Annotated in this window: 52 protein-coding genes, 1 tRNA gene and 1 riboswitch (1 of these 54 cut by a window edge); of the genes, 25 read left to right on the top strand and 28 right to left on the bottom strand. The window is 69.0% G+C overall.

Annotated elements, in window-relative coordinates; translation table 11 throughout:
* Both WC555_RS00815 and WC555_RS00810 read left to right on the top strand, forming a co-directional pair.
* A protein-coding gene (locus WC555_RS00815) for an alpha/beta fold hydrolase (protein ID WP_373250326.1) crosses the window boundary here: on the top strand, positions 1-21 show its 3' portion. It extends 723 nt beyond the left edge of the window; only the last 21 of its 744 coding nucleotides appear in the window; its start codon lies beyond the left edge, outside the window; it ends in the stop codon at positions 19-21.
* Between the two features lie 36 nt (positions 22-57).
* On the top strand, positions 58-282 hold the full coding sequence (locus WC555_RS00810) for a hypothetical protein (protein ID WP_373250325.1): 225 nt from the start codon (positions 58-60) through the stop codon (positions 280-282).
* 7 nt (positions 283-289) lie between these two features.
* Here WC555_RS00810 and galU read toward each other — a convergent pair whose 3' ends face one another.
* Both galU and glmS read right to left on the bottom strand, forming a co-directional pair.
* Positions 290-1,168 (bottom strand): UTP--glucose-1-phosphate uridylyltransferase GalU, encoded by an 879-nt coding sequence (galU, locus tag WC555_RS00805; RefSeq protein WP_373250324.1) that lies wholly within the window; start codon positions 1,166-1,168, stop codon positions 290-292.
* Positions 1,169-1,223: 55 nt separating this feature from the next.
* Positions 1,224-3,038, bottom strand: a complete 1,815-nt coding sequence (glmS, locus tag WC555_RS00800; RefSeq protein WP_373250323.1) for a glutamine--fructose-6-phosphate transaminase (isomerizing) — start codon at positions 3,036-3,038, stop codon at positions 1,224-1,226.
* 166 nt (positions 3,039-3,204) lie between these two features.
* Between glmS and glmM the strand changes: the two genes are divergently transcribed.
* Entirely contained in the window at positions 3,205-4,569 is a 1,365-nt protein-coding gene (gene glmM, locus WC555_RS00795; RefSeq protein ID WP_373250322.1) for a phosphoglucosamine mutase, read from the top strand.
* A gap of 39 nt (positions 4,570-4,608) precedes the next feature.
* Positions 4,609-5,700, top strand: a complete 1,092-nt coding sequence (locus tag WC555_RS00790; RefSeq protein ID WP_373250321.1) for a YeiH family protein — start codon at positions 4,609-4,611, stop codon at positions 5,698-5,700.
* Here WC555_RS00790 and WC555_RS00785 read toward each other — a convergent pair.
* Together WC555_RS00785 and WC555_RS00780 are read right to left on the bottom strand one after the other, a co-directional pair.
* A complete protein-coding gene (locus WC555_RS00785) occupies positions 5,608-7,038 on the bottom strand; it encodes an FAD/NAD(P)-binding protein (protein ID WP_373250320.1) in 1,431 nt (476 codons plus the stop codon). The two genes, WC555_RS00790 and WC555_RS00785, sit on opposite strands and share 93 nt — an antisense overlap.
* Positions 7,039-7,045: 7 nt before the next feature.
* Positions 7,046-8,224, bottom strand: a complete 1,179-nt coding sequence (locus tag WC555_RS00780; protein WP_373250319.1) for an acetyl-CoA C-acetyltransferase — start codon at positions 8,222-8,224, stop codon at positions 7,046-7,048.
* Between the two features lie 217 nt (positions 8,225-8,441).
* Here WC555_RS00780 and WC555_RS00775 point away from each other — a divergent pair, with 217 nt between their 5' ends.
* The 3 genes from WC555_RS00775 to WC555_RS00765 are packed head-to-tail and all read left to right on the top strand — an operon-like array spanning position 8,442 to position 10,188.
* A complete protein-coding gene (locus tag WC555_RS00775; protein WP_373250318.1) occupies positions 8,442-9,164 on the top strand; it encodes a hemolysin III family protein in 723 nt (240 codons plus the stop codon).
* Positions 9,165-9,221: 57 nt separating this feature from the next.
* Positions 9,222-9,836 carry a polyhydroxyalkanoate synthesis repressor PhaR gene (gene phaR / locus WC555_RS00770; protein WP_373250317.1) on the top strand — a complete coding sequence of 205 codons (615 nt, stop codon included), beginning with the start codon at positions 9,222-9,224 and terminating at the stop codon, positions 9,834-9,836.
* Position 9,837: 1 nt separating this feature from the next.
* Positions 9,838-10,188: a hypothetical protein gene (locus WC555_RS00765; protein ID WP_373250316.1), complete on the top strand. Its 351-nt coding sequence runs from the start codon at positions 9,838-9,840 to the stop codon at positions 10,186-10,188.
* A 199-nt stretch (positions 10,189-10,387) separates the two neighbouring features.
* Here WC555_RS00765 and WC555_RS00760 read toward each other — a convergent pair whose 3' ends face one another.
* Both WC555_RS00760 and WC555_RS00755 read right to left on the bottom strand, forming a co-directional pair.
* Positions 10,388-10,816, bottom strand: a complete 429-nt coding sequence (locus WC555_RS00760; protein ID WP_373250315.1) for a hypothetical protein — start codon at positions 10,814-10,816, stop codon at positions 10,388-10,390.
* 119 nt (positions 10,817-10,935) lie between these two features.
* Positions 10,936-11,664, bottom strand: coding sequence for a glycosyltransferase family 2 protein (locus WC555_RS00755; protein ID WP_373250314.1), 729 nt, complete (start codon positions 11,662-11,664; stop codon positions 10,936-10,938).
* Positions 11,665-11,811: 147 nt separating this feature from the next.
* Here WC555_RS00755 and WC555_RS00750 point away from each other — a divergent pair, with 147 nt between their 5' ends.
* The 3 genes from WC555_RS00750 to WC555_RS00740 all read left to right on the top strand — a co-directional run bounded on the left by WC555_RS00750 (position 11,812) and on the right by WC555_RS00740 (position 15,910).
* Positions 11,812-13,497, top strand: a complete 1,686-nt coding sequence (locus WC555_RS00750) for an ArnT family glycosyltransferase (RefSeq protein WP_373250313.1) — start codon at positions 11,812-11,814, stop codon at positions 13,495-13,497.
* Positions 13,494-14,408, top strand: a complete 915-nt coding sequence (locus WC555_RS00745) for a hydroxymethylglutaryl-CoA lyase (protein ID WP_373250312.1) — start codon at positions 13,494-13,496, stop codon at positions 14,406-14,408. Before WC555_RS00750 ends, WC555_RS00745 begins: the two co-directional genes overlap by 4 nt.
* A 188-nt stretch (positions 14,409-14,596) precedes the next feature.
* Complete coding sequence (locus tag WC555_RS00740) at positions 14,597-15,910, top strand: acetyl-CoA hydrolase/transferase family protein (protein WP_373250311.1); 1,314 nt, start codon at positions 14,597-14,599, stop codon at positions 15,908-15,910.
* A 15-nt stretch (positions 15,911-15,925) separates the two neighbouring features.
* Here WC555_RS00740 and WC555_RS00735 read toward each other — a convergent pair whose 3' ends face one another.
* Positions 15,926-16,867 carry an alpha/beta hydrolase family protein gene (locus WC555_RS00735; RefSeq protein WP_373250310.1) on the bottom strand — a complete coding sequence of 314 codons (942 nt, stop codon included), beginning with the start codon at positions 16,865-16,867 and terminating at the stop codon, positions 15,926-15,928.
* 132 nt (positions 16,868-16,999) lie between these two features.
* Here WC555_RS00735 and WC555_RS00730 point away from each other — a divergent pair, with 132 nt between their 5' ends.
* On the top strand, positions 17,000-17,782 hold the full coding sequence (locus WC555_RS00730) for a LytTR family DNA-binding domain-containing protein (protein WP_373250309.1): 783 nt from the start codon (positions 17,000-17,002) through the stop codon (positions 17,780-17,782).
* Between the two features lie 23 nt (positions 17,783-17,805).
* On the opposite strand, the gene putA is transcribed toward WC555_RS00730, so the two are convergent.
* Together putA and WC555_RS00720 are read right to left on the bottom strand one after the other, a co-directional pair.
* Complete coding sequence (putA, locus tag WC555_RS00725; RefSeq protein ID WP_373250308.1) at positions 17,806-20,934, bottom strand: bifunctional proline dehydrogenase/L-glutamate gamma-semialdehyde dehydrogenase PutA; 3,129 nt, start codon at positions 20,932-20,934, stop codon at positions 17,806-17,808.
* Positions 20,935-20,992: 58 nt separating this feature from the next.
* Positions 20,993-21,637, bottom strand: coding sequence for a hypothetical protein (locus WC555_RS00720; protein WP_373250307.1), 645 nt, complete (start codon positions 21,635-21,637; stop codon positions 20,993-20,995).
* Between the two features lie 124 nt (positions 21,638-21,761).
* On the opposite strand from WC555_RS00720, the gene WC555_RS00715 reads away from it, so the two are divergent.
* Entirely contained in the window at positions 21,762-22,847 is a 1,086-nt protein-coding gene (locus tag WC555_RS00715) for a glycosyltransferase family 4 protein (protein ID WP_373250306.1), read from the top strand.
* Between the two features lie 108 nt (positions 22,848-22,955).
* Here WC555_RS00715 and WC555_RS00710 read toward each other — a convergent pair whose 3' ends face one another.
* The 6 genes from WC555_RS00710 to WC555_RS00685 form a co-directional block, all read right to left on the bottom strand.
* Complete coding sequence (locus tag WC555_RS00710; RefSeq protein WP_373250305.1) at positions 22,956-24,023, bottom strand: substrate-binding domain-containing protein; 1,068 nt, start codon at positions 24,021-24,023, stop codon at positions 22,956-22,958.
* Positions 24,024-24,228: 205 nt separating this feature from the next.
* Positions 24,229-25,626: a dihydrolipoyl dehydrogenase gene (gene lpdA / locus WC555_RS00705; RefSeq protein WP_373250304.1), complete on the bottom strand. Its 1,398-nt coding sequence runs from the start codon at positions 25,624-25,626 to the stop codon at positions 24,229-24,231.
* Complete coding sequence (locus WC555_RS00700; protein WP_373250303.1) at positions 25,623-26,093, bottom strand: hypothetical protein; 471 nt, start codon at positions 26,091-26,093, stop codon at positions 25,623-25,625. The genes lpdA and WC555_RS00700 overlap by 4 nt, the downstream gene beginning before the upstream one ends.
* A 5-nt stretch (positions 26,094-26,098) precedes the next feature.
* Complete coding sequence (locus tag WC555_RS00695; protein ID WP_373250302.1) at positions 26,099-27,793, bottom strand: 2-oxo acid dehydrogenase subunit E2; 1,695 nt, start codon at positions 27,791-27,793, stop codon at positions 26,099-26,101.
* A gap of 1 nt (position 27,794) precedes the next feature.
* Positions 27,795-28,865 (bottom strand): alpha-ketoacid dehydrogenase subunit beta, encoded by a 1,071-nt coding sequence (locus WC555_RS00690; protein ID WP_373250466.1) that lies wholly within the window; start codon positions 28,863-28,865, stop codon positions 27,795-27,797.
* Positions 28,866-28,924: 59 nt separating this feature from the next.
* Positions 28,925-30,160: a thiamine pyrophosphate-dependent enzyme gene (locus tag WC555_RS00685; protein ID WP_373250301.1), complete on the bottom strand. Its 1,236-nt coding sequence runs from the start codon at positions 30,158-30,160 to the stop codon at positions 28,925-28,927.
* 143 nt (positions 30,161-30,303) lie between these two features.
* Here WC555_RS00685 and WC555_RS00680 point away from each other — a divergent pair, with 143 nt between their 5' ends.
* Positions 30,304-30,792: an Lrp/AsnC family transcriptional regulator gene (locus tag WC555_RS00680; protein ID WP_373250300.1), complete on the top strand. Its 489-nt coding sequence runs from the start codon at positions 30,304-30,306 to the stop codon at positions 30,790-30,792.
* A gap of 37 nt (positions 30,793-30,829) precedes the next feature.
* Positions 30,830-31,768 (top strand): pirin family protein, encoded by a 939-nt coding sequence (locus tag WC555_RS00675; RefSeq protein WP_373250299.1) that lies wholly within the window; start codon positions 30,830-30,832, stop codon positions 31,766-31,768.
* Between the two features lie 8 nt (positions 31,769-31,776).
* Here WC555_RS00675 and WC555_RS00670 read toward each other — a convergent pair whose 3' ends face one another.
* Positions 31,777-33,135: an alpha/beta hydrolase family protein gene (locus tag WC555_RS00670; RefSeq protein WP_373250298.1), complete on the bottom strand. Its 1,359-nt coding sequence runs from the start codon at positions 33,133-33,135 to the stop codon at positions 31,777-31,779.
* Positions 33,136-33,229: 94 nt separating this feature from the next.
* Between WC555_RS00670 and WC555_RS00665 the strand changes: the two genes are divergently transcribed.
* A complete protein-coding gene (locus WC555_RS00665) occupies positions 33,230-34,216 on the top strand; it encodes an LLM class flavin-dependent oxidoreductase (protein ID WP_373250297.1) in 987 nt (328 codons plus the stop codon).
* A gap of 144 nt (positions 34,217-34,360) precedes the next feature.
* On the opposite strand, the gene WC555_RS00660 is transcribed toward WC555_RS00665, so the two are convergent.
* The 5 genes from WC555_RS00660 to rpmH all read right to left on the bottom strand — a co-directional run bounded on the left by WC555_RS00660 (position 34,361) and on the right by rpmH (position 38,413).
* Positions 34,361-35,320, bottom strand: coding sequence for an alpha/beta fold hydrolase (locus WC555_RS00660; RefSeq protein ID WP_373250296.1), 960 nt, complete (start codon positions 35,318-35,320; stop codon positions 34,361-34,363).
* Between the two features lie 85 nt (positions 35,321-35,405).
* Positions 35,406-36,047, bottom strand: a complete 642-nt coding sequence (gene yihA / locus WC555_RS00655) for a ribosome biogenesis GTP-binding protein YihA/YsxC (RefSeq protein ID WP_373250295.1) — start codon at positions 36,045-36,047, stop codon at positions 35,406-35,408.
* A 1-nt stretch (position 36,048) separates the two neighbouring features.
* Positions 36,049-37,845: a membrane protein insertase YidC gene (gene yidC, locus WC555_RS00650; protein WP_373250294.1), complete on the bottom strand. Its 1,797-nt coding sequence runs from the start codon at positions 37,843-37,845 to the stop codon at positions 36,049-36,051.
* 5 nt (positions 37,846-37,850) lie between these two features.
* The gene (rnpA, locus tag WC555_RS00645; RefSeq protein WP_373250293.1) at positions 37,851-38,252 is read right to left on the bottom strand and encodes a ribonuclease P protein component; all 402 of its coding nucleotides are present in this window, start codon (positions 38,250-38,252) and stop codon (positions 37,851-37,853) included.
* A 26-nt stretch (positions 38,253-38,278) separates the two neighbouring features.
* On the bottom strand, positions 38,279-38,413 hold the full coding sequence (gene rpmH, locus WC555_RS00640) for a 50S ribosomal protein L34 (RefSeq protein ID WP_003164000.1): 135 nt from the start codon (positions 38,411-38,413) through the stop codon (positions 38,279-38,281).
* A 120-nt stretch (positions 38,414-38,533) separates the two neighbouring features.
* Here rpmH and WC555_RS00635 point away from each other — a divergent pair, with 120 nt between their 5' ends.
* The 6 genes from WC555_RS00635 to WC555_RS00610 all read left to right on the top strand — a co-directional run bounded on the left by WC555_RS00635 (position 38,534) and on the right by WC555_RS00610 (position 43,841).
* On the top strand, positions 38,534-39,256 hold the full coding sequence (locus tag WC555_RS00635; RefSeq protein WP_373250292.1) for a TVP38/TMEM64 family protein: 723 nt from the start codon (positions 38,534-38,536) through the stop codon (positions 39,254-39,256).
* A gap of 40 nt (positions 39,257-39,296) precedes the next feature.
* Positions 39,297-40,760 carry a sensor histidine kinase gene (locus WC555_RS00630; RefSeq protein ID WP_373250291.1) on the top strand — a complete coding sequence of 488 codons (1,464 nt, stop codon included), beginning with the start codon at positions 39,297-39,299 and terminating at the stop codon, positions 40,758-40,760.
* Positions 40,761-40,846: 86 nt separating this feature from the next.
* Complete coding sequence (locus WC555_RS00625; RefSeq protein ID WP_373250290.1) at positions 40,847-41,326, top strand: cell wall hydrolase; 480 nt, start codon at positions 40,847-40,849, stop codon at positions 41,324-41,326.
* 103 nt (positions 41,327-41,429) lie between these two features.
* Complete coding sequence (locus WC555_RS00620) at positions 41,430-42,254, top strand: cytochrome b/b6 domain-containing protein (protein WP_373250289.1); 825 nt, start codon at positions 41,430-41,432, stop codon at positions 42,252-42,254.
* On the top strand, positions 42,251-43,009 hold the full coding sequence (locus WC555_RS00615) for a molybdopterin-dependent oxidoreductase (RefSeq protein WP_373250288.1): 759 nt from the start codon (positions 42,251-42,253) through the stop codon (positions 43,007-43,009). Before WC555_RS00620 ends, WC555_RS00615 begins: the two co-directional genes overlap by 4 nt.
* Positions 43,010-43,142: 133 nt before the next feature.
* Positions 43,143-43,841 (top strand): TonB family protein, encoded by a 699-nt coding sequence (locus WC555_RS00610; protein WP_373250287.1) that lies wholly within the window; start codon positions 43,143-43,145, stop codon positions 43,839-43,841.
* 45 nt (positions 43,842-43,886) lie between these two features.
* Here WC555_RS00610 and WC555_RS00605 read toward each other — a convergent pair whose 3' ends face one another.
* On the bottom strand, positions 43,887-44,942 hold the full coding sequence (locus WC555_RS00605; protein ID WP_373250286.1) for a ribonucleotide-diphosphate reductase subunit beta: 1,056 nt from the start codon (positions 44,940-44,942) through the stop codon (positions 43,887-43,889).
* A 248-nt stretch (positions 44,943-45,190) separates the two neighbouring features.
* On the opposite strand from WC555_RS00605, the gene WC555_RS00600 reads away from it, so the two are divergent.
* Positions 45,191-45,841, top strand: coding sequence for a glutathione S-transferase family protein (locus WC555_RS00600; RefSeq protein ID WP_373250285.1), 651 nt, complete (start codon positions 45,191-45,193; stop codon positions 45,839-45,841).
* Positions 45,842-45,894: 53 nt separating this feature from the next.
* On the opposite strand, the gene WC555_RS00595 is transcribed toward WC555_RS00600, so the two are convergent.
* The 4 genes from WC555_RS00595 to WC555_RS00580 all read right to left on the bottom strand — a co-directional run bounded on the left by WC555_RS00595 (position 45,895) and on the right by WC555_RS00580 (position 50,179).
* Positions 45,895-48,015 (bottom strand): ATP-binding protein, encoded by a 2,121-nt coding sequence (locus WC555_RS00595; protein WP_373250284.1) that lies wholly within the window; start codon positions 48,013-48,015, stop codon positions 45,895-45,897.
* Between the two features lie 149 nt (positions 48,016-48,164).
* Positions 48,165-48,518, bottom strand: coding sequence for a hypothetical protein (locus tag WC555_RS00590; protein ID WP_373250283.1), 354 nt, complete (start codon positions 48,516-48,518; stop codon positions 48,165-48,167).
* 49 nt (positions 48,519-48,567) lie between these two features.
* Positions 48,568-49,131 (bottom strand): TMEM165/GDT1 family protein, encoded by a 564-nt coding sequence (locus WC555_RS00585; protein WP_373250282.1) that lies wholly within the window; start codon positions 49,129-49,131, stop codon positions 48,568-48,570.
* 156 nt (positions 49,132-49,287) lie between these two features.
* Positions 49,288-49,420, bottom strand: a riboswitch (yybP-ykoY riboswitch).
* Complete coding sequence (locus tag WC555_RS00580) at positions 49,400-50,179, bottom strand: phosphatase PAP2 family protein (protein ID WP_373250281.1); 780 nt, start codon at positions 50,177-50,179, stop codon at positions 49,400-49,402. It overlaps the preceding riboswitch by 21 nt.
* 269 nt (positions 50,180-50,448) lie before the next feature.
* On the opposite strand from WC555_RS00580, the gene WC555_RS00575 reads away from it, so the two are divergent.
* The gene (locus tag WC555_RS00575; RefSeq protein WP_373250280.1) at positions 50,449-52,332 is read left to right on the top strand and encodes a ribonucleoside-diphosphate reductase subunit alpha; all 1,884 of its coding nucleotides are present in this window, start codon (positions 50,449-50,451) and stop codon (positions 52,330-52,332) included.
* A 137-nt stretch (positions 52,333-52,469) separates the two neighbouring features.
* Positions 52,470-53,345, top strand: coding sequence for a lipid A-modifier LpxR family protein (locus tag WC555_RS00570; RefSeq protein WP_373250279.1), 876 nt, complete (start codon positions 52,470-52,472; stop codon positions 53,343-53,345).
* 10 nt (positions 53,346-53,355) lie between these two features.
* Here WC555_RS00570 and WC555_RS00565 read toward each other — a convergent pair whose 3' ends face one another.
* The gene (locus WC555_RS00565) at positions 53,356-55,116 is read right to left on the bottom strand and encodes a gamma-glutamyltransferase family protein (protein ID WP_373250278.1); all 1,761 of its coding nucleotides are present in this window, start codon (positions 55,114-55,116) and stop codon (positions 53,356-53,358) included.
* A gap of 187 nt (positions 55,117-55,303) precedes the next feature.
* On the opposite strand from WC555_RS00565, the gene WC555_RS00560 reads away from it, so the two are divergent.
* A tRNA-Arg gene (locus tag WC555_RS00560) sits at positions 55,304-55,380 on the top strand.
* Between the two features lie 181 nt (positions 55,381-55,561).
* Here the strand turns inward: WC555_RS00560 and WC555_RS00555 are convergent.
* Positions 55,562-56,020, bottom strand: a complete 459-nt coding sequence (locus tag WC555_RS00555) for a hypothetical protein (RefSeq protein ID WP_373250277.1) — start codon at positions 56,018-56,020, stop codon at positions 55,562-55,564.
* Positions 56,021-56,079 lie beyond the last annotated feature (59 nt).

The following is a 56,079-nucleotide window of genomic DNA, read 5'->3' as shown; positions in this document are numbered from 1 at the left end:
ATTGAACGGAGACGGCGTTGAGCGCTTAACTGCGGTACGCATTGCAAGGAGAGTCCCATGCGCGTCCTGACCTTCATCGCCCCTGTCGTCCTGCTGGCCGCGACGGCTTGCGCCCCGACAACCGGCGGGGACCGCTACACCAGTGAACTGGAGCGCCTGACCGCGGACTGCACCGCCCGCGGCGGCATCCTGTCCCCAACCGGCCAGCAGACGGGCCGGCCCCAGACCGACAATGTCTGCAGGATCACAGGCGGCGCCTCGCGGCTGACCAGCGGCGGCTGAAGCGAGCTTACAGCAGGGCGGTGATCGCCGCCCTCGCCGCCTCGCCCAGGTCCGGGCGCTTCAGAGCCAGGGCCACGTTGGCGCGCAGCAGGCCGATCTTGTCGCCGCAGTCGTGGGTGACGCCCTCGTATTCGACCGCCGTGAAGGCCTGGTCCTTCATCAGCCGCGCCATGCCGTCGGTGAGCTGAATCTCGCCGCCCGCGCCCCGGGGCTGGTTTTCCAGAATGCCGAAAATCTCCGGCTGCAGGATGTAGCGCCCGGAGATCGACAGGTTCGAGGGCGCCTCGCCGCGCGGCGGCTTTTCGACCATTCCCTTCATACGGATGTGGCGGCCGTCCCGGTTCTCGGGGTCGACGATGCCGTATTTGTGGGTTTCGGTCTCCGGCACGGCTTCGACGCCGATGACGTTGCCGCCGACCTCGGCATAGACATCGGCCAGCTGTTTCAGGGCGCCCGGCTGGGAGTCCACGATCACATCCGGCAGCAGGACCGCGAAGGGTTCGTCGCCGATGATGTCGCGGGCGCACCAGACCGCATGGCCCAGACCCAGCGGCTGCATCTGCCGCGTGAAGCTCATTTCGCCGGCCGTCGCCAGCTCGGCGATCATGGCGTCGAGGATCTCGGTCTTGCCCTTGGCCAGAAGCTGGGCCTCGAGCTCGATCTGATGATCGAAATAGTCCTCGATGGCCCCCTTGGACCGGCCGGTGACGAAGACGATGTGCTCGATCCCGGCCTCGCGCGCCTCTTCCACGATGTAGCTCAGGATCGGCCGGTCGACGACGTTCAGCAGTTCCTTGGGCGTGGTCTTGGTGCCGGGCAGGACGCGCGTCCCGAGGCCGGCGACGGGGAGGACGGCCTTGCGGAGGCGGCGGGTGTGAGCGGTCATGCGGGGTCCTGAACGGCGAGGTCGGACAGCCTAACGCATTCGCGGCCCGATGCGATCACTCGACAGTCACGGACTTGGCCAGATTGCGCGGCTGGTCCACGTCGGTGCCCTTCTGCACAGCCGTGTAGTAGGCCAGCAGCTGCACCGGTATGGCGTAGACCAGCGGCGCGATCAGCGAATGGCATTCCGGCGCGTCCACCCGGCGGATGCCTTCGCCGTGCAGGTCTGGCGCGGACTTCGGCGTGATCATGATCACCGGCCCGCCGCGGGCCGCGACCTCCTGCAGGTTCGAGGCGGTCTTTTCGAACACCTCGTCCAGCGGGGCGAGCGCCACGATCGGCGTATATTCGTCCACGAGGGCGATCGGCCCGTGCTTCAGTTCGCCGGCGGCGTAGCCCTCGGCGTGAATGTAGCTGATCTCCTTCAGCTTCAGCGCCCCCTCCATGGCCAGCGGGAACATGGCGCCGCGGCCGAGGAAGAGGACGTCGGTCGCCTTGGCGATATCGTGGGCGACGACCTTCAGGTCGTCCTCCATCCGCATGGCCTCGGCGATCAGGCGCGGGGCTTCGAACAGCGCCTTGACCAGTTCGGCCTCGCGCGCCGCGTCGATATGGCCGCGCTGAACGCCGGCCGCGACGGCGAGGGCCAGCAAGGCGGCGACCTGGGCGGTGAAGGCCTTGGTCGAGGCCACGCCGATCTCGGGGCCCGCGTGGGTCGGCCACAGAGTCTCGGCCTCGCGCGCCATCGAGGACGAGTGGACATTGACCAGGGCGGCCGTTTTCAGCCCATTGGCCTTGCACCACGACAGGCTGGCCAGGGTGTCGGCGGTCTCGCCCGACTGGCTGACGGCGACGGCCAGCGTGCCTGGCGTCAAGGCCGGATTGCGGTATCGGAATTCGGACGCGATCTCGACGTCGCATGGCAGGCCGGCCAGTTTCTCGAACGCATATCGGCCGATCTGGCCGGCGTAGAAGGCCGTTCCACACGCCACGATCTGAAGCCGGTCGACGTTGGCGAAGTCGGCGGAATCCGTCTTGGCCTTGCCGTTCACGAAGTCGAGGTAGTGCGACAGGGTATGCTGGACGCTGTCGGGCTGCTCATGGATTTCCTTCTCCATGAAGTGCCGGTACTCGCCCTTCTCGACCAGCGCCGATGAAGCCGAGACCTGCACGATCGGCCGTGTGACGGCCAGGCCGTTCACGTCGAACATCCGGGCGCCGTTCCGGTCGACGCCAACATAGTCGCCCTCTTCCAGATAGCTGATCTTCTGGGTGAACGGCCCGACCGCCAGGGCGTCTGAGCCCAGATACATCTCGCCCTCGCCCCAACCGACGACCAGCGGACTGCCCCGGCGGGCGCCCAGGATCAGCCCGTCCTCGCCCTCGATCAGCACCGCCAGTGCGTAGGCGCCGGTCAGACGGTCCAGAACGGTCTTGAAGGCGACCAGCGGGTCATTGCCGCGGCCCAGTTCGCGATCCAGCAGGTGGGCGACCACCTCGGTGTCGGTCTGGCTCTCGAACACGTGGCCGTCCCTGGCCAGTTCAGCCTTCAGTTCGGCGAAATTCTCGATGATGCCGTTGTGGACCAGCACGACGCGGCCGGCCTTGTGCGGATGGGCGTTGGCGGTCGTGGGCGCGCCGTGCGTAGCCCAGCGCGTATGCCCGATGCCGATCGTGGCGTTCAGCGGCTCGGCGGCGAGCACGGCTTCCAGTTCGCGAATCTTGCCCTTGGCGCGACGGCGTTCGATGCGCCCGTCCACAAGCGCGGCGACCCCCGCCGAGTCATACCCCCGGTATTCCAGCCGCTTCAGGCTGTCGATCAAACGGGGAACCGCCGGGCCGACGCCCGTCACACCGATGATGCCGCACATGGATAAGTCCCTCGGAAATCTGCCTTTCCGCGCTTTGCGCGCGGACGGGTAACGGTCTAAGCCGAGCCCGGCTGTCTGGCGCCGATGTAGGCGACAGGCGCCCCGGTTTGCACCTAAAAAGCGGTTTCGCAAGGTTTCTGCGACCGCGACGAGAGGAAGACGACGCTTGGGCGAGAGACGCTATTTCGGCACCGACGGCATCCGTGGACGCGCCAATTCCCATCCCATGACGCCTGAAGTGGCGCTGCGGGTCGGGCTGGCGGCCGGGCGGCTGTTCATGTCCTCGGACGACCGCCGGCACCTGGTGGTGATCGGCAAGGACACCCGTCTGTCGGGCTATATGATCGAACCGGCGCTGGTCGCCGGCTTCGCCTCGGCGGGCATGGACGTGCTGACCTTCGGGCCGCTGCCGACGCCCGGCGTGGCGATGATGACCCGGTCGATGCGGGCCGACATCGGGGTGATGATCTCCGCTTCGCACAACGCCTATCTCGACAACGGCATCAAGCTGTTCGGCCCCGACGGTTACAAACTGTCGGACGCGGTCGAACTGAAGATCGAATCCATGATGGATCAGGCCCTGGACGAGGGTCTGGCGCCGCCGGACAAGCTGGGCCGGGTCAAACGCATCGACGACGCCCAGGCCCGCTATATCGAGATCGCCAAGGCCAGCTTCCCCAAGGGGCTGAGCCTTCAGGGCCTGCGCATCGCCATCGATTGCGCCAACGGCGCCGGCTACAAGGTCGCGCCGACGACGCTGTATGAGCTGGGCGCCGAGGTCTTCGCCGTGGGCGTCGAGCCCAACGGTCTGAACATCAACGCCGACTGCGGCTCGACTCATCCGCACACGCTCGCCGAGGCCGTCAGGCGCCACAAGGCCCACATCGGCATCGCCCTGGATGGCGACGCGGACCGCGTCATCATCTGCGACGAAAAGGGCCAGATCATCGACGGCGACCAGATCATGGCCATGGTCGCTCTGGACTGGGCGAAGCGCGGACTGCTGGTCGGCGGGGGCGTGGTGGCCACCGTCATGTCCAATCTGGGGATGGAGCGCGCTCTGAACGCAGCCGGTCTGACGCTGGAGCGGACCCAGGTCGGCGATCGCTACGTCATGGAGCGGATGCGCCAGGGCGGGTTCAACATCGGCGGCGAACAGTCCGGCCACATCATCCTGCACGACTACGCCACGACCGGAGACGGCCTGATGTCGGCGCTTCAGGTGCTGGCGGTGCTGGTGGAAAGCGGCCGCGCCATGAGCGACCTGGCCCGCCAGTTCGAGCCGGTGCCACAGCTTCTGGAGAATGTCCGGTTCACCGCGGGCAAGCCGTTGCAGGACGCCGGGGTCAAGGCCGCCATCGCCGCCGCCGAGGCGCGTCTGGTCGGAGCCGGACGCCTGCTGGTGCGGCCCTCGGGAACCGAGAAGCTGATCCGCGTGATGGCCGAGGGCGACGACGCGGCGCTGGTGAAATCGGTGGTGGCCGATGTGGTCGCGGCGGTGAAGGCGGCGGGTAGCCCGGCCCCGAACTGAGCGATGGATCAGGACGCGTCCCCGGCGCAGTCTCATCCCATGATTCCCGCCCGCCCCCCGGCGCCCGGTCCGTCGCGTGCGGTCGGGGTCGTCCTGTCCCTGTTTCCCGGCCTGATCGCCTGCGCGGCGATCACCCTGGCGGCCGTCGGCGCCCAGGCGCTGGAGCTGCGGCTGTTCGGCCGGGGATGGATCGACGCCATCGTGCTGGCCATCCTGATCGGAGCGGCGATCCGAAGCGTGTGGACGCCGCCGGCGTCGTTCCGCCCTGGCGTGGAATTCAGCGCCCGCACCTTGCTCGAGATCGCCGTGGTGCTGCTGGGCGCCTCGGTCAGCGCCGCCACGGTGATGGCCATCGGCCCCGGCCTGCTGGCGGGTACGGCCGTGGTGGTGGTGCTGGCGCTGGCCGTCAGCTACGGCGTCGGACGACTGCTGCGCCTGCCGCGCCGGATGGCGGTGCTGATCGCCTGCGGCAACGCCATCTGCGGCAACTCCGCCATCGCGGCGGTCGCGCCGGTGATCGACGCCGACGCCGAGGACGTGTCCGCCGCCATCGCCTTCACCGCCGTGCTGGGCGTGGCGGTCGTGCTGCTTCTGCCGCTGCTGGGCGAGGCGCTGCGGATGGGCGACCTGAACTACGGCGTCCTCGCCGGCCTGACCGTCTACGCCGTGCCCCAGGTGCTGGCCGCGACCATGCCGGTGGGCGCGGTGGCGACCCAGGCCGGGACGCTGATCAAGCTGGTCCGCGTGCTGATGCTGGGTCCGGTCTGCCTGTTTCTGGCGATCGTCGTCGCGCTGGGCCGCAAGCCGGACACGGGCGTTCCCGCGCCGGAAACGGATGGCGCCCCCCGGTCACGCCCAATCCCGCTCGGCCAGCTTGTTCCGTGGTTCATCGTCGGCTTCCTGCTGATGATGGTCGCGCGATCGCTGGGCCTGATCCCCGCTCCCGCCCTGCCCGCGATGGCGCAGGCCGCGACCGCCCTGACGCTGATTTCGATGGCCGCCCTGGGCCTGAGCACGGACGCCCGCGCCATCGCCCGCTCAGGCCTTCGCATCGCCGCGGTCGTCACCCTGTCCCTGCTGTCGCTGGTCGGCCTGGCCCTCGGCCTGATCGGATTGCTCACCCTCGTCTGAGGCCGGCCCCGCCAGCGTGCCGACCAGGCCGGCGATCCGCTTGCGGATGTCAGGCACGGCGACCGTCTCCCAGAAGGCCGCGCGAGCCGGCGGACCCAGGACGAACAGCGAACGATCGGGCGCGCCGTCCGCATCGAGGACCCGGCCCTCCGCATCGAGGGCCAGCCCCAGCTTCAGGGGGTCCAGCCGGGCCCGGCCTGATGCGATCAGCGGGCCCGTCAAGGGATCGGTCGCGGGATGGTGTCCCGGCCCCGTGCAGTCGATCAGCCAGCGACCGGTCAGAGAAGCGGGCGACCTGCCCCGGCGTGGCGTCCAGTCCACCACGATCCCGTCGGCGGTCTGTTCAACCCGGCGGACGCGGCCGGCGTAGACCATCAGCCGGCCTTCGGTTTCCAGCCTCCGCATGCTGACGGCGACGCTGTCGGCGATGCGATGCCTGTGGACGTCCCACCATGGGCGCAGGTGACGGAGGAAACGGGCGCGGGTTGCGGCGTCGGCGGCGACCCACAGGGCGGCGGTGACCGGGCGCAGTCCCTCCATGACGCCGCGCCAGTCGTTCTCCGCCGACAGCCGTCGGGCCTCGGCCAGCCGCCGCGAGACCGGGCCCGTTGTCAGCGCCTCGCCGGGCGTGACCGGGGGGCCGTGGCGGGCTCCGTGGGCGTGGGGTCTCAACCCCCGCCGTGACAGCGCCGTCGCCCTTCCGCGCCAGCCGCGAGCCAGCAGCCACAGGATCGAGTCGACCATGGTCAGGCCCGTGCCGAGAATGACCACATCGTCGTTCGGGCCGATACGATCCAGGGCGTCCGACCGCCAGGGGTCCCCGATCAGCCGGTCCTGCCCGTCCGCGCGGAGTGAATCCGCGGTGTCCGGGGCCGGGTTGCCGGTGGCCAGGACCACGGCGTCGGCCTCGATCCGTCGTCCGTCCGACAGGCATACGACCGGTCCGGCCAGGGCGACGGCCTCGCCCACGACCCGCGTGATCAGGCCCGGATGGGCGGCCTCCGCCCCCGCCAGCCGGTCCGCGACATAGAGGCCGTACAGCCGGCGCGGCGCGAAGCCTTCCGGATCGGCGCCGTCGGGGTGGTGCGCCTCCAGCCAGCGCACGAAGTCGTCGGGCCGCCCCTCGACCGCGCTCATCCGGCCGGAGCGGACGTTCAGTACGTGGCCGTCAAACCCGGTCGAATAGGCCACGCCCGGACCGAAGACCCCGGTCCGGTCAATCAGGGTCGAGGCGACGCCGTTCTCGGCCAGCCCGGCGGCCAGCATGGCGCCCGAGAAGCCGCCGCCGACGATCGCGACGCGCCGGACGGTTCCGGCCTCGTCCGCCGGGGCGGTCATCGCCGGCTCAGTCTCGCTCGACGCACATGGCCACGCCCATGCCGCCGCCGATGCACAGGGTGGCCAGACCCTTCTTCGCGCCGCGCCGCTTCATCTCGTGCAGCAGGGTGGTCAGGATGCGGGCGCCGGAGGCGCCGATGGGGTGGCCGATGGCGATGGCTCCGCCGTTGACGTTGACCTTGTCAGGGTCGAGCCCGAGTTCCCGCAGCACGCACAGGCTCTGGGCCGCGAAGGCCTCGTTGGATTCGACGAGGTCGAGATCGGCGACCGTCCAGCCGGCCTTTTCCAGCGCCTTCCTCGACGCCGGGATGGGACCCGTGCCCATGACCGCCGGGTCGACGCCCGCCGTGGCCGAGGACACGATCCGGGCCAGCACCTCCAGACCCCGCGCCTTCGCCTCGTCGGCGCTCATCAGCACCAGGGCCGCGGCGCCGTCGTTCAGGCCCGAGGCGTTGGCGGCGGTGACGGAGCCCTCCTTGCTGAAGGCCGGCCGCAGCTTTTCCATCGCTTCGAGGGTCGCGCCGTGGCGGACGTATTCGTCGGCGTCGACGACCACGTCGCCCTTCCGGGAGGCGATGGTGACGGGGACGATCTCGTCGTCGAAGCGGCCGGCCTTCTGGGCCGCCTCGGCCTTGTGCTGGCTGGCCACGGCGAAGGCGTCCTGGTCGGCGCGGGTGATCTGGAACTGCTCGGCCACGTTCTCGGCCGTCTGGCCCATGTGATAGCCGTTGAAGGCGTCCCACAGCCCGTCCCTGATCATGGTGTCGATCAGCGACAGGTCGCCCATCTTCTGGCCCGTGCGCAGATGCTGGGCGTGCGGCGCCTGGCTCATGCTCTCCTGACCGCCGGCGACGACGATCCTCGCGTCGCCGAGGGCGATCTGCTGGGCGCCGATGGCCACGGCGCGCAGGCCCGAGCCGCAGATCTGGTTCAGGCTCCAGGCGGCCGTCTCCTTCGGAATGCCCGCGCCCATGGCCGCCTGCCGGGCCGGGCCCTGACCCGCCGCCGCCTGCAGCACATGGCCGAGGATGACCTCGTCCACATCGCCGGCGTCGACCCCGGCCCGCTCGAGCGCGGCGCGGATGGCGATCTCGCCCAGTTTCGACGCCGGCAGGCTGGACAGGCCGCCGAGGAAGGCCCCGACCGGCGTGCGGGCGGCGGAGACGATGACGACGTCAATGGACATGGACGAACCTCCGGGTCGGCCACGCGCGGGGGAGCGCCGGGCCATGGAAAACGAAACCTCTACGCCCGTCGGGGGCGTTAGGGCGCGGGAAACGAGTCGTGGCGTTTCTGCCGCATCCCGACGCCTTCGTCACGTGCAACGGCGCCGTTCACCGCATGGTCATCGGCCCGCCCCATATTGACGGGAACAAAGAGAGCGAGAAAGGCTTGATGGGGCCATGCTCATGCGACTGAAAAACGTGTTCGTCAGGGTCTGCGAGCCGGACGAACTGGATATGGCCGAGCACTATCGCTCGCCCGCCGAACAGACCGCCGACCTGGTCGTGCATGTCGTCGGCCTGACCCTGGCCGCGGTCGGCGGGATCGTGCTGGCGGTGCTCGCCGCGCTCTACGCCGGCGTCGGCGCCGTGGCCGCCACGGCCATCTATGCGCTGTGCCTGGTCGCCATGCTGGCGGTCTCGACCATCTACAACCAGACCCGCCCCTGCGCCGCGCGGCCGATCCTGCGCCGGCTGGACGAGGCGGCGATCTTCCTCATGATCGCCGGCAGCTACACGCCGTTCACGACGCAGCGTTTCGAAGGCGCCTGGTCGATCGGCTTCACCGTTCTGGTCTGGGCTATCGCCCTGGCCGGGGTCGGGGCCAAACTCGTCGCGCCGCGAATTTCCGACGCCTTCTGGAGCGGCGTCTATGCCCTGTTCGGCTGGCTGGCCGTGATCGCCCTGAAGCCGATGATGGACACGGTGCACCCGATCGCCCTCGGCCTGCTGGTGCTGGGCGGGCTGATCTACACCGCCGGGGTGTTCATCTTCATCAGCCCCCGGGTGAAATTCCGTCGCGCCATCTGGCATGGCTTCGTCGTCACCGGCGCGACCGTCCACTGGGCCGCGGTGCTGGTCGGCGTCGTCCTGGCCCCCGCCGCCGCCGTGGGCGTCGGCTAGACATTCCCGTCCGCAGCGCAGCATAGTGCGACGTTGCAACAGGAACGAGGATCGCGCGTGGCTGACAGGAAGTCCGGAGCCGGCGAAACCGTCGTCATCAAGAAATACGCCAACCGCCGCCTCTACAATACGGCGACCTCGGCCTATGTGACGCTGGAAGACCTGGCGAAAATGGTGCGCGAGGGGACGGAATTCGTCGTCTATGACGCCAAGACCAACGACGACCTCACCCGACAGATCCTGACCCAGATCATCTTCGAGGAAGAAAGCCGGGGCGAGGCCCTGCTGCCGGTGCAGTTCCTGCGTCAGCTGATCGGCTTCTACGGCGGCCAGATGCAGGGGGTTCTGCCCAGCTATCTGGAGATGTCGCTGGACAATTTCAGCCGTCAGCAGGAGCAGATCCGCGGCCAGTTCTCCAAGGCCTTCGGGGCCGCGCCGGGCGCCGGACTGATCGACGAGGCGGTCAAGCGCAACATGTCCATGTTCAGCGACGCCATGAAGATGTGGCCGGGCTTCGGCGCCCTGACGCCGGGCGCCATGGCGGCGGCCTCGGCCGCGACCGAGCCCCGGCCGGCCCCCGCCGCCGATCCGCTGGAGGAGATGCGCCGCCAGATGGACGAGATGCGCAGCCAGATCGACAAGCTGGCCAAGCCTCCCGCCAAGGGCGACTGAGATGGGCGACGAGATCCGCGCCGTGGGTCCCGTCGAACGCCGCGATGACCGGCGCTCGGCCGAGCGCCGCGCCGCCGAACGCCGGGCGGCCGCAGAGTCGCGCGCCCTGACCGTCCCCGAATTCACGCCCGAGCCGGCCGAGCCCCCGGCAAGATCTGCCCCGGCGCCCGCGTCGGATGCGTCGGCGGCCGCCTTCGCCGCCCAGATGATCGGCCAGACCGGACAGAGGCGCGGCCTGAAGGGCGGCCCGCCGGTGCTGGATGCGGCCCGCTCGGCCTACCTCGGAACCAAATACTCCGGCGCCGCAGAGCGCCGTCCGCCCCCCGGCAAGGCCGAGGACACCGACGTCTGATCCGGCGGCACGGTCCTTGCTGAACGACAGGTCTTCAAGCCTCGTTCGGGACCGCCGCCATGCTGACCTTCATCACCCGCACCGTCGATGTCGCCGTCGTCGCGCTGATCTTCGTGGCGTTTTCCTGATCCGAAGACCGGTAGCGGTTAGGCGTCTCCCTCCCGCTTGAGGGAGGGAGAACACGGCGCCCGGATGTCGCTCAGCCGCCGCTGGCGAAGTCGAGGTCCTTGCGGGCCGAGATGATGGTGACGATGAAGCCGGCCAGGACGTCCAGCATGACCATCGTCACGATCAGGAAGAAGGTCGAGGTGGCGAAGCCCTTGATCAGCAGGAATTCGACCAGGCAGATCACGAACAGGATCATCGACAGGGCGTGATTGACGATCGCGACCTTCTGGCTCGAGGTCGACTTCAGCAGTTCGAAGAACAGCAGGATCAGCGACAGGAACAGGATGAGGTCGCCGACGCCGATGCTCCATCCCGCGCCCGAGGCCATGGGAATGGTGAACAGCACGTCCCTGAGGCTTCCGTCCGCGGCCACGGCTCCGGCGCCGCCGACCATGCCGGTCAGGACCACGATATTGTACAGGATCACCGGGATCATCAGCAGGGGGATGGCGATCAGCATCGCGGGCTCCATCGTCGGACGGCGGGCGTAACAGCCGCGCTTGTTAACCCTGCATACCCCGGTTCGAACCGTTCAGCCATGCCGGTTCGCCCGGGGGGCGACCGGGCGCGGCGAGCGGCTCAGAACTCGCTGACGGCGCCCGGCCGCCGCGACCGCGTCTTGAGCCACATCACGCCCAGCAGGTCCGACAGCGACGCCAGCAGCCGCCCCCAGTTGGTGTATTTCGACTGGCCCGTCTCGCGATGCCGGTGATCGACGTCGAGATAGAGGTTCTGGTAGCCCTCGCGGATCATCAGGGCCGGCAGGTAGCGGTGGATGTGATCGAAATAGGGCAGGCGCAGGAAGGCGTCACGGCGGAAGGCCTTGAGCCCGCAGCCGGTGTCGTCGGCGTCGTCCCCGAGCAGCTTCCTGCGGATGCGGTTGGCCCACAGCGAGGCCTGGCGCTTGGCCGCGGAGTCCTGGCGTTTGGCCCGGCGGCCGCCGACCAGGGCCACCGACGGCGGCGACGAGGCCAGCAGATCGGCCAGTCCGGGGGCGTCGGCCGGCGGGTTCTGGCCGTCGCCGTCCAGGGTCACCACGATCGGCGCCCGCGCCGCCAGCACGCCGGTGCGCACCGCCCGGCTCTGTCCCGCGTTCGACGCGTGGCCGAGCACGCGCAGCGCCGGCAGTTCGGCCATCAGCCCGCGCAGCTCCGCCAGGGTGTTGTCGCGCGAGGCGTCGTCGACGAACACCATCTCATAGGACCGCCCGGCGAAGGCGGCGGCGATCTCGCGCGCCAGCGGACCGGCGGCGCCTTCCTCGTTGTGGACCGGGACGACCACGGAGATGTCGGGGATGGTTTCGTTCATCCCGGCTCTCTAGCCCGTTTCGGCGTCGGACGGGAGAGAGGCCCGGGCGGTCTCCTCGTCCGCGCATCCCCGCGAAGGCGGGGATGCGCGGAACAGAGGGCGCTCAAACAATGTGACGCGCGGAAACGCCGTGATAGGTAGATGAACATGACGGGCTCCGACTTCGACCGATACATCGCCGGCTGGCGCGGCCCCCTGCTCGCGGCCCTGATCGCCCTGTTCGCGGGCCTGCCGGTGCTGATGCTGCTGCCGCCGCTGGACCGCGACGAGAGCCGCTACGCCCAGGCCACGTCGCAGATGCTGGAGAGCGGCGACTATGTCGACATCCGCTACCAGGACGAGCCGCGCTGGAAGAAGCCGGTCGGCATCTACTGGATGCAGGCCGTGGCGGTGGCGGCGACGTCCAAAGTCGAGAACAGGGACATCGCCCCCTATCGCATTCCGTCGCTGCTGGGGGCCATGCTGGCCGCCGCCGCCTGCGCCTGGGCCGGGGCGGCGATGTTCGGCCAGAGGGCCGGGTTCCTGGCGGGGGCCATCCTGGGAGCCAGCTTCCTGCTGTCGACGGAGGCGGGGATCGCCAAGACCGACGCCATGCTGTGCGGGGCGGTGACCCTGGCCATGGCCGGGCTGGCGCGGATCTATCTGGCGGCGCGCGCCGGGGAGGCGCCGCGAAGACCGTGGAAACTGGCCTTCTGGCTGGGGCTGGGCCTGTCCATCCTCGTCAAGGGACCGATCGGCCTGCTGGTCGTCGTCCCGGCCATACTGGCCCTGTCGATCTGGGATCGCGACGTTTCGTGGCTGAAGCGGCTGGGCTGGGGCTGGGGCCTGCCGCTGGTGGCCCTGATCGTCGGACCGTGGGCCATCGCCATCACCATCGCCACCGACGGCGGCTTCTGGCGCGAGGCCATCGGGGGCGATCTGGCCCCCAAGGTGGCGGGCGGCGACGAGGGCCATGGAGTCCTGCCCGGCTTCTATCTGCTGATCGCGCCCCTGCTGTTCTTCCCGGCGACCCTGCTGCTGCCCGCCGCGGTCTCGGCCGGCTGGAGCCGGCGGGCCGAGCCGGCGATCCGCTTCCTGGTCTGCTGGGTGGTTCCGGCCTGGCTGATCTTCGAGCTGACGCCGACCAAACTGGCCCACTACACCCTGCCGACCTTCGGCGGACTGGCCCTGCTGGCCGCCGCCGCGATGATGCGGCCGGTCGGGCGGATATCGCGCTACGCCGGCGTGGGGCTGACCCTGTTCGTGGGCGGGCTGCTGGTGGTCGGCTCGGTCTGGCTGCTGACCGAATACGGCAAGTCCCCGGCCCAGACCTGGGCGACCCTGACCATCGTCTTCGCCATTCTGGCCAGTCTGGTCGGGGCCTTTCTGATGCTGCACCGGGCGGCGGTGACGGCCCTGCTGGTGTCGCTGATCCTGGGGATCGTCGCCCACGCCGCCCTGGCCGGGACCTTGCGGCAGCTGCGTCCGCTGGCGGTGGCGCCGCAGCTGGAGAAGGTGCTCGAGCGCGCCGACCTGCATCCGCGTCAGGGGCGGGCCGGGCCGGTCGCCATCACCGGCTTCCATGAGCCCAGCTTCGTCTTCCTGACCGGCAAGGACACCGAATTGACGGACGCGGAGGGGGCGGCCCGCGCCCTGGCCGAGGGGCGTCCGGCCATCGTCGAGGAGGGCGACGCCGACGCCTTCCAGGCCGCCGCCGCGCGGCTGGGGGTCACCGGCCGCGCCGTGGGGGTGGTCGACGGCCACAACTATTCCAAGGGCGACGACGTCACCCTGACCGTCTACGCCCCGCCCGGCCTCGCGCCGGCCGCCGCCGCTCCGTCGTCCGCCCGATGAGCCGCCCGATCACCATCGTCGAGGTCGGTCCGCGGGACGGGCTGCAGAACGAGAAGGCGATCCTCGATCCGGCCGTCCGCGTCGATCTGGTGCGGCGGCTGGAGGCGGCGGGAGCGCGGCGGATCGAGGCGGTCAGCTTCATCCATCCGAAATATGTGCCGCAGATGGCCGGCGCCGAAGAGGTCATGGCCGCCCTGCCGCGCCAGCCGGGGCGCAGCCGCATCGGCCTGGTGCTGAACGGCAAGGGCTATGATCGGGCCCTGGGCACGGCGGTCGACGAGGTCAATGTGGCCCTGTCCGTCACCGACGGCTTCGGTCTGAAGAACCAGGGGCTGACGGTCGACCAGCAGGTGCAGATGCTGGCGGACATCATGGCCGGCCGACAGAACGCCGAGGGAGAGCCGGGGGCGACGCCGTCGCTGTCGGCCACCCTGTCGTGCGTCTGGGGCTGTCCGTTCGACGGCGAGGTGTCGACGGACCGGGTGGCCGATCTGGTCGGACGGATCGCGGCCCTGGGCGTCGGCGAGATCGCCCTTGCCGACACCATCGGCGTCGGCGATCCGTGGAGCGTGACGCGCAAGGTCGAGGCGGCCCGCAAGGCGGCGCCCGACGCCGTTCTGAGGTTGCATTTTCACGACACGCGAAACACCGGCCTGGCCAATGCCCATGCGGGCGTCGAGGCCGGGATCGACGTGCTGGACGCCTCGGTCGGCGGCATCGGCGGCTGTCCGTTCGCGCCGGGGGCCACCGGCAATATCGCCACCGAGGATCTCGTGTTCATGCTCGAGCGGGCCGGCTTCAGCACCGGCTATGACCTCGACGCCCTGATCGGGACCGCCCGCTGGATCGGCGAAAAGATCGGCCGCCCGGCCCCGAGCGCCCTGAGCCGGGCGGGGGGCTGGCCGCGCTAGCCAGGCTTCGAAAAACGGTCCCGGGCGACCGATACAATTCGACCGACACAGGCGACACATCGGGGCGGCGATACTCTCGACTTCGTCGATAACCGCGACAGGCCGTCGAGCCGCGCGGCCGGTTTGATCTAAATCCGGTGACGGGGCGCGCCGATCGGCTAGGGTCAGGCTCGCCGATGGAACCCGCCATGCCGAACGCCCTCTACGCCCGACGCCTGATGTCCGCCGCCGAGGCCGCGGCCCTGATCCCTTCGGGGGCCCGCGTGGCCATGGGGCTGGGCTTCTCGCAGCCGCCCGCCCTCCTCGCCGCCCTGGCGGACCGGGCCCGCGCCGGCCAGGTCGACGACGTCAGCCTGTACTATCTGCTGTCCACCGGCATCGCCGGCCAGACGGTGCTGATCGACGAGCTGATGGGCCGCATCCGTCCGGTCAGCCTGTTCCACAGCGCCATCGAGCGCGGGCTGGAGGCGCGGGCGCGGGCGGCGGGACGGCCCAATCCCGTCACCTTCATCCCCACCGGCTTTCAGGCCACGCCGCGCGTGCTGCGCGAGGCGGGGGTCGACACCCTGATCTGCACCGTCTCGCCGATGGACGCGGACGGCTTCTTCAGCTTCGGCACCAATACCGACTACAGCAAGCCGGTCAGCGCGCATGTCGGGCGGATTCTGCTGGAGGTGAACCCGGCCATGCCCCGGGTGTTCGGCGACTGCACGGTGCATGTCTCGCGGATCACGGCCGTGGTCGAGAACCATACGCCCCTGCTGGAGCTGCCGGTCGCCGAGCCGACGCCCAACGACCTGGCCATAGGCGGGCTGATCGCCGACATGATCGAGGACGGCTCGACCCTGCAGATGGGCATCGGGGCCCTGCCCAACGCGGTCTGCGCGGCCCTGGGCGACCGGCGCGACCTGGGCCTGCACACCGAGATGCTGACGCCCGGCCTGGCGCGGCTGATGCAGGACGGGGTGATCACCAACGCCCGCAAGACCCTGCATCCGGGCAAGGGGGTGTTCTCCTTCTGCATGGGGACGCGCGCCACCTATGACTATCTGGACGGCAACCGCGACCTGGAGGCCTATCCGGTCGACTATGTGAACGACCCGGCGGTCATCGCCCGCAACGACCGGATGGTCTCGGTCAACGCCACCCTGCAGGTCGACCTGACCGGGGCCTGCTGTTCGGAGCATCTGAACGGGCGTCAGTTCACGGCCTCGGGCGGCCAGCTGGACTTCGTGCGCGGGGCCTGGGCCTCGGCCGGAGGGCGGTCGATCATCGCCTGCCACTCGACGGCGGCGAAGGGGACGGTGTCGCGCATCGTGGCCCGGCTGGACGGACCGGTGACCACGCCGCGCAACGACGTCCACATCATCGTCACCGAACACGGCCGGGCCGAGCTCAAGGGCAAGAGCGACGCCCAGCGCGCCCGCGCCCTGATCGCCATCGCCGATCCGCGGTTCCGGGACGAGCTGGAGCGGGCGGCGCGGGAGGCGGGGCTGGTGTGAAGCCGCACCGAAGGTTCAAGGCGCCGACAGGGCGGCGCGGAAGAAGGCCACGACCTGGCTGTTGAACTCCGCCTTGAAAGCGGCCCTGTCGAAGCCGGGGGCCGAGGCGCAGAGCTCCGGCAGGTCCGTCTTCATCTGCGGACCACAGGCAGGCAGGAAGTCGAAGTGACCGGCGTGCGCGACGCGGTGGTATTCGGGCGCGCGGCCCAGTCGGTCCCGGATCGGCTCGACGTTATACGGCGCGGGCAGGATCTGGTCGTCGGCGGCCTGCCAGAGCTGGATCGGCAGGGTGATCGAGGCGAGGCTGGCGGTGGTGAAGGACTCGCCGAAAGCCGGGGCGGCGATGACGGCGGCCTTCACGCGGACGTCACGCGTTTCCGGGCCCCAGCCCGCCGCGTCGATCGGATCCATCGCCAGCAGCCTGCAGGCGAAGAGGTCCGGGTGGGCCGCGCAGTGATCGCGGATCGCGCGCAGGTCGGACACCCCGCCCACGATGGAGGTCACAGTGAAGCCGCCGGCGGAAAAGCCGAAGGCGCCGATCCGGTCCGGGTCGACGGCGATCGGGCCGCGCCAGTCTGCGACCATGTAGTCGATCAGGGCGCTGAGCTGGGGCGCGCGACCGGTCAGTTGCAGGGCGCGGCTGTGGTCGCGGAAATTGTCGCCCGGATGGGTGAGGGCGGCGACGATGAAGCCGGCGTCCGCCAGGGCCCGGGCGGTGTCGTCATGCCCGGCGTACCAGCCGCCGTTGCCGTGTGAGATGACCACCAGGGCGCGGGGGGCGACGTCCGCGTCGAGGGGCGGCAGCCAGACCCCGCCTTCGATCGTCTCGCCGCGTCGGTCGATGAAATGGATCGTCTGATCCGGCGCGCGGGCCATGGCCGGAAAGGCGGACAGGACGATGAGAAGAGCGAGCAGCGCGCGCAGGGCTTGCAGGGCTTGCAGGGGGCGAACGGGCATGGGGACCTCCGGTTGGATCCGTCATCTGCGCGTCGTCGGACCGCCCTCGCCAGCCGGATTTCGCGAACGGGCGACCGGGTTCGCGGCGCGGCGAACGGTTCCGCTTCGGCCCGGCGTCGCTATAGTCGAGCCATGCAGGATCCGTTGAATGACCGGCTGAACACGCCGCGCGTCTGGGCGGCCGATCTCGCGGCCTGCGCGGTCGCGGGCGCGGTCCTCGGCGTGGTCGGGCCGTTCGGCAGCTTCTTCAACGACGCCCTGCCCGTGCGGCTGGCCTACTGGATGGCGGTCAGCCTGCTCAGCGGTCTGGGCGTCGGCGTGGCCGTGCGTCTGGTCTGGCCGCGCGCCCGGCGTCGGGGCGTGGCGGCGTGGACATGGATTCCGGCCGTCGCCCTGCTGGTCAGCGGGCCCCTGGCGCTCGCGGCGCGGCTGATCGCCGTCGCCCTCTGGCCCGGCATCCGGGAGGCGGTGGATTGGGTCGAATGGTACGGCCAGACCCTGCTCGTCGCCGTCGTCTACACATCGCTGTATGTCGCCGCCCATGCGCGGACGAGCCGAGGGCCGGGCACGGCGCAAGCTGTCGAAGGCGGGGCGCGCATGCTCGACCGCCTGCCCCCGCGCCTCGGCCGGGACCTGCTGTGCCTGCAGATGGAGGATCACTATGTCCGCCTGCACACAAGCGCGGGATCCGTCCTGGTCCTGTCGCCGCTGGCCCGCGCGATCGGGCAGGTCGGAGACCTCGAGGGCCTGCGCGTGCACCGCTCGTGGTGGGTGGCGCGCCATGCCGTGCGCGGAGTCGTGCACGACGGCCGCAACCTGCGTCTCGTGCTGACGTCGGGACTGGAGGCTCCGGTCGCGCGCGCCAAGGTGGCGGCGCTCAAGGCGGCGGGCTGGCTGGACCAGGAGGGGCCCTGACCGCCAGTCCGTCGCGACGGCGACTACAGGTTCAGCAACGCCGGGTCGCCGCCCTGGGCGGAGATGTTGTTGCTGATGGCCTTCTCCGACGCATAGCGGATCAGGCTGTAGGGGCCGCCGGCCTTGGGGCCGGTGCCGGAGAGGCCCTCGCCGCCGAAGGGCTGGACGCCGACCACCGCGCCGATGATCGAGCGGTTGATGTAGACGTTGCCGGCCGGGACCAGCCGGGTGACCTCCTCGGCGAAGGCCTCGATGCGGCTGTGGACGCCGAGGGTCAGGCCGTAGCCGCGTTGGGCCAGTTTCGACGCCGTTTCCTTGAGCTTCGACGGCTCGTAGCGGCAGACGTGCAGGATGGGGCCGAAGACCTCGCGCTCCAGATAGTCGGGGGTGGGGATCTCGGCGATGGTCGGGGCGAACAGCCAGCCCTTGTCGGCGCCGGCCGGGAGGTCGGCGCGGGCGATGATCTTCGCATCGCCGCCGAGGCGGTCGAGGTGGGCGTCGAGCGCGGCCTTCGCGTCGGCGTCGATGACCGGGCCGATGTCGGTGGCGGGGTCGGACGGGTCGCCCACGACCTGGGCGGCGAGGGCGCCCTTGAGGCCCTCGATCAGGGCGTCGGCGGCGTCGTGCGGGACATAGAGCAGGCGCAGGGCCGAGCAGCGCTGGCCCGACGAGCCGAAGGCCGACAGGATGACGTCGTCGATGACCTGTTCCTTCAGCGCCGTGGTGTCGACGAACATGCCGTTGAGGCCGCCGGTCTCGGCGATGAAGGGGATGATGGCGCCCGGGCGGGCGGCCAATGAACGGTTGATCAGGGTGGCCGTGTCGGTGCCGCCGGTGAAGGCGACGCCGTCGATTCCGGGATGGCTGACGAGGGCCGCGCCGACCGTCTCGCCGCGTCCGGGGACGAGGGCCAGCAGGTCGGGGTTCAGACCGGCCTTGTAATACAGGCGCACGGCCTCGGCGGCGATCAGGGGGGTCTGTTCGGCGGGCTTGGCCAGCACCGCATTGCCGGCGGCCAGGGCGGCGGCGATCTGGCCGGTGAAGATGGCCAGTGGGAAGTTCCACGGGCTGATGCAGGCGAAGACGCCGCGGCCGTGCAGGACCAGCTGGTTGATCTCGCCGACCGGGCCCTTGAGCTCGGTCGGGCCGCCGAAGTCGCGTTCGGCCAGCATGGCGTAGTAACGGCAGAAGTCGGCGGCCTCGCGGATTTCGGCGACGCCGTCGTTCAGGGTCTTGCCGGCCTCGCGCGACAGCAGGGCGACCAGACGGTCCATGTCGGCTTCGAGCGCGTCGGCCATGGCGCGCAGGACGGGGGCGCGGCCGGCGCCGCCCTTGCGGTCCCAGGCGATCTGGGCCTTCGCGGCGGCGCCGACGGCGGCGTCGATGTCGGCGGTGGTCGCTTCCGAGGCATGGCCGAGAACCCGGGTCGTGTCGAAGGGGTTGGTCACAGGCTGGGGATTGGTCCCGGCCTTCAGCTTGCCGCCGATGATGGGGCCCGAGGTCAGCTTCTCGGCGTCGACCTTTTCGAGGGCGGCGAGGTGCCGGTCGCGGTCGGCGGCCTGGGAGTAGTCGCGGCCCAACGAGTTCTGGCGGTCCATGTACATGTCCTTGGGGGTCGGGATCTTGGCGTGGCGGTCGGGGTGAGCCTCGACGGCGGAGATCGGGTCGGCGGCGACGGCCGAGGCCGGCACCCGCTCGTCCAGCAGGGCGTGGACGAACGACGAGTTGGCCCCGTTCTCGAGCAGGCGACGCACCAGATAGGGCAGCAGGTCCTCATGCCCGCCGACGGGGGCGTAGGCGCGAACCGTGACGGGGCCGAAGGCGTCCCTGGCGGCGTCGTAGAGCGCCTCGCCCATGCCGTGCAGGCGCTGGAATTCGATCTTCACCCCACGCTCCGAGGCCATCCGGTGGACGGCGGCGAGGGAGTGGGCGTTGTGGGTGGCGAACTGGCTGTAGATATGGGGCGCCGCCTCGATCATCAGCCGGGCGCAGACGAGGTAGTTGAGGTCGGTGGCGGCCTTGGTGGTGAAGACCGGATAGTCGGTGCGGCCGAAGACCTGGGCGCGCTTGATCTCGGTGTCCCAGTAGGCGCCCTTGACCAGACGCACCATCAACCGGCGGCCGCTGGTCTGCGCCAGTTCGGCGACGCGGCGGATCACCTCGGGGCCGCGCTTCTGATAGGCCTGCACGGCGAGGCCGAGGCCGGTCCAGCCGCCGAGGTCGGGCTCGCGGGCCAGCCGGTCCAGCAGCTTCAGCGACAGGGCCAGACGGTCGGCCTCCTCCGCGTCCATGGTGAAGTTGATGTCGTGCCTGGCCGCGATCCGGGCGAGGCGGAGGATGCGGGGATAGAGCTCCGTCCAGACGCGGGCCTCGTGCGTGGCCTCATAGCGCGGCGACAGGGCCGAGAGCTTGACCGAGACGCCATGGCCGGCCTCGGGCCCCTGCCCTTGCGCGGTCCTGCCGACGGCCTCGATGGCGTCGGCGTAGATCTTCTCATAGCGTTCGGCGTCGGCGGCGGTGCGGGCGCCCTCGCCCAGCATGTCGAAGGAGCAGAGCCAGCCTTCCTTGCCGGCGCGCTTCAGGGCGCCTTCGATGGTGCGGCCGACCACGAACTGCTCGCCCATAATGCGGACGGCGGCGGCGACGGCCTCGCGGATGACGGGCTCGCCCAGACGGCCGACGATGCGTTTGAGGAAGCCGGGCAGGTCGGTGCGGGCCTCTTCGTCGACGTCGACCAGCTTGCCCGTCAGCATCAGCCCCCAGGTCGAGGCGTTGACGAACAGGCTGTCGGATTGACCCAGATGCGAACTCCAGTCCGCCGAGCCGATCTTCTCGGCGATCAGCCGGTCGCGGGTGTCTTCGTCCGGGGTGCGCAGCAGGGCCTCGGCCAGACACATCAGGGCCAGGCCCTCGCGGGTGCCGAGCGAGAATTCCTGCAGGAAGCTCTCGACCACGCCCTGTTTCTTGACGCTGCGGCGGGCGTGTTCGACCAGGCCGACGGCGCCGGCCAGGACGGCGGCGCGTTCGGCGGCGTCCAGCGGGAGGCGCGCCAGCAGGCCCCGCACGGCGGCGGTCTCGTCGGCGAACTTGCCCTGATCCAGCGAGTCCCAGTCCTGGGAGAGGGCGACCGGCGGCGAGACGTGTGCGTTCATGGCGCGCGTCTTAGACGCTTCCGTCGCGGAACGGGAGGGGCCGTCGCTCTTCGAACCTTCAGTGAAGGCTGGTCGCGCCAGCCAGACGTACTAACCGTGCATGGAAAACGGTGTCGGTGTTTTCGACCAGACCCACTTTGGGATGATTGCGAAGTCCGGAGTGTTGAAGGTCAGCATTTCTTATCGCCGCCTTCGCCGCCTCGATGGCCTCTGACCGGGAGCCTTTGGCTTCCAGGATCAAGGCCCTCGACCCGTTCCAGGAATAGCGATGCGCGGGGAACAGTAGGTCGGCTTCACGCTGAGCCATCGCATCAAGTATCTGAAGCGCCTGGCCGAAAAGAGGATCCAGTCCTTGGGTCGCGACCAGACGCGCGAAAACCAGATCCGCGCCCGCACGAAGGTTGGGAAAATCCTGCTCTCGCTTCAGCGCGTTCTGAAGAGCGGCTAGCGCAAGTTTATGATCCCCGAGCGCCGTGTAGGCGTCGAACTGACAAAGGTACGCCAGCGCGGCGTCCCAAGGATCATCAAGGGCAAAGTACCGGTCGATCAGTGCGAGGGCGACCATGGGTTGGGTCCGCGCCAGCATGGAGGCCTGGATTCGCAGATACTGCGATTTCTCCCGCGCTCGCGCGAGCTTTGCGTTAAACGCTTCTTCGATTGCCGGATTCCAGTCCGTGTTCCGGTACCAATCATCACGCGCCACAAAAGGCCTCCCAAGGTGCGACGCGGACGTGCAAGGCCGCTTCGTTCAACGGGTAGCATCTCGCCTTCATGCACTGAACCCGCTAGACCGTTTCCCCGATCAACGGCGGAGCCACCCGGCCCATATGCGCATCGTTCTGGCCACCGACGCCTGGGAGCCCCAGGTCAACGGCGTCGTCCGCACCCTGACCCGCACCGTGGCGGAATGCCGGGGCATGGGTCACGAGGTCGACGTCATCGAGCCCAGCCAGTTCAAGACCATCCCCTGCCCCACCTATCCGGAGATCCGGCTGGCCCTGGGGGCCGAGGAAGAGATTCGCGAACGCCTGCGCGCCTTCGAGCCCGAGGCTGTGCACATCGCCACCGAGGGCCCCATCGGCATCGCCACGCGGCGCATCTGCGTGGAGTGGAAGCTGCCGTTCACGACCAGCTATCACACCAAATTCCCGGAATATGTCTCGGCCCGGTTCCCGATCCCGGTCCAGGTCGGCTACGCCTATATGAAGTGGTTCCACAAGCCGTCGGGGCGGCTGATGGTGGCGACGCCGACGCTGCGCGACGAGCTGGTGGCGCACGGGTTCAAGAACGTCTCGCCGTGGACGCGGGGGGTCGACACCGAACAGTTCAACCCCGACCTGCCGCGCATCTATGACGAGCTGGGGGGCGAGAGCTGGCCCCGGCCCTTCTTCCTCAATGTCGGCCGGGTGGCGGTCGAGAAGAACATCGAGGCCTTCCTCGAGACCGACCTGCCCGGGACGAAGATCGTCGTCGGCGACGGGCCGGCGCGGGCCGAACTGGAAGAGAAATACCCCGAGGCCAAATTCCTCGGCGCGCGCTTCGGCGAGGAGCTGGCGCGGTGTTTCCGCGACGCCGACGTCTTCGTCTTCCCCAGCTGGACCGACACCTTCGGCCTGGTGATCCTGGAGGCCATGGCCACGGGCACGCCGGTCGCGGCCTATCCGGCGCATGGTCCGATCGACATCATTCCGGGCTCGAACGCCGGAGCCATAGACGCGGACCTGCGGACGGCCTGTCTGAAGGCGCTGGAGTGCGACCGGGCCGCCGTGCGGGCCTATGCCGAGAAGTTCAGCTGGCGCGCCTCGGCGGAGGAGTTCGTCGAGAATCTGCAGCCCTATCCGGAGCCGGAACGCGGCCGCTTCTGGCGGCGGCTGAGGCGGATCGCGCGGTTGCGGCGCAGGGCGGCGGCTTAAGCCGAGGGACTAGGGACTAGGGACTAGGGATGGGGGGAGCGTTTCGCTGCGCTCTCGTCCGGTCGCTGATCCCTAATCCCTAATCCCTCATCCCTAATCCCCTCCGTCCTACTTCGCCGGAGCCGTCATCGGCGTCATGGCCGTGGCGAGGGCGCGCTGGGCCGCCAGCTGGTCGGCCGGCAGCGGCACCAGGCCGCGGTCCTGCAGATAGCCGCCGCGGCCGGCCGAGGCCTCGGACAGGAATTCGGCGACGAACTGCTCCAGCCCCGGGGTCACGCCGACGTGCTGCTTCTTGACGTAGATGAACATCGAGCGGGAGATCGGATATTCGCCCGAGGCGATGGTCTCCAGCGTCGGCATGACGCCGTTGACGCTGTGCGCCTTCACCGTGTCGTTGTTCTGCTCGAGGAAGGAGTAGCCGAAGGCGCCGGTCGAGCCGGGGGTGCGGGTCAGGGTCTGGACGATGGCGTTGTCATTCTCGCCGGAATCGACCCAGGCGCCGTCCTCGCGCAGGGTGTGGGCCAGGGTCTCGAACCGGTCTTCGTCGCTCTCGGCCAGGGCCGCCAGCGCCGGGATGGCCTTGGCCGACGGGGCCATGGCCAGCTCCAGCCAGGAATCGCGCGTGCCCGAGGTCGGCGGCGGGCCGTAGACCAGGATGCGGGTCGCGGGCAGGCCCGGATTGACCTGGTTCCAGGTGGTGTTGGGGTTGGGGATGAAGGTCCCGTTCGGGCCGGGCACTTCCTTGGCGAGGGCCAGGTAGAGGTCATCGCCGGAGAAGCCGTAGTCAGGCGCGTTGCGGGCGGTGGCGATGACGAGGCCGTCGAAGCCGATCTTGAGCTCGACGATGTCGGTGACGCCATTGGTCCGGCACAGTTCGAACTCCGAGGCCTTCATCCGGCGCGAGGCGTTGGCGATGTCCGGGGTGTTGGGGCCGACGCCCTTGCAGAAGGCCTGGATGCCGCCGCCGGTGCCGAGGGACTCGATGCGCGGCGCGGCGCCGCCCGAGGTGCGGGCGAAATTCTCGGCCACGCGGGTGGCGAAGGGGAAGACGGTCGAGGAGCCCGCGGCCCAGATGCCGGCGCGGGCGGTCTGGTTGCCGGCGGACTGGTCGTTTCCGCAGGCGCCGAGGGCGAGCAGGGCGATCGCCGAGGCGGCGGCGAGGAGTGTGCGGGTCATCGTCAGTCTCCGGATGGATGGGCGCTGGGGCCGCTTAGACCAGAGGATTGTGACGGTTGGGCGAAGGGGAGGGATGAGGGATTAGGGATTAGGGATCAGGGTGAGGAAGATCGGGCACGGCGCTCTGGATCAAGCTCCCCGACCCTGGCTCAGCCCCTAATCCCTAATCCCTAATCCCTAATCCCTGATCCCTAATCCCTCATCCCTAGATATGGATGGCGTGCCCCAGCGCCCGCAGCGACGCCTCGTGGAAGGCCTCGCCCATGGTCGGATGGACGTGGATGGTCCCGGCCACGTCCTCCAGCACCGCGCCCATCTCCAGCATCTGGGCGAAGCTGTTGGACAGTTCGGAGACATGCTGGCCGACGGCCTGGAGGCCCAGCAGGCGGTGGTCGGTCTTCGACGCCAGAACGCGGACGAAGCCGCCGTCGTCGCCGGCTTCGAGCGCCAGGGCCCGGCCGATGGCCGCCAACGGGAAGACGGCGGTGATGACGTCGTCGCGGCCCTCGACGTCCTGCGGGCCGAGGCCGGCGGAGACGATCTCGGGCTCGGTGAAGCAGACCGCGGCGATGGTCACGGGGTCGAAGCGCTTGTCATGGCCGGCGATGATCTCGGCGACGATCTCGCCCTGGGCCGAGCCCTTGTGGGCCAGCATGGGCTCGCCGGTCAGGTCGCCGACGGCCCAGACGTTGCGCATGCTGGTCGCGCAGCGGTCGTCGATCTTCACGAACGGCCCGGCCATGGCCACGCCCATGTTCTCCAGACCCCAGCCCTTCGTCCGCGGGCGGCGACCGACGGTGACGAGGACCTTGTCGGCCTTGAGCTTGAGGGCCTGACCGTCCTTCGTGGTGATGTTGAGCTGGCCGTTTTCGAACGACCCGGCTTTCGCGCCGAGGTGCAGTTCGACGCCGTGCTTCTCCAGCCATTTGGCGACCGGATCGGTCAGGGCCTTGTCGTAGAGCGGCAGCAGGCGGTCGGCCATTTCGACGATGGCGACCTCGGCTCCCAGTTTGCGGAAGGCGATGCCGAGCTCGAGCCCGATATAGCCGCCGCCGACCACGACCAGCTTGCCGGGCACCGTGTCCAGCGACAGGGCCTCGGTCGAGGAGATGACGTCGCCGCCGAAGGGCAGGAAGGGCAGTTCGACCGGCTCGGAGCCGGTGGCGAGGATGACGTGTTCAGCGCTGATGACGATGTCGCCGTCGGCGGTCTTCACCGTGCAGGTCTTGGCGTCCGAGAAGGTCGCCCAGCCATTGATGACCTTGACCTTGGCCCGCTTCAGCAGGCCCGCGACGCCGGCGTTCAGCTTGCGGACGATGCCGTCCTTCCACGCCACCGTCTGCGACAGGTCGATGGCCGGTTGGGCGGCGGTGATGCCGAGCGTGCCGCCGGCGGCGGCCCTGGCCACCGTCTCGAATTTCGAGGCGGCGTGGATGATGGCCTTGGAGGGAATGCAGCCGACGTTGAGGCAGGTGCCGCCGAGGCCGTCGCCGCCGTCGACCAGCACGGTGTCGAGGCCCAGCTGACCGCAACGGATGCCCGCGACATAGCCGCCGGTGCCGGCGCCGATGATGAGGACTTTGGTGGTGAGGGTCTGGGTCATTCGGTCTCGTTTATGCGGAGATCTCGCCATCGGCCGATCATCGCTTCCGCGTCTGGGCCGGACGGCTGGATATAGAGCAGTTCAGGATTTGCCTTGGCCGCGGGCGTCACGAAGATCGTAACCGGCATTCCGTTTCGCGGCCCCTGACCCTGTTCCCAGTCGATCAGGAACGGGAAATATTTGGCGCAGCTGCCGGTTTCAAAACGCAACGGCCAATGCCGCGGGCCCGGTGCGCCCCAGACCTCCGCGGTTTTTCTCACCGTGAAGGTGGTGAGCGGCTCGTCCTGGCGACCGACGACATCGGTCATGACTCCCTGATAAATCGAAGTCACTTCCTCCAGATAGGCGCGCTCCTCCCGCTCAAAAAACGCTTTGGCGTCTCCGGGCGGAGGCGAACACGCGAAGGCGCCGCCGACCCACATCGCCGCGGCGAAAACTCCGAGTCCGAGCGTGCGCCGGGCCGTCATTCGCCTCACCCCATCCACAGCGTCGCGGGATGCTCCAGCAGGCCCTTGATGCGCTGCACGAAGACCGCCGCGTCGTGGCCGTCGACGATGCGGTGATCGAAGCTGGAGGACAGGTTCATCATCTTGCGCACGACCATCTGGCCGTCCTTGACCACCACCCGTTCGGCGATCTTGTTGGGGCCGACGATGGCGACCTCGGGGTGGTTGATGATCGGCGTGTGGATGACCCCGCCCAGCGTCCCCAGCGAGGTGATGGTGATGGTCGAGCCGGTCAGCTCGTCGCGTTTGGCCGAGCCGTCCTTGGCCGCGCCCGAGACGCGGGCGATCTCCAGCGCCGTGTCCCAGGGATCGCGCGCCTCGGCGTGGCGGACCACGGGGACCATCAGGCCGTTCGGCGTCTGGGCGGCGATGCCGATGTGGACGGCGGCGTGGGTGGTCAGGACCCCGGCCTCGTCGTCGTAGTGCGAATTGATGGTCGGCTGGTCGCGCAGGGCCACGACCATGGCGCGGGCGATGAAGGGCAGGACGTTGAGCTTGGGCTGGTCCTTCGATTTCCGCGCGTTGAGATGGGCGCGGAGTTCCTCGAGGGCGGTGACGTCGATCTCCTCCACATAGGTGATGTGGGGAATGCGGCGGACGCTCTCGGCCATCTTCTCAGCGATCTTGCGGCGGACGCCGATGATGCGGGTGACGGTGGTTCCTTCGTGCCGCTCGTAGGCGGAGGAGGACGATGCTCCGGGTGCGGACGCTCCGCGGCCGCCGGACGCGACATACGCATCGAGATCGCCGTGCTCGATGCGGCCAGCCGGGCCGGAGCCGGGGACGTACTGGAGCTCGACGCCGAGATCGCGGGCGCGGTTGCGGACGGCGGGCGAGGCCAGCGGGCGCTGGCCCGCGGTACGGGTGGTGAAGGCTTCCGCGACAGGTTTGGCGGGCGCAGTCGTCGAAGTCTTCGAAGCCGTCTTCGGCGTCTCCGAATTCACAGGCGCGGGCGTAGCCGAATTCTCCGGCGCCTTTGCGGGGGTCGCCGATGCCGCGACATTGCCTTTTCCTTCGACGCTGAACGACACCAGCGGCCCGCCGACGGCGAGTTGCTGGCCCGGCTCGCCGTGCAGGGCGACGACGGTTCCGGCGACGGGCGAGGTCAATTCGACGGTGGCCTTGTCGGTCATGATGTCGGCGACGATCTGGTCCTCGGCGACGACGTCGCCGACCTTGACGTGCCAGCCGACCAGTTCGGCCTCGGCGGTGCCTTCGCCGACGTCGGGGAGCTTGAAGACGTAGTTGCCAGAAGAGGACGGAGTCGCCCCCTCCGTCGCCTTCGGCGCCACCTCCCCACTGACGTGGGGAGGAGAAACCGTCTCCTCCCCATCGCCCTGCGATGGGGAGGTGGCGCGGCGCGCTTGCGCCGTGACGGAGGGGGCGACGCGGGCGTCGGAAGCCGACGCGTTCCCCGCGCCCTCGACCTCGAACTCCACCAGCGGCGAGCCGACGGCCAGTTGCTGGCCGGGTTCGCCATGGGCGGCGGTGACGCGACCGGCGACGGGCGAGGTCAGTTCGACCGTGGCCTTGTCGGTCATGATGTCGGCGATGATCTGGTCCTCGGCGACATGATCGCCGACCTTGACGTGCCAGGCGACCAGCTCGGCCTCGGCCGTGCCTTCGCCGACGTCGGGCAGTTTGAAGACGTAGCGGCCCATCTCAACGCCCTCCGGTCATGACGGCCTTGAGGGCCGTGGCGACCCGCTCGGGTCCCGGGAAATATTCCCACTCGAAGGCGTGGGGATAGGGGGTGTCCCAGCCGGTCACCCGCGCGATCGGCGCCTCGAGCTGGTAGAAGCAGCGCTCCTGGACCAGGGCGCTCAGCTCCGCTCCGAACCCGGACGTTTTCGGCGCCTCGTGGACGATGACGCAGCGGCCGGTCTTCTTCACCGAGGCCTCGATGGTCTCGATGTCGAGCGGCACGAGGGTGCGCAGATCGATGACCTCGGCGTCGACGCCGGCGTGTTCGGCCCCGGCCAGGGAGACCCAGACCATGGTGCCGTAGCAGAGGATGGTGACGTCGGAGCCTTCGCGCATGACGCGGGCCTTGCCGATCGGCTCGACGTATTTGCCGGTCGGGACCTGGGCCAGGTCCTGGGCCTTCCACGGCGAGACGGGCTTCTGGTGCCAGCCGTCGAAGGGACCGTTGTAGAGGCGTTTGGGCTCGAAGAAGATGACCGGATCGTCGTCCTCGATGGCCGCGGTCAGCAGGCCCTTGGCGTCATACGGATTGGAGGGGATGACGACCTTGAGGCCCGCGATGTGGGTGAACAGGCTCTCGGGGCTCTGCGAGTGCGTCTGGCCGCCAAAGATCCCGCCGCCGTAGGGGCTGCGCACCACGATGGGCGAGGTGAACTGGCCGGCCGAGCGATAGCGCAGCTTGGCCGCCTCGGAGACGATCTGGTCGTAGGCCGGATAGATGTAGTCGGCGAACTGGATCTCGACGACCGGGCGCAGGCCGTAGGCGCCCATGCCGATGGCGGCGGCGACGATGCCGCATTCGCTGATCGGGGCGTCGAAGCTGCGGGTCAGGCCGTGCTTCTGCTGCAGCTGGTCGGTGACGCGGAAGACGCCGCCGAAATAGCCCGCGTCCTCGCCGAAGCTGAGGACGTTGGGGTCCTCGGCCATCTTGACGTGCAGGGCCGAGTTCAGCGCCTGGATCATGTTCATCGGCATGACGGCGGCGGCGGTCGGGGCCTCGGACTTCGGGGCGTGGTTCTGGTCGACCATGTCGGGCTCGACACCGTCGACGCGGTCGGATTGGGTGAAGGTGGTTTGCTCGCTCATGATCAGACCCCCACCTCGCGGCGCTGTTCGGTGATGCGCCAGTCCTCGGTGGCATAGACCTCCTCGAACATGGTCTTCACCGAGGGGCGCGACTGGCCGAGGGTGCCGATGGCCTCGGACTCCTTGCCGGCGGCGCGGACCTGGTCGACGGCCTCGGCCTCGGCGGCGGCCTGCTGTTCGTCGGACCATTCGCCGAGGGCGATCAGGTGCTGTTTCAGGCGGGCGACGGGGTCCCCGAGCGGCCATTTGTCGTGCTCGTCGGCGGGGCGGTAGCGGCTGGGGTCGTCCGAGGTCGAGTGCGGGGCGCCGCGGTAGGTGAACAGTTCGATGACGGTCGCGCCCTGGTTCGAGCGGGCCCGCTCCTCGGCCCACTGGGTCGCCGCCCAGACGGCGAGGAAGTCGTTGCCGTCGACGCGCAGGGCCGGGAGGCCGTAGCCGATGGCCTTGGAGGCGAAGGTGGTCTCGAGCCCGCCGGCGATGCCCATGAAGGACGAGATGGCCCACTGGTTGTTGACGATGTTGAGGATCACCGGGGCGCGATAGACCGAGGCGAAGGTCAGGGCGTTGTGGAAATCGCCCTCGGCCGTGGCGCCGTCGCCGATCCAGGTGATGGCGATCTTGTCGTCGCCCTTGTAGGCGCTGGCCATGGCCCAGCCGACGGCCTGGGGCACCTGGGTGCCGAGGTTCCCCGAGATGGTGAAGAAGCCGTAGTCCCGGGCCGAATACATGATCGGCAGCTGGCGGCCCTTGATGGGGTCGGAGGCGTTGGAATAGATCTGGTTCATCATGGTCGCGAGCGGATAGCCGCGCGCGATCAGCAGGCCCTGCTGGCGGTAGGTCGGGAAGCCCATGTCCTCGCGGGACAGGATCATGCCCTGGGCCACCGCAATGGCCTCTTCGCCGGTGCATTTCATATAGAAGCTGGTCTTGCCCTGGCGGTGGGCGCGATGCATCCGGTCGTCGAAGGCCCGGGTCAGGATCATGGCCTTGAGGCCCCGACGGAGGGTGTCTGCGTCCAGCTTCGGATTCCACGGACCCAGGGCCTGGCCGTCGTCGTCCAGCACCCGGATCAGGCGGAAGGCGTGGTCGCGCATGTCGAAGGGCGCGGTCGAGACCTCGGGACGCGGGACGACGCCCGCGGGGTCCAGCTTCAGATGACTGAAGTCGGTGGGGTCTCCGGGCCGGCCCGAAGGCTCGGGCACCCGCAAAGACAAGGCCTGGCTATTGAGCTTCTTCATTCGTCCTGCCGTCCGGTTGATCCGACCGCGTTTCCTGATCGGGATTTAGCACGACGCCACAGGCAAGGCTCGCCTGAATTTGACCTTGCACTGTGCCGATCAGAGGTATTTTATTGCGCCATAACAAGATCAGGAGAAACGCCTTGGCTGACGATCTGGATCCCGTCGACGCCCGAATTCTGGACATCCTGCAGCAGGACGCCGGTTTATCCGTGGCCGAGGTGGCGGACCGGGTCGGCCTGTCCGCCTCGCCCTGCTGGCGGCGCATCAAGAGACTGGAGGATACGGGCTTCATTCGCAAGCGGGTGACCCTGCTCGACGCGACCAAGCTGGGCCTGGATTTCGAGGTCTACGCCATCGTCAAGCTGAGCCTGCCCTCGACCGACAACCTCGACATCTTCGAGGCCGCCGTGGCCGGCTGGCCCGAGGTGGTGCAGTGCGCCACCATCACCGGGCGCGAGGACTATGTGCTGCGGATCATCACCTCGGACATGCACGCCTTCGACCAGTTCCTGCGTCTGAAGCTGCTCAGCCTGGGCATCGTCTCCGACTGCGAGAGCCACATCGTCACGCGCGGGGTGAAGAATGTGACCGCCCTGCCCCTTGGCATCGTCACCCCTCACGTCGGATAGTCCCCTTCGGCGCGCGCCGCGCCGAAGGGGATTCGACATGATCGAGATGGTGATCGACGCCCGCCGCAAGGATCTGGGCGGGTTCGAGGTGGGACGCGTCCTGCCGTTCCACGCCCGGCGCATGGTCGGGCCCTTCATCTTCCTGGACCAGATGGGGCCCGCCGAGTTCGCGCCGGGGTCGGAGGCGATCAATGTCCGGCCGCATCCGCATATCGGCCTGTCGACCCTGACCTATCTGTTCGAGGGCGAGATCATGCACCGGGACAACACCGGGGCGAGCCAGGCCATCCGCCCCGGCGAGGTCAACTGGATGACCGCCGGCAAGGGCATCGTCCATTCCGAGCGCACCGATCCGCTGAAGAGGGCCACGGGCGGCCCGATGCACGGCATGCAGGCGTGGATCACCCTGCCGGACGAGGCCGAGGAGACCGATCCGCGGTTCCACCATCACGCCGAGGAAGACCAGCCCGCCTATGAGAACGGCGGCCTGTTCGCGCGGCTGGTGGCGGGCGAGGCCTATGGCGCCAAGGCCGCCGTACCGGTGTCGTCGCCGCTGTTCTATGTGCACTGGGAGCTGGCCGAAGGGGTGCGCACCGCGCCCCCGCCGGGCCGGGGCGCTGGAGGGTATTCGGAACGGGCGCTGTATGTGGCGAAGGGCGAGATCGAGGTCGGGGACCGGATCTTCCACGCGGGCCAGATGATCGTGCTGGAGCCGACGGCCGAGCCGACCATCCGGGCGATCAAACCCTCCAGCGTCATGGTGCTGGGCGGCGAGCCGGTGGGTCCGCGCATCATCTGGTGGAATTTCGTCCATTCGAAGCAGGAACGGATCGATCAGGCCAAGGCCGACTGGAAGGCCGGGCGCATGACCCTGCCGAGCGAGGACGACGTGGAGTTCATCCCCCTGCCTGACACGCCCTCGACGCCCGAGCCGGCGCCGGCCGAAGTCAAGCCGGAGCCGACGCACCCGGTCTGAGGGCCGCTCTACTGTGGTGGCAGGCCGGAACGCCGGGCCACCCAGTCGACGACCGTCTTGAGGGCCTCGGGAGCGATGGTTTCCTCGATGGTTCCATACTCGGACGGGGCGCCGGTTCCGGCGGTCTGCATGAGGTGGTTCAGGTTCGGCAGGACGACGACCTCCGCGGCCGGCTGGACCCGGGCGAGAACCGGCGCATTCTGGTCGGCGGGCACTTGCAGGTCCTTGCCGCCGTAGATCGCCAGCATCGGAACATGCACGGCGGCGAGGGCCGGCGCGGGATCGTAGGCGACGAACCAGCGGTACCAGGCCGACACGATCGGCCGCACCGCCTCCTTCGCCTGGGCCTCCGTCATGCCCTCCGCCGTCAGAAGCGCGACCGTCTCCCGTTCCACGGCCGCGCCGTCGTCCTTGTTGCGGGCGACGGCGTCCATCAGGGCGCGCTGCCGGACGTTGCCGCTCTCGACCTGGGCCGGAGAGACGCCGGCCGCCGTCGCCAGACGCCGCTGCTGTTCCACCAGGATGTCGCCGCCCGTCACCGAGGTTCCGGCCAGCATGACGATCCAGGCGGGCTCGCCGCCGTCCTGCGCCACCATGGGGGCGATGAGGCCGCCCTCGCTGTGGCCGATCAGGCCGATACGGCGGGGGTCGATCTCGGGGCGGGTCCTGAGCCAGGCCAGGGCCGCCGCCGCGTCGGTGGCGAAGTCGGCGGTGGTTTCCGCGGGCGTCCCGCCGCCCGAACCGCCGACGCCCCGGTCGTCGTAACGCAGGACGGCGACGCCGCGCCGGGTCAGGGCGTCGGCCCAGACCAGGAAGGGCTTGTGATTGAAGAGGGTCTCGTCGCGGTCCTGGGCGCCCGAGCCGGTGATCAGGATCGCCGCGGGGAAGGGTCCGTCGCCCGGCGGCAGCGTCAGGGTCCCCGCCAGGGTGATGCCGGCCGCCGCGTTCGGGAAGGTCACGTCCTCGCTGCGATAGGGGAAGGGCGCCACCGGCGTCTGCGGCCGCGAGGGACCGGCGATCGAGGCGGTGTCGGCAGTGCGGGTCAGGACCACAGGCATGGCGGTCGCGCCCTGGGTCAGGGCGCCGGTGATGTTTCGTCCGTCCCCGGACAGGGAGCCTTCGAAGGTTGCGTGCACGGTCGGAACGGAGAAGCGGACTACGCCGCCCTCGAGGGCCGGCCCGATGGCGGGAATGCCGCTGGCGCCCTGATCCGGACTGTCGACGACGGCCGCGCCCGCGGCGTCGACGCGCAGGACGAGACGCAGGCTCTGCCCGCCGACGGAGAGGACGCCCTCCCATTGTCCGGCCAGTTGCGGTGCGGCCGCCGCCTGCAGCGCCGCCATGGCGATGATGGATGTCAGGATCATGGGTCAGCCCTCCGCCGACAGACTACGCCCCGCGCCGCGGCCGGCCAACCGGGCGGGTCTTGAATCGCAACCCGCAAACCCGATCTAGCGGGACATGACCGCATTCTCCGTTCTCGACCTGTCGCCCATCGTCGAGGGCGGCGACGCCCGACGCGCCCTGCTGGAGACCACCGCCTTCGCCCGGGCCGCCGACCGGCTGGGGTTCAAGCGCTTCTGGGTGGCCGAGCATCACAACATGCCGGGCATCGCCAGCGCCGCGACCGCCGTGGTGATCGGCCAGATCGCCGGGGCGACCGAGCGCATCCGCGTCGGCTCGGGCGGGGTCATGCTGCCCAACCATCCGCCGCTGGTGATCGCCGAACAGTTCGGGACGCTGGAGGCCCTGTATCCGGGCCGGATCGACCTCGGCCTCGGCCGGGCTCCGGGCACGGACGGCGAGACGGCCAAGGCGCTGCGCCGCTATTTCTCGGCCGCCGACCAGTTCCCGCGCGACGTGATGGAGCTGCAGGCCTTCCTCGACGATCCGGTCGAGGGCCAGCGGGTCACGGCCTGGCCGGGGGCCGGCGCGAAGGTTCCGATCTGGCTGCTGGGCTCCAGCCTGTTCAGCGCCGAGCTGGCGGCGCATCTGGGCCTGCCCTTCGCCTTCGCCAGCCATTTCGCGCCGGAGCTGCTGATGCAGGCGCTGCAGACCTATCGCGCCGGCTTCCGGCCCTCGAAGGCGCTGTCCCAGCCCTATGCGATGGCGGCGATCAATGTCTTCGCCGCCGAGGACGACGCGGCGGCGTTGCGCCTGTCGACCTCGATGCAGCAGGCTTTCGCGGCGGTCGTCACGGGCAAGCCGGGCAAGGTGAAGCCGCCGGTGGACGACATCACCCGGGTGCTGGACGCGCGTCAGATCGCAGCGGTGCATAGCCGGCTGACCTACGCCGCCATCGGCGGGCGCGAGACGGTGCGCGACAAGCTGGCCGCCTTCGTGAGCCAGACCGGCGTCGACGAGGTCATGGTCACCGGCATGGTGTTCGACATCGACGACCGCATCCGCAGCCTCGAGATCACGGCCGAGGCGGTCAGGGACCTCTGACCCTTCTCCCCTTGGGGGAGAAGGTGGCCCGTAGGGCCGGATGAGGGGTTGGCCAGATGCACACACCGGCAGCCCGCTGATCCCGAACATCCCCCTCATCCGAGCGGCTGCGCCGCCCACCTTCTCCCCCGGAGGGGAGAAGGGTCAGAGGGACGCCAGGAACTCCAGCAGCAGCCGGTTCACCGCGTCGGGTCGTTCCTGCTGGATCCAGTGGCCCGCCCCGGGGACGACGACCTGCATCCGCAGATCCGGCGCCCAATCCTTCAGCCCCGCCTCGTGCTGACCGGAATAGTTCCGCACCGGATCGCGCTCGCCGACCATGAAGGCGGCGGGGATGCGGATGCGGGCGTCCTGCAGGAAGGCGGTCGCGGCCCAGTTTCGGTCCAGATTGCGGTACCAGTCCAGCGGCCCCCTGAATCCGCCGGCCGAGAAGGCGGCGACATATTCCGCGAAATGCGTCTCGCTCATCCACGGCGGCAGGGTCGCGTCGTCGGGGACGGTGGAGATGAAGCTCTGGCCCTCGGGGATGAAGCCGGTCGACTGGCGACCGTCCGGGGTCGCGCCGTCGTAGGCGTGGAACATCTTGCGCAGGGCCGTGGCCGGGTCGGCGTCGAACGCCTGATGGGCGTCGGCGGCCTGGAAGCGGCTGATGTAGAGGTCGCCCAGGCCGAGCCGCTTCGAGATCGCGGCCATGGCCGCCGTCGGCGGGCCCTTGGGCCGGCGCGGCTGGAACGGCACGGACAGGCCGAAGACGGCGCGGAACAGATCGGGCCGCGTCAGGGCGCAATGCCAGGCCACCGGCGCGCCCCAGTCGTGACCGACGACGACGCAGGAGGTCTCGCCCAGGGCCCGGACCAGGTCGACCATGTCGCCGACGAGCTGGAGGATGGAATAGTCCGCGGCCTCGACCGGCTTGTCGGTCCCGCCGTAGCCGCGCATGTCGGGGGCGACGGCGTGGAAGCCGGCTGCGGCGAGGGCTGCGACCTGGGCGCGCCAGCTGATCCCCAGCTCGGGAAAGCCGTGGATCAGCAGCACCAGCGGGCCGGCGCCGGCCTCGAGGATCTGCTGGTTGAGACCGTCTGTCTGGATGTGGCGGGTTTGCATCCGGGCAACGGATCACTCGCGAACCGATCAGGCAAGCGTCTCCTCCCTGTTCGCGAAGCGAATGGGGAGGGGGGAGGAAACTGAGTTACAGCGTCACGCCCGTCGTGCGCATAATCTCCGCCCGCAGCTCGGGCATGCCGTCGCCCTTTTCGGCCGAGGTGACGATGACGGCGGGATAGGCGGCGCCGCGTTTGGACACGCCCTTCAGCGTCTCGGCCTGGACCTTTTCGGCCTCGCCCTTCTTGAGCTTGTCGGCCTTGGTGAGGATGATCTGGTAGCTGACGGCGGCGAGGTCGAGCGCATCCAGCGCCTCGTCATCGACCTTCTTCAGGCCGTGGCGCGCGTCGATCAGCAGATAGACGCGCTTCAGCGTGACCCGCCCGCGCAGATAGTCGCGGCCCAGGTCCTGGAATTTCCTCACCGTCGACTTCGACGCCTTGGCCCAGCCGTAGCCGGGCAGGTCGACCAGCCGCAGCTTGCCGTCGAGGTCGAAGAAATTGACCTCGCGCGTGCGGCCCGGCTCGTTCGAGGCCCGGGCCAGCTTGTGCATGCCGACCAGGCCGTTGATCAGGCTGGACTTGCCGACATTGGAGCGGCCCGCGAAGGCGATCTCGGGCAGGTCGGGATCGGGCAGCTGCTCGATCTTGGCGCACCCCATGACGAAGGTGGCGGGACGCGCGAACAGGATGCGCCCCTGCTCCAGCTCTTCGGGGGTGAAGTCGTCCAACTCAGGCCTTCGCCTTCTTCAGCCGGTCGATGAAGGTGTCGATCGGGTTCTCGGCCTTCAGGCGGTGCATGATCACATATTGCTGGAGGATGGTCAGGATGTTGGACCACGCCCAGTAGATCAGCAGGCCGGCCGGGAAGGTGGCCATGATGAAGGTGAAGACGATCGGCATCAGCTGGAAGATGCGGCGCTGCATCGGATCCGGCGCCGGCGGACTCATCGCCATCTGCAGCCACATGGTCAGACCGTAGAAGATGGCCAGGATGCTGAGCGCGAAGGTGCCGGTCAGATAGCCGCCGATCAGCGGGGCCGACGACGGATCCCACGGGATCAGGCCGAACAGGTTCCAGATCGTCGAGGGATCGGGCGCCGACAGGTCGCGGATCCAGCCGAAGAAGGGCGCGTGCCGCATCTCGATGGTCACGAACAGCATCTTGTAGACGGCGTAGAAGACCGGAATCTGCAGCAGCAGCGGCAGACAGCCCGCCAGCGGATTGATCTTCTCCTTCTGATACAGCGCCATCAGCTCCTTCTGCTGGGCGGCCGGATCGTCGGGGTGTTTCTTCTTCAGCTCCTCCATCTTGGGCTGGAGGGTGCGCATCTTCGACATGCTCTCGTAGCTCTTGTTGGCGAGCGGGAACATGATCAGGCGCACGGTCAGGGTCAGGCCCAGGATGGCCAGGCCGAAGTTTCCGAAGATGCCGTAGAAAAATTCGATCAGCAGGAAGATCGGGCGCGTCAGGAAGAACAGGAAGCCCCAGTCGATCGCATAGATGAAGCGCGGAAGGCTCAGGTCCTTCTCATAGGCGGACAGGATCTCGTTGCGCTTGGCCCCGGCGAACAGGCGCTGCGTCTCGGTCACCTGACGGCCCGGCGCGATGGTGCGGGCCTGGCCCAGCATGGTGGCCGAGTGGATGTCGGCGTGACCGGCGTCGGTGACGCGGAAGGCGGCCTGGATGCGCTCGTCCTGCTGCGGGATCAGGGCGGCGAGCCAGTATTTGTCGGTGATGCCCATCCAGCCGCCGGTGGACGTGTGCTCCTGCACCGGCTTCTTGGCCCAGGCTTTGTATTTGAGCTGTTCGGTGGTGTATTTTCCGTCGGCGCCGAAGGTGCCGATGCCGCCTTCGTGCAGGATCTGGGTCTTGCCCAGGACGTCCGGCACGCCTTGCCGCTCGACCCGGCCCCACGGCGCGATGGTGATCGGCTGGGCGCTGAAGTTGGCGACGGTGTCGGTGACGGTGAACAGATACTGGTCGTCGATGGCGATGCGGCGCGTGAACCGCAGGCCCGCGCCGTTGTCCCAGGTCAGGGTGACAGGGGTGGCGGGCGTCAGGGTCGCGCCCTCGGTCAGGCGCCACGGCGTCTGCGGGCCGGGCACGCCGCCCGGGACGTTGGGTCCGTTCCAGCCGAACTGGGCCTGGTAGGCGTGGCGCATGCCCTCGGGGCGGAACAGCTCGACAGCCGGCGAACCCTCTTCGATGGTTTCCTGATATTTGGTCAGGAACAGGTCGTCGATCCGCGCGCCGCGCAGCGACAGCGAGCCGGTGACGGTGCCCGTCTGGATCGGCACGCGGGCCCCGCCGCGCCCGAGGGCGACCGTGCGGTCGGTCGTGAAGACGACCGCGCCGGGCGACGGCGCCGCCGTCGGCGCGGCCGTGGTCTGTTCGGCGGCGGCCTGCTGCGCGGCCTTCCGGCGCTCGGCCTGGGGCTGCATGACGAAATAGCTGTAGGCCATCAGCATGATGGCCGCGATCACGACGAAGATGATCGTGTTTCGGCTGTTGTCTTGAGGAGGCATGGAGATCAGGAATCCTGGCCGGCGTTTGCGGGCGTCGTGGGCGCCGTCTTTGGCGCCGGCCGCGGGGTCGCGAGCCTTGTAAGCGCCGATTTCACATCGTCAAGCAAACGGTCCCAGGGACGGTCGGCCGTGCCCGCGCGGGCGATGAAGACATAGTCGCTGCCGGAGACCGCCAACAGGGGCGCCATGGCCCGCGCGGCCTCCCTGAGGCGGCGCTTGGCGCGATTGCGGATGACGGCGTTGCCGACCTTGCGCGTGGCGGTGAAACCCAGCCGCACGAGGGGCTGGCCGTCGCCCCGGTCCAGCCGCTGCACGACCACGGCGCCGCGGGCCTCTGAAACGCCCTTCGCGGCCGCCAGGAACTGGGGCCGCGAAGTCATGCGTTCGATTTTGAAAAGATCGGCCATGCGCCCGAGCACAGGCGCCGGACGACTTAGGCCGTCAGGCGCTTGCGGCCCTTGGCGCGACGCCGCGCAACGATCTTCTGGCCGTTCTTGGTGGCCATCCGCGAACGGAAGCCGTGTCGGCGCTTGCGCACGAGTCGCGACGGCTGATAGGTCCGCTTCACGTTCGGCTCCTGGGACTGAATACAGAGGGGCGACGGAAAGACGTCCGTCGCGGGAAGGGCGGGCGTATAAGCGGCAGGGTCTGAACTGTCAACGCCAACAGGCCCTTCGGCGGAGAGAGAATGAACCGGTTCAAACGCTTTGCGCCTCTGATCGTACTGGCCGGCGTCATCGCCCTGATCTTCGCCATGGGCTGGAACCGCTATCTGTCGCTCGACACCCTGCGCGACCATGGCCAGACCTTCCGTGACTTCACCGCCGAAAATTATCTCGTCAGCCTGCTGATGCTGATGGCGGTGTTCGCCATACTGACGGCCAGCGTGGTGCCGGGCGTCTTCTTCGTCACCATCACCGCCGGCTATCTGTTCGGGCCCTGGGTGGGAGGCGTCTCCACCTCCATCGCCGCCACCGTCGGCGCCCTGATCGTCTACGCCGTGGCCCGCTCGGCGCTGGGCGAGGCGCTGCGCCGCAAGGCCGCCCGCGACCTGGGCCTGATGAAGAAAATCTGCGACGCCATCGACCGGGACACCTTCTGGTACGTGCTGGCCTCGCGCCTGGCCGTGGTCGTGCCCTTCCATATGATCAATGTGGCGGCGGGCGTCATGGCGGTGCGGCTGGCGCCCTATACGGTCGCCACCGTCATCGGCCTGTTGCCGGCCCACATCATCTACTGCTGGATCGGGTCGCGGCTGAACCAGCTGCTGACGACCAACCCGAATCCGGACTTCCAGGCCCTGTTCGGCCAGTTCTGGGCCCCGATGGCGGGCGTCTTCGTGCTGGCGGTCGTGTTGCCGTTCGGCATGAAGGGCCTGCAGAAGCTCCTCGGTTCAAGGGTTTCGACGTGAACGGCGCAGCTTTTGGCCCGAGCCTTGCGTTAAGCGGCGCATGAACCGCTTCCGGCCCCTGCTGAGCGATATCCGGCGGGCCCTGCGCGTGCCCGCCGACTGGCGCGAGCGGGCGAAATTCCACGCGCCCGACGCCCTCGCCTGGCGGCTGTTGCTGCTGACCTTCGGCTTCACCGTTGTGGTGGAGATCCTGATCATCGTCCCCAGCGCGGCCAGCTTCCACGAGCGCTGGCTGCTGGACCGGCTGCAGTCGGCGGAACTGGCCTCGGTCGGGGTCGAGGCCCTGCCCTATTCCGCCGTCGAGGACGACGCCGCCGAGCAGCTGCTGGCCATCGGCGGGGTGCAGGCCGTGGTCGTTGGCGATCAGGGCGTGCGCCGGCTGCTGCTGCAGGCCCCGAACCTGCCCCGCACGCCCGATCTGATCGATCTGCGTCAGAGCCGGCCCGTGGCCCGCACCATGGACCCGTGGCGCACCCTGTTCGGCCACCCGGACCGGTCGATCCGGGTGCAGGCCCGGCCGCGCTATCGCTCGGGCGACTTCATCGAGATTCTGGCCCCGGCCCAGCCGTTGAAACAGGAGCTTCGCGCCTTCCTGTTGAACAGCCTGCTGATGTCGCTGCTGATCTCGCTGGTCGCGGGCGGATTGCTGTACGGCGGTCTGGCCTTCCTGGTGCTGCAGCCGCTGCGGCGGGTGACCCGCTCGATCGAGCATTTCGCCCTCGATCCGGAGGCGGAAGGCGATCCGCCCAGCGACCGGCACGACGAAATCGGCCGGGTCGAGCGCGAGCTGGCGCGGATGCAGGAAGAGGTCCGCGTCTCGCTGCGGTCCCGCGCCCGGCTGGTGGCCCTGGGCGAGGCGGTGGCCAAGATCAATCACGACCTGCGCAACATGCTGACCTCGGCCCAGCTGGCCTCCGAGCGACTGGCCGATTCGCCCGATCCCGAAGTCGCCCGCGTCCTGCCGCGGCTGGAACGGGCGCTCGGGCGCGCCGCCGCCCTGTCCCGCAATGTGCTGGAGTACGGCAAGAGCGAGGAGCCGATCCCGCAGCGGGTCCGCATCCCCCTCGCCCCCGCCATCGCCGCGGCGGCGGAGGACGCCGGCCTGACCGCCGAGGGCGTGCGCCTGACCAAGGCTATTCCCGCCCGCTTCGCCGTCCAGGCCGATCCCGACCAGCTGCACCGCATCCTCGTCAATCTGATGCGCAACGCCCGTCAGGCCATCGAGGGCGACGCCACCCGGCGCAGCGGCCGCAAGGGCGTGGTGCGGGTGACGGTCGCGGGCGAGGACGGCCACTGCGTCATTCGCCTCGCCGACGACGGGCCCGGCATTCCGCCCCGGCTGTCGGAAAGCCTGTTCGAACCCTTCGTCAGCGGCCGCGCCTCGGACGGGGCCGGTCTGGGCCTGGCGATCTCGCGAGAGCTGGCGGCCAGCCACGGCGGCGAGCTGACGCTGGTCGAGACCGGGCCGACGGGCACCACCTTCGAACTGCGCCTGCCGCACTGAAGGCGCCACGGCTCGAAATCGCGCGACCGGCGTTATGTCTGGCGAAGCGTCGCGAAACGACTACGCTTCGCCAGAAGGAGGCCCTCATGATCCGCTTCACCCTGACCGCCGGCGCCGCGCTTGTCCTGGCCGCCGCCCCCGTGCTGGCCCAGACCACGCCGCCGCAGGCCGCCGTCTCGGCCAAGCCGGCGGTCGCGCCGACCACCCCGGGCTCGGAGGAATGGCTGCGTCAGCGCGGCGAAAGCTATCGGGCCGCCCCGGACGCCGTGCAGGACCCCACCGAGGTCGCCGAGACCATCCGGCTGAACGCCGGGATCGCCGCCCGCAACGCCGCCGCGGAACGGGCCGAGGCCGAAGCCGCCGAAACCTACGAACGGCAGAGCGCCCAATGGCGCGAGGAAGCCGCGCGGGCCGAGACGCAGCGCGCCCAGTATGAAGCGGACCTCGCCGCCGCCAACTCGGCCCGGGCGGCATACGAACGGGCTCGCGCCGCCTGGGAGGCCGAGGTCGCGGCCTGCGAGCGCGCCCGCCGCGTCTGCGTCACGACCCCGCCCCCGAAATACTGACGCGCGGGTCATCTTTCGGCGCGCCGCGCCGTAGCTTCAGGCGAGGCCGTTGCGCCCCGCCGGGGCGCGTGAGACGGTCCTGACGAACGGGCGGGGAAGGACCATGACCGACATCGCCACGGAACCGCCTGCGGAGGGCGTCGCCGGGACCGCGGGCCGGCGCGCGGATCGCGCCCTGTCCGGCGGTCGCACCGACACCTTTCGTCACCCGCCGCTGGTGCGGATCAGCCACTGGCTGAACGTCGTCGCCGTGGTGGTGCTGATCATGAGCGGGCTGAACATCCTGCTGGCCCATCCGCACCTGTACTGGGGCGTGCGGTCGACCTTCGCCGACCCGTGGATCAGCATCCCGCCGCTGCCGAACTGGCTGCTGATCCCGCAGGGCCGCAATCTGGCGGAGGCGCGGAACTATCATTTCCTGTTCGCCTGGATCTTCGTCGCCAACGGGCTGGTCTATCTGGCCTACGGCTTGCTGACCGGCCGGTTCCGCCGCCGCATCTGGCCGAGCGGGACGGAGCTGAAAGGGTTCGGCGCCTCGGTCGCCGAGCACGCCCGCTTCCGCTTCCCGACCGACGATCACGCCCGCACCTATAATGTGATCCAGAAGCTGACCTATGCGGCGATGATCCTGATCGTCCTGCCGCTGATGCTGGTCACCGGCCTGTCGATGTCGCCGGGGTTCAACGCCGTGGGCGGGGTGCTGCTGGAGATCATGGGCGGACGGCAGTCGGCGCGGACGCTGCATTTCATTTCGGCCGGGCTGATCGTCGGCTTCATCGTCGTCCATGTCGGTCTGGTGGTCTGGACGGGGCTGTTCAACAATATGCGGTCGATGATCACCGGCTGGTTCGTGATCCAGCCGCCGGGGTCGGTCGCCGGGCCGAAGCTGACCCGCAAGCGGCCGAGCGACGAGGGAGACGCCGCATGAACCGCCGCCGCTGGCTCACCGGCGCCGTGGGCGCCGCCGCGACCGCCCTGCTGTCCGCCTGCGGGCAGGCGGGGACCAGCCTGGCCGAACAGGCGCGGCGAATGGGCGAGGGGCTGACGCGGCGCGCCCAGAGGCTGCTGATCCCGCGCGACGCCCTGGCCCCGACCTACAGCCGGTCGGAGATTTCGCCGGACTTCCGCGCCAATGGCTCGGTCGATCCGGCGGCGGCCGACTATGTGGCGCTGAAGGCGGGCGGCTTCGCCGACTACCGCCTGATCATCGACGGCCTGGTGGAGCGCCCCCTGTCGCTGAGCCTGACCGATCTTCGGGCCCGCCCGGCGCAGAGCCAGATCACCAAGCACGACTGCGTCGAGGGCTGGACCTCGATCGCCGAATGGACCGGGGTGCGGCTGGAGACCCTGCTGGACGAAGCCGGACTGAAGCCCGAGGCCCGGTACATCGTCTTCCACTGTTTCGACGCCCTGGATCAGCGCGAGGACGGCGACCGCTATTACGAGAGCATCGACCTGGTCGACGCGCGGCACCCCCAGACCATCCTCGCCTGGGCCATGAACGGCGAGACCCTGCCGGTCCCCCACGGGGCCCCGCTGCGGCTGAGGGTCGAGCGGCAGATCGGCTACAAACACGCCAAATACATCCGGCGGATCGAGGCGGTCGAAAGCTTCGCCCACATCGGCGGCGGCAAGGGCGGCTATTGGGAAGACCGGGGGTATGAGTGGTTTGCGGGAATATGACCTGAAACGAGTTTGGCCGGCAAAGAGAACGGCTGGACCCTTGTCGAGATTTGGACGGGCGCTTGCGCTCGCAGCATCCCTTATCCCGGCCATTGCGAACGGGCAGGAGTTGGTCAATCCGAGCTGGGCTGTGATGCCTGATGCCGACGCCATGTCTGAAGCCTATCCGGCATTCGCTTACATGGCGGGCCTGGAAGGCGCCGCCACCTTGCGCTGCGCGGTCGCACCGGACGGCGTGTTGTCGCTTTGCCGAGTCGACGAAGCTCGTCCAGCAGGACTGGGGTTCGACCGGGCCGGGTTGTCGGTGGCTTCTCTGTTCCGGGCCAGTCCGGCACGGCTTGACGGCTCAACGATCACCAGCTCGGTCCGGTTCACCATCCGCTTTCAAACAGGCGAGGTAGAAGCGCCGCTGCCTTGGACCGGTCCGGAGCCGACGCCCGAACACCTCGCCGCCACCCGCGAGTTCGTGGAACAGCTTGAGTCCTGGAAGCTGCGGGGCGATGAGGAGATCGAGACCATGAACCTCGATGTCGACCCCGACCGCGAACCAAGAGTCCGGGCGATCTTTCTCGCCGTAAAGGCCGAGTTTCTCGAACGTGAAAAAGAGACCGGAACCCTTTTTCTGGCGCGGCTTCTGACACCCGAACAACTTGCCGACGCTGTGGCCGGTCGGGGCGATCAACCTGTCCCACCGGACGAGCTCTATATCCGAGCCAGCGATGCTTGGGACCAGATGGGCATCGATTCCGGCCAGCGGTTAAAACAGCTATACTGCGCGGAGTTTGATTGTCGAACGGGCTCGCCAGTGTCTCCGGCCACGTCAACTCCGTAGCCATTCATCGAATCCGCTCCCGACCCTGCCGCCAGCTGACGCTGATCAGGCCTCCGTCCCTTCCTTCCGCTTCTGCATCATGGCGTCGAAGCTGCCCCAGACGCCTTCGGCGCCGTGCCAGGCGCCGGTGGTGGCGGCCTTGGAGTATTCGGTGGCGCGGGCCTCGAAGAAGTTGGCGTGCTCGACGCCCGACAGCAGGGACTGCAGCCACGGCAGCGGGTTTTCCTTGACGCCGTAGATCTCGGGCAGCTGCAACTGGCGCAGACGCCAGTCGGCGATGAAGCGGATGTACTGCTTGATGTCTTCCGGCGTCATGCCGTTGACCGGGCCCATCTCGAAGGCGAGGTCGATGAAGCGGTCTTCCATGTCGACCACGGTCTTGCAGCAGTCGACGATGTCGGCGGCGACCTGGGGGGTGACCGCGCCCGTCTCCTTGTTGAAGGCATGGTACAGCTTGATGATGCCGTCGCAGTGCAGGCTCTCGTCGCGGACCGACCAGCTGACGATCTGGCCCATGCCCTTCATCTTGTTCTGACGCGGGAAGTTCATCAGCATGGCGAAGCTGGCGAACAACTGGAGCCCTTCCGAGAAGCCGCCGAACATGGCGAGCGTCCGGGCGACGTCGGCATGGGTGTCGACCCCGAACTTGCCCATGAAGTCATGCTTGTCGCGCATGGCCTCGTACTCCATGAAGGCGCCGAACTCGCTCTCGGGCATGCCGATGGTCTCGAGCAGCAGGGCGTAGGCCGCGATGTGGATGGTCTCCATGTTGGCGAAGGACGCCAGCATCATCTTGACCTCGGTCGGTTTGAACACCCGACCGTATTTTTCCATGTAGTTGTCCTGGACCTCGATGTCGGCCTGGGTGAAGAAGCGGAAGATCTGGGTCAGCAGATTGCGCTCGTTGCCGGTCAGATTGACCGCCCAGTCCTTCATGTCCTCGCCCAGCGGCACCTCTTCGGGCATCCAGTGGACCTGCTGCTGCTTCTTCCACATGTCGAAGGCCCACGGATAGCGGAACGGCTTGTAGGCCGCGGAAGCGGTCAGCAGGCCGGGCGTCGCGGCGACTTTGGAGGGTTTGATCGGGACGTGCGCGTTCATCGGTACAGGGCTCTGTCGGCGAATCCGAGGGTGGAGATCACCATGCGTTCGGACGGCCCCGGCGCCAAGCCGGAATACGGCTATATTGCGATCACTTTTTCCGCGACCGCTAGATGTGGTGTTCCCTTGGCACGGAACTGGGGACGCGGTTGGGGACAAGCCCAAGGCCGCCCTATGGCGGCGCCGGCAAGTCTCGGGCGCGCGGGGCGTCTCCGCGGACTAGTCTGGGCCATGGAAGGAGAGTCCTGATGACCTACATCGTCTATGGCGCGGCCGGCTCCGGCTCGGCGCCGGTCGAGGCCGCCCTGACCCTGATCGGCGCGCCCTATCGGGTGATCGAGGCCGTCACCTGGGAGGGCGAGGCCGAGCGCGACAAGGTCGCCCCGGTCAACCCGATGCGGCAGATCCCGGCGCTGGTGACGCCCGAGGGCGAGACGATCACCGAGAGCGCCGCCATCCTGATCTGGCTGGCCGAACAGCATCCCGAGGCGGCGCTGGGACCTGATCCGGGCGATCCGGGCCGGGCGCAATTCCTGCGCTGGATGACCTTCATCCCGGCCTCGATCTATTCGATGTACTGGATCCGCGACGCGCCGGCCCGGCTGGGCGGCGACGATCCGGAGGCCCAGGCGACCATTCTGGCCCGCACCGCCGAACGGATCGCGGATTGCTGGGCGAAGATGGAGAGCCAGATCGTCCCCGATCGTTTCCTTCTGGGCCCCGAGCCGACGGTGCTGGACCTGTATGTCGCCGTCGCCAGCCGGTGGACCCCGCACCGCAAGCGCTTCCATGTGGTCGCGCCGCGGATGGGCGCGGTGATGCGCCGCGTCGACGCCCTGCCGGAGCTTCAGGATTTCTGGGCCGAACGCTTCCCGTTCGCGGGAAACTACGTGAGTTAGTCTCTCCCAATTCCGTGCATCCCCGCGAAGGCGGGGATGCACGGATGAAGATGTCAGGCCGCCTCGGCGTCGGCGGCGACCCGGGCTTCCGGGAGGTCGCCGGCCAGGGCGCGGTTGACCACGGCCAGCAGTCCGGCCTGGTTGATCGGCTTGGCCATGTGGGCGTTCATGCCCGAGGCCAGACACCGCGCCACATCCTCGGGCATGCAGTCGGCGGTCATGGCCACGATCGCGAGGCCGCCCCCGGACCCCGGCAGGGCGCGGATAAGACGCGTCGCCTCCAGTCCGTCCATGATCGGCATCCGCACATCCATAAGCACCAGATCGAACAGCTGGGCGGCGACGGCGTCGACCGCCTGCCGGCCGTCACAGACCTCGATCACGTCGCAACCGAAGGCCTCCAGCATGATGCGGGCGACCTCGCGGTTGACCGGATGATCGTCGACGACGAGGACGCGGGGCGTCACGGCCAGGACGCCGGGATCGGGCGCGTCCTGGCTCGCTTTGGGCGGCGGAGCGGGAGTCCCGGCCGCGTCGGGCGCCCTTGGCAGCGGCAGGTTGAGGATGAAGGTCGATCCCTCGCCCAGCCGGCTGTCGACGTCGATGCTTCCGTTCAGGCGACGGACGTGCCGGGCCACCAGCGCCAGGCCCAGACCCGCGCCGCTGTGGCGCCGGCCGATCGACGCGTCGCCCTGGGCGAAGGCTTCGAACAGTTCCGGCAACTGGGCCGGCTCGATGCCGGAGCCCGTGTCCGAAATGCGGATGCAGACGCCGTCGGGCGACCGGTCCAGCCGGACCGTGACATCGCCCCGTTCGGTGAATTTGACCGCATTGGCGATTATGGGGTGCAGCGCCCGGCGCAGGGCGCGGCGGTCGCAGAGGAAGCGGGCGTTCCCGGGCAGGCGATCGTCAATCGACAGACTCAATCCCAGGGCGTCCGCCGCGACCCGGCTGGGGGCGATGGCCTCGCGGGCCACGGCGGCAAGGTCCAGCGGCTCGGGCGAGACGGCGTCGTCGCCGCGGGCGAAGTCCAGAATATCCTCGACCAGCATCAGCAGGCCATCGCTGGATTCCCGGATCTGGCGCGCCTGGCGCAGGGCCGTGGCGTCCAGTCCCGGGCGGCCGGCCAGCACGTCGGCGAACCCGGCGACTCCGTTCAGCGGGGTGCGCAATTCGTGGCTCATCATGGCCAGGAAGCGCGAGCGGGCGGCGGCGGCGTCCTCGGCCCTGCGCCGGGCCTCCTGGGCGGCCGCCGTGCGGGCGCGCAGCCGCGCCTCGAGACGGCGGCGCTCGGTCATGACCGTCGAGACCGGCAGGATCGTGATCACCATGGCGAGGAGGAACAGGTTGTAGACTCCCAGGCGACGCAGCATCGGACTCACGCCCTCGAGACCGGGGATGTCCATCAGCCGGGTCAGGTGCACCGGGCCGTGGCCGGTCAGGGTCGCCACGCCGCTGACGGTCGCCAGGCCGATCAGGGCGATCGCCGCCGTGGTCGGCGACAGCCGCAGGGCGATCAGCAGCATGGGCAGGAAGCAAAGGAAGCCGAGCGGCGCGTCGTTCTGCCAGAAGGCCAGTGCGGTGACGACCAGCATCAGGGCCACCAGCGCGGTGGCCTCGGGCCACCGCGCGCGGGTGGTCCCGTGGAAGCGGTGCGCCCGCGCCATCAGCAGCAGGACCGGGGTCACCAGCAGGAGGCCCAGCAGCTCGACGATGACGAAGGAATAGATGCCGAACAGGGCGCTGACGATCAGGGGTTTCTGCCCCAGAAGCATCATCGTGCCGAAGCCCGCCACCGTTGTGGCCGCCACCGCGGGGACGGCTGCGAACAGGCCGAAGGCCAGCAGCCGTCGGGGCCGGCGCATGTCGAGGGCGGCGCCGCAGAAGCGACGGGCCAGCAGCGCGGCCAGGCTGGCCTCGACGAGGTTCATCACCGCGTTCAACCACAGCAGAATCCCGGGATCACCCCGGATGAGGTTGCTGAAAATATTGATCAGGAAACAGGCCAGCACGACGGCGATCGCCGGCCGGCGGTGCAGCTGCAGAAGGGCCGCCGCCAGGATGCCGTTCGAAAGCCAGACCAGCACGGCGCCGTAGGTCGCCACGCTCCAGTGGCCGATCAGCTGGGAGGCGGCGAACAGAAGCACATAGGCCCAGGGCGGCGGACCCGCCACGCGGCCCGCTTCATGCCTGAATAAACGCCAACGACCCTTCAACCCGAGCCTCCCCGGCCCCCCACTGAACGATCGGAGCGTTAGGCTGAATGGGTAAACAAACCGGTCCCGGATGTGACAGGGTGTCGCATTCGGAAACCGACGCGCGCCTACGGGGTGTTCGAGGTGTGGAACGCCGTCCGGGGTTCGAAGCGGCGCCAGATCGCCCACAGCAGCAGCGCCAGCAGGATGCCCAGGCCGTCGGCGAGGAGATCCCCCCCGCTGGAGTCCCGGCCCACCATGCCCTGAACAACCTCGACCGCCCCGCCGAGCGCCAGGGCTGAAAGCGCGGCGAGCGTGCGCGGCAGGCGGCGGAACAGGACGCCGATGCTCCAGAGGATCAGGCCGAACGCGACGAAATGGGCCGCCTTGTCCCAGACGTTGGCCGCGGCCTCAACATTCTGGAAGGGGCCGACCATGGCGCCGATGATGACGACCAGCAGAACAATCGCCGTCAGGCGCATCAGGAACTTCATAAGGCGGGACACTCGGCGGCGGATCGAAGGGCTTCTATCAGCGCGCGAGCAGAACCCACACCCCGGTCGCCGCGAACCCCAGGGCCGCGGCGAGGCGAATCCATGACAGCGGCAGTTTGCGCGCGGCCGCCTCGCCCAGCAGGACCGCCGGCGCGTTGACCAGCATCATGCCCAGCGTCGACCCCGCGACGACCAGCGGCAGATTGTGGAACTGCGCCGCCAGCATGGCGGTGGCGACCTGGGTCTTGTCGCCCATCTCGATCAGGAAGAAGGCGGCGGTGGTGGTCCAGAACACGCCGGCGAAGGTCTTTTCGGTCACGTCGGGCTTTTCGTCGAACCGGTCGGGGATCAGGGCCCAGACGGCGAAGCCGATGAAGGCCACGCCCACGCCCCAGCGCAGCCACCCGGCGTCCATGAACCGCGCCAACACTGACCCGGCGAGGGCCGCGACGGCGTGATTGGCGATGGTGGCCGCCAGAATTCCCAGGATGATCGGCAGCGGCCGCCGCCAGGTCGCCGCCAGCATGATGGCCAGCAGCATGGTCTTGTCCCCGATCTCCGCGATGGAGACGAGACCGGTCGATATCAGGAAGGCTTCCAACTCAACTTCATGCGCGGGGGTTCGGCGGACAGACCAGTGGCGTTCGCAGCCGGCCCCCGCGTGGAAGCACCCTGCGAAGCCAGCGGTCTTGCCAGTCAGGTGGTCCTACGCTCGCGCCGCGGGCGCTCGCTGCTTGAGGACCGGATACGGTCCGCCCTCAAGCAGTCTCGCGCCGCGCGCGAGACGATAGGGCCACTTAAAGAACGCGCCATCCTCTCCGGGCGAGAGGAAGTGTGTTGACGCGAACCCCGCTGATCGGTGCGGGCGGCTACTCCCCGATGACGGCGGGCGGTGTATCCGCCAGGGGCTCCGGGGGCAAGACCTCGTCGTGCAGGCCGGTGTCGCTGACGGCCTGACGCCGGCCGACGGCGTAGGCGATCAGCCACAGGGCCATGGCCCAGGCGGCGCCGACGCTCCAGCCCGCGAAGACGTCGGAGGCCCAGTGGGCCCCCAGATAGGCGCGCGTCAGGCCGATCAGCAGGGCGATCAACATGGCCGCGCCCAGCACGAAGGCCTTCAGATGGGTGCGCGGAAACGCCCGCGTCAGCATCACGCCGAGAGTCAGGTAGAAGACCGTCGACAGCAGGGCGTGGCCCGAGGGGAAGCTGGCGTTCAGCGTGTCCACGGCCTGAAAGGCCGAGGGCGGCCGCTGGCGGCCGAACAGATCCTTGAGGCCTTCGCTGAGGGCGACGCCGCCGGCGAGGCCGAGCACCAGCAGCAGGGCCGACAGCCGTTTGCGCTGGATCAGCAGGAAGGCGACGGCGATGACCGCGAACAGGGCCAGCACGGATATGCCGCCCAGGGAGGTCAGGTCCGCCGCCGCCTCCTTGAGCCACCATGGCCCCCGCGGTTCGCCGGGAACCGGCTGCATCCAGGCGAGCACCGCCTGGTCGAAGGCCTGGCCGTCGGCCTCGGTCATGTCGTCCGCCACCTCGACAAAGGTCATGACGCCCAGGGCGATGATGAAGAGCGCGCTCAGGGCGGCGATTTCCGTGCGCGCGATGCGCAGCATCCGGCGCAGGAAGGTGATGGTCTGTGGGGGGGTCATCGGTCGCTAACGGTCCCGCTTGTGTGACGTTCCAATCACGCGTTCGTGATTCCTGGACGCCAGGCCTTGTCACGCCCTCGTCGCGGCCTGTCCACAGGCTCATCCCCCGCCTTGATGCCGATTCGCCCAGAAAGTGATCGTCAACCCCGTTGACGGTTGGTTAGCCATCTGCGCCCCATATGTGGGCTTGGGGAGCGCTTGGGCCACTAGATGATGTGGTTTCGGGCGTGGGGCTCACCATTCGATTTTTGTTCAGGGCGGCGAATACCATGGCTGGCGGCGAAGCGTTGAAGACGGTTGATTTCCTTTCCGCGGCAGACGGCGAGGCGGCTGCGCGACCCCATCTGTCCGTGGTGAAATCCCTCCAGCTCGACCGGACCCGCGACGATCTGCTGACCGACTTCGGCAAGAAGACGCTCGAGGATCGCTATCTGCTGCCGGGCGAAAGCTATCAGGACATGTTCGCGCGCGTCGCCACGGCCTATGCCGACGACCACGATCACGCCCAGCGCGTCTATGACTATATGTCCAAGCTGTGGTTCATGCCCTCGACGCCGGTGCTGTCGAACGGCGGCGCGGACCGCGGCCTGCCGATCAGCTGCTTCCTCAACGCCGTGGCCGACAGCCTGGACGGCATCCAGTCGGTCTGGAACGAGAACGTCGCCCTGGCCTCGAACGGCGGCGGCATCGGCACCTACTGGGGCGGCGTCCGGTCGATCGGCGAGAAGGTCAAGGGCGCGGGCCAGACCTCGGGCATCATCCCCTTCATCCGCGTGATGGACTCCCTGACGCTGGCGATCAGCCAGGGGTCGCTGCGCCGCGGTTCGGCCGCCGTCTATCTCGACGTGCACCACCCCGAGATCGAGGAGTTCCTCGAGATCCGCAAACCGTCGGGCGACTTCAACCGCAAGTCCCTGAACCTGCACCACGGCATCAACATCTCCGACGCCTTCATGGAGGCCGTCCGCGACGGCCGGACATTCGACCTGCTGTCGCCCAAGGACCAGGCGGTGGTGAAGACCGTCGACGCCCGCGCCCTGTGGCAGAAGATCCTCGAGATCCGCCTGCAGACCGGCGAGCCCTATCTGATCTTCTCCGACACGGTGAACCGCCAGATGGCCCCGCACCAGCGCGAGCTGGGCCTGTCGGTCAAACAGTCCAACCTGTGCGCCGAGATCATGCTGCACACCGGCCGCGACCACCTCGGCGTCGACCGCACCGCCGTCTGCTGCCTGTCCTCGGTCAACGCCGAGATGTTCCTGGAGTGGCGCGAGGAGCCGAAATTCGTCGAGGACGTCATGCGTTTCCTCGACAATGTGCTGGAAGACTTCATCCGCCGCGCCCCGCCGGCCATGGCCGCCGCCGTCTATTCGGCCAAGCGCGAGCGTTCGGTCGGCCTCGGCCTGATGGGCTTCCATTCCTTCCTGCAGCAGCAGGGCGTGGCCTTCGAAAGCGCCATGGCCAAGTCCTGGAACATGCGGCTGTTCAAGCATCTGCGCCGCGAGGCCGACAAGGCCAGCCGCGTGCTGGCGGAAGAGAAGGGCGCCTGCGAGGACGCCGCCGAGCGCGGCGTGCTGGAGCGGTTCAGCCACAAGATGGCGATCGCCCCGACCGCCTCGATCTCGATCATCTGCGGCGGCACCTCGGCCGGCATCGAGCCGATCCCGGCCAATATCTACACCCACAAGACCCTGTCGGGCTCGTTCGCGGTCAAGAACCCCTATCTGGAGAAGATCCTCGGCGAGAAGGGCATCGACACCACCGAGGTCTGGTCCTCCATCCTGGAGCACGAGGGTTCGGTGCAGCACCTCGAGGGCCTGACCGACGACGAGAAGGCCATCTTCAAGACCGCCTTCGAGCTGGACCAGCGCTGGATCGTCGAACTGTCGGCCGACCGGGCCCCGGAAATCTGCCAGGCCCAGTCGATCAACCTGTTCATCCCGGGCGACGTGAACAAATGGGACCTGCACATGCTGCACTGGTCGGCCTGGGAGAAGGGCGTCAAGTCGCTCTACTACCTGCGCTCCAAATCGGTTCAGCGGGCCGCCTTCGCCGGCGCCGAGGACAAGGTCGAGGCCGAGATCGATCCGAACCAGCCCGACCTCTTCTCGGCGGCGCAGACCGACTACGACGAGTGCCTGGCCTGCCAATAGGACGGTGACCCGCCCGGCCTGCCCGCCGGAACTCCCTGCCCCGGCCCTACGTTTCGGCGTCAGGAGAGAAGTCTGTTGGCGAGATGGCCCACATCGTGCAGGGTCGGAGTCGTTAACGGATCGGGGAGGAACCGTTGATGCGTAAAGCGGCGATCCTTGCCGGAGTGTTGGCGACTGTGGCCCTCGCGGCCCCGGCGTTCGCCGGCGCATTCCAGGACGCCCTGGCCGCGCAGACGGCCCCGACCGACCCCTGGAGGGTCGCCCCCGAGCGCCCGACCAGCATCGCCGACCTTCTCACCCGCCTCGACCGCGACGACCGGTATGCCCAGGACCGCGCGTGGGAAGCCGCCGACGGGCGGATCGGCTACGCCCCCGACCGCCCTTCCCAATGGGCCGCGTCAAACCGAGATGTCTGGTTCGAGAGCGCCGGTTTTGACGATCGGCTGCGTCTGCGCACCGAAGGGTCCGTACGCCGCCTCGACGGGTCGCCCCTTCCGCCCGGACCGCTGGACCCCGCGACCTTCGACGCCGAACACTATGACCTGACCTATACCCGCGGCTGGACCGGGACGCTGGGCCAGACCGCCTCCGGTCTGGACGTCACCCTGACGCCGCACGTCGGCGTCGGCGTGGGCTCACGCGGCGGCACGACCGAGGCCGGCGCCACCCTGCGCATCGGCCGCGGCATCGAAAGGCTGGTCCCCGACGGCGGCGACGCCTTCGGCGAGCGACCGCGCTGGTATCTGTACGCCGCGGGCTCGGGCCGCGCCGTCGGCTATAATTTCGCCCGCAACCGCGACGGCGATTTCGCCCGGTCCGGCGTCAGCCAGGATTCGGGCAATTTCCTCGGCGACGCCTCCGTCGGCGTGGCCATGCGCCGGGGTCCGGTGCACAGCTCGCTGAGCGTCGTCTATCGCGAGATCGAGACCGAGGGCCTGCGCGCGGGCCACGGCGTCGACACCGACGTCTCCGAGGGCGTGATCGCCTTCCAGCTGTCGATAAAACCGGAATAGACGCGCGAGACTACTGCGTCCGGGCCACGCCCTCGCGCCGGTCGTCCGCGCCGCCGTCCCAGCCCCAGCCCGCCGCGCCCAGGCGCCAGACGCCGCCGTGAAGGCCGGAGTTCTCGCTCGCATTGGGGCTCAGGGCCACGCCTCGCGCCGCCAGACCCGCGCGAAGGTCCTCGGGGAACCGCTCGGTATCCGCGCCGAACCCGTCGCCTCTCGCCACCAGATTGGGCAGATCGAACGCCGCCTGCACCGGCAGGCCCCAGTCCAGCACCGCGATCAGGGCCCTGGCGTTATAGGCCAGGATGGAGGGCCCGCCGGGCGAGCCGAACGCTCCGACCAGTCGTCCCTGACGATCCAGGACGATAACCGGGGCCATGGACGACCGGGGCCGCTTGCCCGGCGCCACCGCATTGGCCGCCGGGCCGCCGTCTTCGCGGGCGGGCGTGAACGAGAAGTCGGTCAGCTGGTTGTTGAGAAAGAAGCCGGCCGCCATCCGGCCCGAGCCGAACACGCTTTCGACCGTCGTGGTCATGCTGACCGCATTGCCCTGAGCATCCACGACGACGAAATGCGAGGTTCCCGCCGGCTCGCGCGTGGCGTCGGGACCGACGAACACGCCGCCCGGGGGCGATCCCGGTTCGGCCGCGCCGGTCAGGCCGGGCGCCAGGGCCGCGCGGGCCGCGACATAGTCCGGATCCAGCAGGCCCTGGACGGGGACGCCGACGAAGCCCGGGTCGCCGACATAGCGGTCGCGGTCGGCGTACATGAGCCGCTGCAACTGTCCGAAGGCGGCCCAGGCGGCGGCGTCGCCGGGCCCGCCGTCGATGTCAGGCGTCCGCTCGGCCATGGCCAGAAGCTGGAGCAGGGCCACCCCGCTGGACGGCGGCGGCGGCACGCAGACGATGTAGATCCGGTAGGGCCGGCACAGGGCCCCGCGCTCGACCGGCGCATAGCCGGCGATGTCGGCGGCGGTCAGGGCCCCGGGCCGGGGCTCCTGCGCCACCGTATCGGCGATCTCGCGCGCGATCCGCCCCTTGTAGAAGGCCTCGGCCCCGCCGGCCGCCAGCTCGGCCACGGTTTCGGCATAGGCGGGGTTCCTCAACACGTCGCCGGCGACGTAGCGGGCGCCGTCCGCCCGGGTGAAATAGGCGTCGGCCCAGCGGGTCCGAGCCTGTCCCCGGGTCGCGGCGATGAAGCCGGCCAGCCGCGGGCTGACCACGAAGCCGTCGCGCGCCAGCCGCCCGGCGTCGCCGAACAGGGCGCTCCACGGCAGCCGGCCGTGCGCCTTCTGGGCCATGGCCAGCATGGCCACGGCCCCGGGCGCGCCGGTCGAGCGGCCGCTCAGCACCGCCTCGCCGAACGGCAGGGCCCGCCCGTTGTCGTAGAACAGTTCCGGCGTCGCCGCCGCCGGGGCCGTCTCGCGCCCGTCATAGCTGGTGATCTCGCCGGTCGCCGCGTCGAACACCATCATGAAGGCCCCGCCGCCCAGCCCCGAAGACTGCGGCTCGACCAGGCCCAGCACCGCCTGGATGGCCACGGCGGCGTCGACGGCCGACCCTCCGTCGCGCAGCACCTTCAGCCCCGCCTCCACCGCCAGCGGATTGGCGGCCGCCACAAAGGGTCCCCGCGCCGCGGGCGCGGCGGCGGGGCGGTCCGCGAGGCCCGTGGGACGGGTCATTTCGCCGACGGCGCCGCCGCAACCGCCCAACGCCAGGCCGGCCGCGACGAACACAGCCGTGAGGGCGCGGACGGGCCGGTGCGGGAAGGAGATCATGGCGGGCTCTTGAACGGGGCGTCGGGAGGGAAGCGGGTCACCCTGCCCCGCCGCCCGCGCGAACGAAAGCCCCGCGACGCGCCCTTCTGTCGCCCCGGGATGCGGCCGGACCGAAAACCCGTCATCGGGGCCTTGCCCCGTCGTCGCCCGTCCGCTAGATACCCGCCCTCGCCGTTAGCGGCCAAGCGCGCCCGTAGCTCAGCTGGATAGAGCATCAGACTACGAATCTGAGGGTCGGACGTTCGAATCGTTCCGGGCGCGCCATTCTTCTTTAAGTGTTGTTTTTACTCATCTTTCCGGAGCCCCGGCGATGAGTTTGTCAACTGGATTTACAACGTGTTGAACATCGTCCGGCACCGGGCTCCATCCGGTGCTCGCGCTTCGATTATCGTCGCCATTTGGCGTTGATTGATCCGGCGGCCCGGCGCATTCTCTCCCGTGCCTGCTATGGGGCGGCCGCTCTGGCGATCGCCCCGAGAGCCGACGCGGAGAATGACGGGTCAGCGTTCTTGGTCGCATGCCGCAGCGTATTGATCACCTCAGCCTCGTTGGCAGTCACCAGCCGCCTTTCCAAGACCTCAATGAGTGTGGCCGGCACACCATCGTTTCTGAGCTTGGACTGCTTGAGCCAGAGAACCCACAGCATGGCCATATCGACCTTGAGGAGGTCAGCGATCATCGGAAGGCGTGATATGGGGACGGCCGTCCTCCCGGTCCTCCACATGGAGATGACGTTTGACGCGAGGAACCCAAACTTTCCTGCAGCTTGATCATTCGTCAGACCTGTTGTGTCCCAGTGGGAGTCCAAAAACTCGGACAACGGGGAAGGAACAGCAGATTTTGAGTTTACGCGCGGACGGCCAGCTTTAGACATTTTTTTCTTTCTGTTGAACCAATCGTTCAAGCAGCTTTCATACACTGACTATTTAGTCCCGCTGTCGGCGATGTTGTTCACAGACCAAC

It is taken from the genome of Brevundimonas sp. (genome assembly GCF_041648615.1).
Taxonomy (GTDB): domain Bacteria; phylum Pseudomonadota; class Alphaproteobacteria; order Caulobacterales; family Caulobacteraceae; genus Brevundimonas.
The sequence above is the reverse complement of the archived record's forward strand: the minus strand, read 5'-3'. Positions and strand labels throughout refer to the sequence as shown.

Coding starts and splice junctions, on each gene's coding strand:
- WC555_RS00750 (WP_373250313.1), top strand. CDS start 11,812: ATGACGGGCTCCGACTTCGACCGATACATCGCCGGCTGGCGCGGCCCC.
- WC555_RS00565 (WP_373250278.1), bottom strand. CDS start 55,116: ATGATCTCCTTCCCGCACCGGCCCGTCCGCGCCCTCACGGCTGTGTTC.
- WC555_RS00710 (WP_373250305.1), bottom strand. CDS start 24,023: ATGACCCGCACACTCCTCGCCGCCGCCTCGGCGATCGCCCTGCTCGCC.
- WC555_RS00600 (WP_373250285.1), top strand. CDS start 45,191: ATGACCTACATCGTCTATGGCGCGGCCGGCTCCGGCTCGGCGCCGGTC.
- glmS (WP_373250323.1), bottom strand. CDS start 3,038: ATGTGCGGCATCATCGGTGTGACGGGCGTCGGCCCGGCGGTTCCCCGT.
- WC555_RS00675 (WP_373250299.1), top strand. CDS start 30,830: ATGATCGAGATGGTGATCGACGCCCGCCGCAAGGATCTGGGCGGGTTC.
- WC555_RS00695 (WP_373250302.1), bottom strand. CDS start 27,793: ATGGGCCGCTACGTCTTCAAACTGCCCGACGTCGGCGAAGGCACGGCC.
- WC555_RS00785 (WP_373250320.1), bottom strand. CDS start 7,038: ATGACCGCCCCGGCGGACGAGGCCGGAACCGTCCGGCGCGTCGCGATC.
- WC555_RS00665 (WP_373250297.1), top strand. CDS start 33,230: ATGACCGCATTCTCCGTTCTCGACCTGTCGCCCATCGTCGAGGGCGGC.
- WC555_RS00715 (WP_373250306.1), top strand. CDS start 21,762: ATGCGCATCGTTCTGGCCACCGACGCCTGGGAGCCCCAGGTCAACGGC.
- WC555_RS00780 (WP_373250319.1), bottom strand. CDS start 8,224: ATGTCCATTGACGTCGTCATCGTCTCCGCCGCCCGCACGCCGGTCGGG.
- WC555_RS00740 (WP_373250311.1), top strand. CDS start 14,597: ATGCCGAACGCCCTCTACGCCCGACGCCTGATGTCCGCCGCCGAGGCC.
- WC555_RS00685 (WP_373250301.1), bottom strand. CDS start 30,160: ATGAAGAAGCTCAATAGCCAGGCCTTGTCTTTGCGGGTGCCCGAGCCT.
- galU (WP_373250324.1), bottom strand. CDS start 1,168: ATGACCGCTCACACCCGCCGCCTCCGCAAGGCCGTCCTCCCCGTCGCC.
- WC555_RS00630 (WP_373250291.1), top strand. CDS start 39,297: ATGAACCGCTTCCGGCCCCTGCTGAGCGATATCCGGCGGGCCCTGCGC.
- WC555_RS00570 (WP_373250279.1), top strand. CDS start 52,470: ATGCGTAAAGCGGCGATCCTTGCCGGAGTGTTGGCGACTGTGGCCCTC.
- putA (WP_373250308.1), bottom strand. CDS start 20,934: ATGAACGCACACGTCTCGCCGCCGGTCGCCCTCTCCCAGGACTGGGAC.
- yidC (WP_373250294.1), bottom strand. CDS start 37,845: ATGCCTCCTCAAGACAACAGCCGAAACACGATCATCTTCGTCGTGATC.
- WC555_RS00700 (WP_373250303.1), bottom strand. CDS start 26,093: ATGACGGCCCGGCGCACGCTCGGACTCGGAGTTTTCGCCGCGGCGATG.
- WC555_RS00635 (WP_373250292.1), top strand. CDS start 38,534: ATGAACCGGTTCAAACGCTTTGCGCCTCTGATCGTACTGGCCGGCGTC.
- WC555_RS00670 (WP_373250298.1), bottom strand. CDS start 33,135: ATGATCCTGACATCCATCATCGCCATGGCGGCGCTGCAGGCGGCGGCC.
- WC555_RS00775 (WP_373250318.1), top strand. CDS start 8,442: ATGCTCATGCGACTGAAAAACGTGTTCGTCAGGGTCTGCGAGCCGGAC.
- WC555_RS00660 (WP_373250296.1), bottom strand. CDS start 35,320: ATGCAAACCCGCCACATCCAGACAGACGGTCTCAACCAGCAGATCCTC.
- WC555_RS00765 (WP_373250316.1), top strand. CDS start 9,838: ATGGGCGACGAGATCCGCGCCGTGGGTCCCGTCGAACGCCGCGATGAC.
- WC555_RS00580 (WP_373250281.1), bottom strand. CDS start 50,179: ATGACCCCCCCACAGACCATCACCTTCCTGCGCCGGATGCTGCGCATC.
- WC555_RS00760 (WP_373250315.1), bottom strand. CDS start 10,816: ATGCTGATCGCCATCCCCCTGCTGATGATCCCGGTGATCCTGTACAAT.
- WC555_RS00755 (WP_373250314.1), bottom strand. CDS start 11,664: ATGAACGAAACCATCCCCGACATCTCCGTGGTCGTCCCGGTCCACAAC.
- WC555_RS00730 (WP_373250309.1), top strand. CDS start 17,000: ATGCAGGATCCGTTGAATGACCGGCTGAACACGCCGCGCGTCTGGGCG.
- WC555_RS00790 (WP_373250321.1), top strand. CDS start 4,609: ATGATTCCCGCCCGCCCCCCGGCGCCCGGTCCGTCGCGTGCGGTCGGG.
- WC555_RS00575 (WP_373250280.1), top strand. CDS start 50,449: ATGGCTGGCGGCGAAGCGTTGAAGACGGTTGATTTCCTTTCCGCGGCA.
- WC555_RS00625 (WP_373250290.1), top strand. CDS start 40,847: ATGATCCGCTTCACCCTGACCGCCGGCGCCGCGCTTGTCCTGGCCGCC.
- WC555_RS00590 (WP_373250283.1), bottom strand. CDS start 48,518: ATGCGCCTGACGGCGATTGTTCTGCTGGTCGTCATCATCGGCGCCATG.
- WC555_RS00690 (WP_373250466.1), bottom strand. CDS start 28,865: ATGGTCGACCAGAACCACGCCCCGAAGTCCGAGGCCCCGACCGCCGCC.
- WC555_RS00810 (WP_373250325.1), top strand. CDS start 58: ATGCGCGTCCTGACCTTCATCGCCCCTGTCGTCCTGCTGGCCGCGACG.
- WC555_RS00615 (WP_373250288.1), top strand. CDS start 42,251: ATGAACCGCCGCCGCTGGCTCACCGGCGCCGTGGGCGCCGCCGCGACC.
- lpdA (WP_373250304.1), bottom strand. CDS start 25,626: ATGACCCAGACCCTCACCACCAAAGTCCTCATCATCGGCGCCGGCACC.
- rnpA (WP_373250293.1), bottom strand. CDS start 38,252: ATGGCCGATCTTTTCAAAATCGAACGCATGACTTCGCGGCCCCAGTTC.
- WC555_RS00610 (WP_373250287.1), top strand. CDS start 43,143: ATGCCTGATGCCGACGCCATGTCTGAAGCCTATCCGGCATTCGCTTAC.
- WC555_RS00620 (WP_373250289.1), top strand. CDS start 41,430: ATGACCGACATCGCCACGGAACCGCCTGCGGAGGGCGTCGCCGGGACC.
- WC555_RS00745 (WP_373250312.1), top strand. CDS start 13,494: ATGAGCCGCCCGATCACCATCGTCGAGGTCGGTCCGCGGGACGGGCTG.
- WC555_RS00605 (WP_373250286.1), bottom strand. CDS start 44,942: ATGAACGCGCACGTCCCGATCAAACCCTCCAAAGTCGCCGCGACGCCC.
- WC555_RS00735 (WP_373250310.1), bottom strand. CDS start 16,867: ATGCCCGTTCGCCCCCTGCAAGCCCTGCAAGCCCTGCGCGCGCTGCTC.